Raw genomic sequence first — 55968 nt, 5'->3', positions numbered from 1 at the left:
TGCCGTTCGCCGGCGGCGCCGCCGACCTGGCGAACAAGGCCACCGAGGCCGTCGGCCAGGCCCGCGAGGGCACCGAGGAGCTCGCCGCCCGGATCAAGGAGACCGGCGAGGCCTACCACGACAACGACGACGCGGTCGCCTCCACGTTCCACCAGTTCACCAGCGAGACGGAGCAGCCATGAACGACCTCATCGTCGACCCCGACAAGTCCGTTCCCGGCGCCGGCAACTTCGCCGGCGCGAAGGCCCTGCACAGCGCGCAGCTCCTCGCGAACTCCGAGACCGACCTGGAGAAGGGCCTCAACGGCACGGTCATGGCGCTCGACATCCTCGGCATGGTCCTCAACCCGCTCATGGGGTTCGCGAAGGCCGGCGTCGGGTTCCTCATCGAGCACGTCGGACCGCTCCGGGACTTCCTCGAGCTGCTGGCGGGCGACCCCACCTCGATCAACGCCACCAAGGACACCTGGAAGAACATCGAGGCCGCGCTGGACCAGGCCGCCACCGACCTGATCGGCGAGGCGGGCACGGTCGCCGACTGGACCGGCGACGCCGCCGACGCCTACCGGGAGCGGATCGCCGACTTCGAGGCCGCGATCCGGGCCGGGAGCTCCGCCTCCGGGAGCCTCGCGAAGTACATGGAGGTCATGGGGATCTGGACCGCGGTCACCCGCGCGCTGGTCCTGGAGCTCATCTGCGAGTTCGTGGCCCGCGCCATCATGTACGCGCTCGCGGCGCTGGCGGCCTCGTGGTTCACCTTCGGCGGGTCGTTCGCGGCCATGGTCTCGGGGGTCATCGCCGACGCCATGGTCCTCATCGCGAAGATCTCGACGCACTTCGCCAAGCTCGGCAACGCCATGTCCAAGCTCGCGGGCCGGTTCCCCAAGCTCGCCGGCTCGCTCGACGACGCGGGCAAGGCGGTGTCGAACTTCGGGATGCAGGGGTACGTCAAGAGCGCCGGCAAGAACATCGCCCAGCACAACAAGATGCTCGACCTCCAGGAGGCGGCGATCGGCGCGGGCAAGAACGTCAAGGGGATCGGCGGCAGGATGCCGCACACGCAGGCCGCCAACCAGAAGACCATCTACGACACGCTGCGGAGCCCGTGGGGCTCGGGCAACATCCCCGGCACCGGCGGTCTCAGGCCGATCTACAAGGACAAGGTGATCCCGCCGACGTCCGTCGGCGGGCACCAGGTCACCGGCGGCCGGAGCGTCTCCGAGATCATCGGCGGCTACCCGATGACCGGTATCAAGGGCGGCATGAAGGGCGCCCCCGCCGCGACGCAGGACCCCCAGCCGCAGCAGGAGAACCCGCCGCAGCAGTGACGGGGCCGAACGGGCCGGAGCCCCTGACACGCCTGCGCACGGGCAGGGCGGTCAGAGGTTCCGGTCCCAGATGATCCTGAGGCCGTGGAGGGTCAGGTCCGGCTCGTAGTGGGTGACCGTCTCGCACTGCTCGGTCACCACCGGGGCGAGGCCGCCGGTGGCGACCACCGCGGTCGGCTCAGTGCGCAGCTCGGCGGTGATCCGCCGGACCAGGCCGTCGACCTGCGCGGCCGTGCCGTAGACCATCCCGGACTGGAGGCACTCCACGGTGTTCTTCCCGATCACGCTGCGCGGCTTGACGAGCGGGATCTTCAGCAGGTTCGCGGCGCGCGAGGCCAGGGCGTCGATGGAGATCTCGATGCCGGGCGCGAAGGCGCCGCCGAGGAAATCGCCGGTCTCGGAGATCACGTCGATGTTCGTCGACGTGCCGAAGTCGACGGTGATGCACGGCCCGCCGTAGAGGGTGAAGGCCGCCACGGTGTTGGCGATCCGGTCCGGTCCGGCCTCGCGCGGGTTGTCGATGCTCAGGCGCACCCCGGTCTTGACGCCGGGCGCGATCTGCACCAGGTGCGCGTGCGGGTAGTACCGCTGCGCCATCTTCGCGACCTCGGCGCCCTGCTGGGGCACGGTGGAGGACAGGGCGATCCCCGAGAGGTCGACGCCGTCGCCCTCGAGCAGGGCCCGGAACGTCAGGCCCAGCTCGTCGGCGGTCGCGTGCGGGTCGGTGCGGATGCGCCACGAGTGCTTCACGGTCTCGCCCTCGAAGACGGCCAGCACCGTGTTGGTGTTCCCGATGTCCACGCACAGCAGCACGGCTACTCCTCGAAGTCCAGGCCGATGTCCAGAATGGGCGACGAGTGCGTCAGGGCGCCGACCGAGATGTAGTCGACGCCGGTGGCCGCGTAGTCGACCGCGCTGTCGAGCGTGATCCTGCCCGTCGCCTCGAGCTCGGCGCGGTCCCCGACGGCCTCGACGACCTCCTCGAGCTCCTTGGGGCTCATGTTGTCGCACAGGAGGAACACGGCCCCCGCCGCGACCGCCTCGAGCGCTTCTTCGAACGTCTCGACCTCGACCTGGATGTCGATGCCGGGCTCGGCCGAGCGGACGGCGGCGAAGGCCTCGCTGATGGACCCGGCCGCCTCCTTGTGGTTGTCCTTGATCATCGCCACGTCGTACAGGCCCATGCGCTTGTTGTCGCCGCCGCCCGCGCGCACCGCGTACTTCTCGAGGGCGCGCAGGCCGGGCGTGGTCTTGCGCGTGTCCAGGACGGTGGTGTGCCAGTCGGCGAGGACGTCGGCGAAGCGGCGGGTGTGGGTGGCGACGCCGCACATGCGGCACAGCAGGTTCAGGGCGGTGCGCTCGGCGGCCAGGAGGGAGCGGGTGGGGCCGGAGACGCGGGCGAGGACCTGCCCGGCGCGGATGCGCGCGCCCTCCTTGGCGAGGTAGGTGAACTCGACGCCGCCGGGCATGGCGTGGAAGACGGCGTGGGCCACGGGCAGTCCGGCCAGGAGGCCGTCGGCGCGGGCGGTGACGGCCACGGTGGAGGTGTGGTCGGGGCCGAAGATCGACTCGGAGGTGACGTCGCGGCGCGAGTGCGAGAGGTCCTCGTCGAGGTAGTCCTGGACGGCGACGTAGACGTCCTCGGGGTCGAGGCGGCAGGCGAGCAGCCGCTCGTCCAGTCCGGCCCCGCCGGGGACTTCGGCGAATCGGCTCATGCGGTGGGCTCCCAGGTGGTCTCGAGCTCCCCGTCGGAGCTGATGGAAAGGCACAGGTGCCCGAGCCAGTCGTCACTCGCGTCGGGGTGGTCCTCGCGCCAGTGGCTGCCTCGGGTCTCGCGCCGCCGGTGGGCGGCGGCGGTGACGGCGGCGGCGACCGTGAGCAGGTTCGTGGCCTCCCATGTGGCCGGTCGCGGACGTCCGGACACATTGTCCCCCAAAGCCGTCAGCGACGCTGCGGTGGCCTCCAGTGACACTGCGGAGCGCAGGACGCCGGCGCCGGCGGTCATGGCCTCCTGGAGGGGGGCGCGGGAGGTCGTGGAGCAGACGTCGCCGTCGCCCCCGGGCGACTCGGCGAGGCCGGGGCTGGGCTTGCGGTCGGCGAGGTCGTCGGCGATGCGCTGGGCGAACACGAGCGCTTCGAGCAGGGAGTTGGAGGCGAGGCGGTTGGCGCCGTGCAGGCCCGTGCAGGCCGCCTCCCCGGCGGCGTAGAGGCCGGGGACGCTGGTGCGGCCGAACAGGTCGGTGCGGACGCCGCCGGAGGAGTAGTGGGCGGCGGGGGCGACCGGGACGAGGTCGGCGACCGGGTCGACGCCGAGCGCGCGGCAGGACGCGGTGATCGTCGGGAAGCGCTCCTCGAGCATGTCGCGGCCGAGGTGGCGGGCGTCGAGCCACACGTGCGGCCGCCCTTCGGCGATCATCCGGGTGGTGATGGCCTTGGCGACGACGTCGCGGGGCGCGAGCTCGGCGAGCTCGTGGCGCCCGACCATGAACCGGTCGCCGGAGAAGTCGCGGAGGTAGGCGCCCTCGCCGCGCAGCGCCTCGGAGATGAGCGGCTGCTGGTCCCCGCGAAGCGGGGCCGGGTCAGGGCGGTGGCGGGCCGGCGGGCGGGCCTGCTGGTCCCCGCGGAGCGGGGCCGGGTTGGGGTCGGTGTACCGGTCGCCGCCCGGGGCCGCTCCCGAGTGACGATCGCCACTATGAGTAGTCACATCATCACGGAATTGTCGGTCCCCGGCGATACCGTCGAAGTCCGGTTCGACGCCCGCGATCGCGGAGCCGCCGCCGAGGCCGGGCGCACCGGGCACGTACAGCGATGTCGGATGGAACTGGACGAACTCGAGGTCGGTGACCACGGCCCCGGCCCTCAATGCGAGGGCCACGCCGTCGCCGATGGACACGGAGGGGTTGGTGGTCGACTGGAAGATCTGGCCGAGGCCGCCGGTGGCGAGCACGACCGCGCGGGCCTCGACGCCGCCCACGCCGTGCTCGACGCCCTCACCGAGGACGTGGAGGCTCACCCCGGCCGCATGGCCGCGGGCGTCGGTGAGCAGGTCGAGGACCATGGCGTTCTCGATGATGCGGATCCACGGGTCGCGCAGGACCGCGGCGTGCAGGGCCCGCTGGATCTCGGCGCCGGTGGCGTCGCCCCCGGCGTGCACGATGCGCCGGGCCCGGTGGCCGCCCTCGCGGGTGAGCTGGAGCGAGCCGTCGGGGTGGCGGTCGAACTCGGTGCCGAGGTGGACGAGGTCGGCGATGCGGGCCGGGCCCTCGGTGACGGTGACGTCCACCGCGGCCGGGTCGCACAGGCCGACCCCGGCGATGCGGGTGTCCCGCGCGTGCGCCTCGGGGGTGTCGAGCGGGTCGAGGACGGCGGCGACGCCGCCCTGGGCCCAGCGGGTGGAGCCGTCGTCGATGTGGACCTTGGTGACCACGGTGACGTGGAACCCGGCCCGGCGCAGGTTGAGGGCGCAGGTGAGGCCGGCGACGCCGGAGCCGATGACGCACACGTCGGTGGTCTCGGTCCAGGAGGGCGCCTCGGCCCGCAGCCGCCGCGGCAGTCGCGGCAGGTGCGGCAGCGGCTCCGCCGCCGGCGTGTTCACGGGTGGCACGTGCCCCTCGCCCTTCTCAGCGTCGGGCCGCCGCGGGCGGCCCGGTTCGGTTCGCGCGCCCCCGGCGGGGGCGGCGGTCGGCTCAACTGTGCCCGCGGCGGGGGTCCCGCCGCCAGCCGTATGCGTCACGCTTCCCGCGATGCGGGCGGGCGTGGCAGCCCGGCCGCCGCGACGGTCGGTGCCGCGGACGATCCCGCGACACCTCCCGGCGGCCATGCGCGGCGCGCCTCCCGCGATGCGGGCGGGGAGGCGGCTCGCAGGCGGTGGGTTCGAGTCCCACCGGACCGCTCGCGGCGGTCCGGCCCGCACCGCGCCCGGCGGGTGCCTCCGGGAGCGGGCCGCGCCGGCGGGGCCGCTCTCGTCGTGCGGTCCCCGGCCGCGCCGTCGGCGCGGCCGGGGCCCTGGTGTGCTCGCACGGTCGGCGGCCCGCCGGACCTGGACGCGTCCGGGTCCGGCGGGCCGCCGAGCGGATCACCGCTCGCGGCTCGAGGCCCGCTGCACGAACTCGGCGAGGTCGGCGGACTGGCGGACCCGCGACTCCTCGTGCACGTACATCATGTGCCCGGCCGGGTAGGACTTCGTCTCGATCCGCTCGCGGGCCGCGAGGGGGATCTCGAGGTGGTCGAGCGTGTACTCGATCGCCTCGATCGGGACGCCGCCGTCGTAGCGGCCCATCGCGATGTGGACCTGGAGGAATGGGTTGAGGCGCATGACGTTGCCGAGCTTGCCGATGACGTCGACGGCCTCGCCCTCGAACTCCTTGTAGGACCACGGGTGGACCGCGCGCGACAGCCGCTCGTACACGTGGTCGTTCTCGTACTCGAGCTCGGAGCGCAGGTAGTACTGGAGCGCGGCGGTGTAGGGGCCGTCGGTGCCGGTCAGGAACGGGTCGTACGGCATCTGCTCGTGCGTGTAGTGGTCGGCCGGGCCGGTGAAGCGCGTGTCCAGGCGGCCGGTGACGAGGCGCTTGTGGCGCAGCAGCTCCGCGTAGTAGCGGGTGTGCTCCAGGCGCAGGTTGGCGCGGTCGACGTAGTCCTCGCCGACGCCCGCGAGCGACGCGACCTTGGCGACCGCGGCGGCGCGCTCCTCGGGGGCCAGGTTCTGGCCCTTGGCGAGGACGGCGCGGAACTCGTCGGCGTAGGCGCGGGCCTCCTCGACGACCTCCTCGAGGGTGCGGCCCTCGTGCAGGCCGTGGTAGTGCGCGGTGGCCGCGTACGTCGGCAGGAACAGCGGGTCGGGCAGCTCCGAGCGGGAGGTGTGGTACAGCGTCTCCATGTTGAACGCCGGGGCGATGAACATGACGCCGTTGAGGGCCATGCCGAACCGGGTCTGGAGGTACTCGGCGATGCCCGCGCCGCGGGTGCCGCCGTAGGACTCGCCGATGAGGAACTTCGGGGAGAGCCAGCGGTTGTTGCGGGTCGTCCACAGCCGGATGATCTCGCTGACGGACTCGATGTCCTTGCTGAAGCCGTGGTAGTCGCGGGGGTTGCCGCCCTCGACGGCGCGGGAGTAGCCGGTGGAGATCGGGTCGATGAAGACCAGGTCGGTGTGGCGCAGGAGGGACTCCTCGTTGTCGAGGAGGCCGAACGGGGGCGGGGTGAGGTTCCCGGCGTCGCCGGAGTCGACGCGGCGCGGGCCGAGCAGGCCCATGTGCAGCCAGATCGAGGAGGATCCGGGGCCGCCGTTGAACGCGAAGGTCACGGGGCGCTCGGTGACGTCGGCGTCGTCGAGGGTGTACCAGGTGATCGAGACCTCGGCCTTGGGCTGGCGGCCGTTGAACTTGTCGTCCTCGGTGACCTCCTCGTGCAGCACGACGCGCCCGGTGGTGGCGGTGTACGCGAGGTCGCCGAGGGTGTGGCGGGTGGTCTTGAGGTCGTCGGCGGGTGCGGGCTTGTCGGCCTTCTTCGCCTCGTCGGTCGCTTTGTCGGCGGTCTCGTTCTTGGGTTTTTCGCTCATGAGTCTGTAACTTACCGCTCGGCTAGTGGCGATGCCACCACGTTGCCCGCGGTGCCCGGCGCGGGGTGCGCCTTGTCGGCGTTGACCTCGATGATCTCGTTGCGCTCGTTCACGTGGACGACGGTGGGGGTGAAGGCGCGCGCCTCGGCGTCCTCCATCTGCGCGTATGAGATGAGGATCACCAGATCGCCGGGTTGGACGAGGCGGGCGGCGGCGCCGTTGATGCCGATGACGCCCGAGCCGCGCTCGCCGGCGATCGTGTACGTCTCCAGGCGGGCACCGTTGGTGATGTCGACGATCGCGACGAGCTCGCCGTCGAGGATGTCGGCGGCGTCGAGCAGGTCGGCGTCGACGGTCACGGAGCCGACGTAGTGGAGGTCGGCCTGGGTGACGGTGGCGCGGTGGATCTTGGACTTGAACATGGTCCGGATCATCGGGCGTCTCCTATGGCGGTGTGTCCCACGACAACGGGGGCGTTGTCGATCAGGCGAGTCGTGCCCGCCTTCGCGGCGATGAGCAGCCTCGCGGGCCCCTGTGCGGGGGCCTCGCCGAGGTCGTTCGCCCGGACGGCGACGTAGTCGACGGCCAGGCCGGGCTCGGCCTCCAGGGTCTGCCGGGCGGCGGCGAGCGGGTCGGGCGAGGCCTGGGCGGCCCCGATGGCGCGGGGGATGGCGAGGGCGGCGGCGCGCTCGGCCGCGGACAGGAACACGTTGCGGCTGGAGCGGGCCAGGCCGTCGCCTTCCCGGACGGTGGGGACGCCGATGACCTCGACGCCCATGTCGAGGTCGCGGACCATGCGGCGGACCATCGCCAGCTGCTGGAAGTCCTTCTCGCCGAAGCAGGCCGCGTCGGGCCGCGTCAGGTGGAAGAGCTTCGCGACGACGGTGAGCACGCCGGTGAAGAACCCGGGCCGGGAGGCCCCTTCGAGGATCTCGCCGCCGGGCCCGGCGTGGACCGCGGTGAGGCCCTCGCGCCCGTCGGGGTACATCTCGGCGACGCTCGGCGCGAACACCAGGTCGACGCCCTCCTCCTCGCACATCGCGAGGTCGGCGTCGAGGGTCCGCGGGTACCGGTCGAGGTCCTCGTTCGGGCGGAACTGGAGCGGGTTGACGAACACGGTGGCGACGACCGCGTCGGCGGCCTCCCGGGCGCGCCGGAAGTTCGCGCGGTGGCCGTCGTGGAGGGCGCCCATGGTGGGCACCACGGCGACGCGGCCGGGCAGGCCCGCGCGGGCCTTCGCGAGGTCGGCCTTGGTGTGGACGAGGCGGACGCGGCGGATCGGCCGCTCCGGTGCCGCGGACGGCGTGGGGGTCATCGTTCTTCCTCCGAGGGGCGTGCGAGGACGTCGAGCAGGCCTTCGGCGTCGGCGCTCTTGAGGCGGCCGGCGTCGAGGGCGCGTTCGGCGGTGCGCCGGGCCATCGACCGGTAGGTGTCGGCGATGCCGGTGCCCGCCAGGGCGTCGAGGTGCCGGGCGACGGTGCCGGCGTCGCCGCGCGAGACCGGGCCGGTGAGGGCGGCGTCGCCGTGGCGCAGGGCGTTGTCGAGCGAGGCCGACACCAGCGGCGACATGAGCCGCTCGGGGTTGGCGACGCCGATGGCGCGCAGCTGGTCGGCCGCGTCGTTGACGAGGGTCATCAAGTGGTTGGCGGCGTAGACGAGCGCGGCGTGGTAGCGGGCCCGGTCGGCCTCGTCGACGTGCTCGGGCTCCCCGCCCATCTCCAGGGCGAGGGCCTCGCCGACGAAGCGGGCCTCGGCCTCGCCGGTGACGGCCCAGGAGATCCCGGCGAGGCGCTCGAGGTCCTCGTCGCGGCCGGTGAAGGTCATGGCGGGGGCCAGGGCGATCGTCAGCGCCCCGGCGTCGCGGGCCGGGCGCAGGACGTCGGCGCCGAGCGCGCCGGAGGTGTGGACCCAGATCTGCCCGGGCCGGGCCGGCAGCGAGGCCGCCAGGGCCGCTATGGCGTCGTCGGGGACGGCGACGAGGACGAGGTCGGCGGCGGCCGCGACGTCGGGCGGCGGGAGGATCTCGGCGCCGGGGAGGTGGCGGGCGGCGCGGGCGCGGGAGGCGTCGGAGACGGCGGCGGCGGCCACCACCCGGTGGCCGGCGCGGGTGAGCGCGGCGCCGACGATGGAGCCGACCCTGCCCGCGGAGACGACGCCCACGGCGAGGCGGGAGGCGGGCCGGGGCGACGCGCCGCTGCGCTGCTGATCCATGTTGCTGATCCAGTCCTTCTGGAGGTACCGGTCGTTGCTTACGGGTCAATTGTGCGTCGTCCGCTCGCGCGGGCCAGCCCGGGAGGCTCCGAGTGGTGATTCTCACTCACCGTCTAGGGTCGGTCGCATGACCGGGTTCGAGCCGTGGCGGACGGCGATGGAGCGGGCCCTGTACGGGCCGGGCGGGTTCTACCGCCGCGAGGTGCCGAGCCACCACTTCGCGACCAGTGCGCAGACCCCGGCGTTCGCCGAGTCGATCGCGCGGCTGGCCGAGGAGGTGGACGGGCGCCTCGGCCGCCCCGAGTCGTTCGCGGTGGTCGACGTGGGCGCGGGCGGCGGCGACCTCCTCGCGCACCTGGCGGGGCTGCTCGACGAACGCGTGCGGCTGGTCGCGGTCGAGCTGCGGCCCCGGCCGCGGGGCCTGCCCGAGCGGGTCGAGTGGCGCGAGGACCCGCCCGAGTCCGTCGAGGGCCTGCTCATCGCCTGCGAGCTGCTCGACAACGTGCCGTGCGAGGCGGCGGTCGTGGACGGGTCCGGGCGCGTGCGCTACGAGGAGGTCGACCGCGAGGGCCGGACGCGCCCGGGCGGGGCCGTGGCCGACGAGGACGCGAAGTGGCTGGCCGAGTGGTGGCCGATCCGCCGCCCCGGGGAGCGGGCGGAGATCGGCCGCCCGCGGGACGCGGCATGGCGGGACCTGGCCGGGCGGCTGGCGCGCGGCACGGTCCTGGCGGTCGACTACGGCCACCGGCGCGGGGACCGGCCGGGAGGCGGGACGATCAGCGCGTTCAAGGACGGCCGCAGGACCGATCCGGTGCCGGACGGCTCCTGCGACATCACCGCGCACGTCGCGGTGGACGCCGTCGGCGCCGACCATGTGGCGACCCAGCGGGCGTCCCTGCTGGCGCTGGGCGCGAGCGCCGCGCACCCGCCGATGGCGCTGGCCTACGAGGACCCGACCGCGTACGCGGTGGCGCTGGCGCGGTCCGGCGCCGTCGCCAGGCTCATGGACCCGGAGGGCCTGGGCGCCCACTGGTGGATGCGCACCGACCGCTGAACGGGAGCGCTCCGACGGCGCGACGCGCCCGCCCGCGGCACCCCGCGCCGCGAGAGGCGGCACGCGTGCCGCGCACCGGTCAGACGACCGCCGCGGCCGGGCGCAGGGCGTTGCGGAACTCGCTGGGGCTCAGGCCCTTCCGGCGTTTGAAGGCGTTGCTGAAGCCGAACTGGTCGGCGTAGCCGACGGTGCGGGCCACCTGGGCCACGGTGCGGTCGGGGTCGGCGAGCAGCTCCTCGGCGAGCGCCATGCGCCACTCGGTGAGGTACGTCAGCGGCGGCTCGCCCATGATCTCGTTGAAGCGCTTGGCGAGCAGCGCCCGGGAGACCCCGGCCTCGCTCGCGAGGCCCGCGACGGTCCAGGGGTTCGCGGGCCGGGTGTGGATGGCCTCCAGGGCGGGCCCGGCGACCGGGTCGGCGAAGCCGCGGTACCAGGCGGGGGCGCGCCCGCCCTGCCGGTCGAACCAGGTGCGCAGCGTGCACACCAGGCCCCAGTCGAAGAGCCGGTCGATGTAGGCCTGCGTGCCGGGTTTGCGCTCGGCGATGTCGCGGGCGCTGGCGTCGAGCATGACGCAGAGGTCGGCGTCGTCGTCGACGACCAGGACGGGCGGGAGGGCGCGCAGGAGCCGCTCGTGGCGCCGCCCCGGGGCCCGGTAGGCGCCCACGAACAGGGAGGTCGGCGCGCCGTCGCCGCCGGGGGCGGACGACTCGCCTTCGACGCAGGTCTCGGGGTCGAAGCAGGTGAGCCAGTAGTCGAGGTGCGGGCGCTCCACGGAGGCGGCCTCGTCGGCCATGCGGAACGGCTCGCTGGAGCGGACCACCGCGGTCTGCCCGGCCCGGACGGGGACTTCGCGGCCGCCGGGGAGCAGGAGGACGCCGCCGCCGCGGGTGGCGGTGACCATCGTGAGCGGGGCCCGGTCGTCGAAGCGGACCACCCAGGGGGCCCTGAGGATCGCGTCGCCCAGGAGCGCGCCCTCGGCGCGGATGCCGTTGAGGAGTTCACTGAGGGGGTCCACACGCCCATCGTAGACGATCGCGCATAGAGTCGAGTGCCACGGACATCGTTCGTCCACGTTTTCGCGGCTGTACTGGTGGCAACGCACCGCAACCGAGGAGGATCCCATGGCGCCCACCGCGCTCGTCGTCGTCTCGCACCACCGCCCCGACTCCCTCACCGTCCACATCGGCGACGTGGTCGCCGCGCGACTCAAGGAGGCCGGGTACGAGATCGACCTGCTCGACCTGCGGGCCGAGGGCTTCGACCCGCGCATGACCACCGCCGACCAGCCCGACTGGAACGACCGCGACAAGGCCTACTCGCCGGAGGTCCGGGCGCACATGGAGCGCGTCCTGGCCGCGGACGTGATCGTCCCGGTCTTCCCCGTCTACTGGAACAGCCCCCCGGCGCTCCTGAAGGGATGGGTCGACCGGGTGTGGAACTACGGCTTCGGCTACGGCCGCAGCCGCCCGCGCCTCGCGGGCAAGCGGATGCTGTGGCTGGGCCTGGCCGGGGCCTCGCCGGACGACGACTTCACCGCCTGGATGGACGAGACCCTCGACCGCGTGCTGCGCGAGGGGATCTCCCACTACAACGGGATCGGCGAGGCGGCCGTGAAGGTCCTCTACGACGTCGAGGGCGAACCGCAGCACGTCGACGAGCACGGGAACTTCACCAAGGGCGAGGCCCTCACCGGCGCGGCCCGCGAAGCGCACTACGCGGCGATGGACCGCCTGGCCGCCGCCCACGTGGCCGCGTTCCTCGGCCTGGAGTGACGGCCGCGGGGGGCCGTCCGGCGCCGCTCCGGCGGGGTCACAGGCGCGCCAGGAGCCAGCCGACCGCCGCCAGCAGGGCGATGAGGCCGAAGAACACGTAGATGGCCAGCTCGGCCCAGCCTCGCGGCGAGAGGCGCCTCCAGAAGCCCTTGCGGGGCCGCTCCGATCCGTCCGGGTCAGGGGTGTGGTTCATGTGTCCAGCGTAAACAGTGGCCCCCAGCACGGCCAAGGCGCAAATGGCTTTGACGCGGGCGCGGCGCGCTGCCGACAATCAGGGCATGGGATTCGTGGACCTCTCCGGCGTGCGCTACGTCCTCGGCGACGGGAGGACGCTGTTCGACGACGTGTCCTTCCGCGTCGGCGAAGGCGCCAAGGTCGCGCTCATCGGCGCCAACGGCACGGGCAAGACCACGCTGCTCAACATCGTCACCGGGGCCCTCTCGCCCGAGGCGGGCACCGTCGCGCACGCCGGCGGCCTAGGCGTCATGCGCCAGCTCGTGGGGATGCGGGAGGGCCTGCGGCCCCTGCGGGACCTGGCGCTGTCGCTGGCCCCGCCCCAGCTGCGGATCGCCGGCGAGCGCTTCGCGGCCGCCGAGCGGCTCATGGGCGAGGACGACTCGACCGGCACCCAGCTCGACTACGCCCAGGCCCTGGCCGACTGGGGCGAGCTCGGCGGCTACGAGTTCGACGTCCTGTGCGACACCGTGTCGGTGCGGATCCTCGGCCTGCCGTGGGAAGCGGCGAAGGACCGTCCCCTCAGGACGCTGTCGGGCGGCGAGCAGAAGCGGTTCGCGCTCCAACTGCTCCTCCAGGGCCGCGACGAGGTGCTCGTGCTCGACGAGCCCGACAACTTCCTCGACGTCCCCGCCAAACGCGAACTGGAGCAGGCGATCCGGGACTCGGACAAGTCGATCCTGTTCGTCTCGCACGACCGCGAGGTGCTCGCCAGCGCCGCCGACCGGATCGTGACGCTCGAGGCCGGGACCGCCTGGACGCACGGCGGCGGGTTCGCGACCTGGCACGACGCCCGCGCGGCCCGCCACGAGCGCTTCGAGGAGCTGCGCCGCCGCTGGGACGAGGAGCACCACAAGCTGCGCGAGCTGATGCTCATGTACAAGAACAAGGCCGCGTTCAACTCGGACATGGCCTCCCGGTACCGGGCCGCCCAGACGCGGCTGCGGAGGTTCGAGGAGGCCGGGCCGCCGCCCTCGCCGCCGCGGGAGCAGGACATCCGCGTCCGGCTCGAGGGCGGGCGCACCGGCAGGCGCGCCGTGATCTGCGAGCGGCTCGAACTGGAGGACCTGACCTTCCCGTTCGACCTGGAGGTCTGGTACGGCGACCGCGTGGCCGTCCTGGGCGCCAACGGGACCGGCAAGAGCCACTTCCTGCGCCTGCTCGCCCGCGGCGGCACCGACCCCGAGGCGGGCCTCGGCGACGCGGGCCTGGACGCGGTGCGGCACGAGGGCACCGCCCGGCTCGGCGCGCGCGTCAGGCCCGGCCACTTCTCGCAGACCCACGAGCACCCCGAGTACGACGGGCGGACCCTGCGCGAGATCCTGTGGGACGGCGACCGGGACCGGCCGTCGCTGGACCGCTCCCGGGCCATGAGCGCCCTGAACCGCTACGAGCTCACCGGCCAGTCCGAACAGGACTTCAAGACGCTGTCGGGCGGCCAGCAGGCCCGGTTCATGGTGCTCATGCTGGAGCTGTCGGGCGCGACCTGCCTGCTGCTGGACGAGCCGACCGACAACCTCGACCTGGCCAGCGCCGAGGCCCTGGAGCAGGGCCTGAAGGCGTTCGAGGGCACGGTGATCGCGGTGACGCACGACCGCTGGTTCACCCGCGGCTTCGACCGCTTCGTGGTCTTCCGCAACGACGGCGAGGTCGTGGAGGCGGACGAACCGGTCTGGGACGTCCGCTGAAGACCCCGCGGAGCGCGGCCCGGCGCCGGCGGTGAGCGGGCCTGCCCCGCCGCGACGCCCTAGAGGAGCTCGAGCAGCGCCTCGACGTACTGGGCGACCCCGTCGTCGTTGTTGCCGGCCGGGGCGATCTCGTCGGCGGCGGCCTGCACCCACGGGTGCCCGTTGGGCATCGCGACCGAGTGCCCGGCGGCCTTGATCATCGACAGGTCGTTGGTGGCGTCCCCGAACACGAGCACGTCCTCCCACTCGATGCCGAACTTGTCGAGCACGACCTGGATCCCGGCGGCCTTGGTGACCCCGACCGGGCAGACCTCGAGCATGCCCACGCCCGACTCGGTGACGGTGACCAGGCTCGGATCGACCACGTCCTGCGCGGCGACCAGCAGCTCGGGCCCGGTGTGCGCATCGGACACGAAGTAGCCCTTGACCATCGGCCCGGTGAAGGCCTCCTCGCGGGGCGCGGTCTCCAGGACCACGGCGGGCCAGGGCCAGTCGGGCATGGGGTCCCCGGTGAGGTTGCGCTCGGGGTCGGCCGGCTCGGCGATGGCGCGCAGCGGCCCGACCTCGGCCTCCACCAGGCGCAGCGCCTCGTGGAGCACGGCGCCGTCCACGGAGCGGTCGGCGAGCTGGACGACGGTGTCGTCGTAGCGGCACTCGTACACGAACGCGCCCTGCGCCAGGACCAGGAAGTCCGCGGAGGGCACGTCGTTGCGGCACATGTCGAGCAGCCGCGGCCCGCGGCCGGTCGCGCCCACGAGCATGACGCCCGCGGCGGCCAGGCGCTTGAGCGCGGCCATGGTGCGCGGGGAGACGGTCTCGTCGGTGCGCACGACGGTGCCGTCGAGGTCAGTGGCGACCAGCCGGGGGACCCGGGCCAGTTGGATCATGCGTCCTCCTTGGTTGTCGCGCCGCGATCCGCCGCCGCGAACCGGTTGCCTCGCTTCGGGACTAGAACCAGCGTGACAGCACCTTAGCCACACCGTCCTCCCACACCGAGGGGGCCACCTCGTCGGCGGCGGCCCGCACCTCGGGCGCCGCCTGCCCCATCGCGACCGCGTGCCCGGCCCACGCGAACATGGTGAGGTCGTTGTGGGCGTCGCCGAAGACGACGGTGTCGGCCGATGATACGCCGTAGTACTCGGCGATGCGGGCGATGCCGGTGGCCTTGCTGACCCCGGGCGGGCCGACGTCGACCCAGCCGTTGTAGCCGACCTCGACGTGGTAGTCGGCCTCGGCCAGTGCGGCGCCGGCGGCCAGGCGCATCGCGTGCGGGCAGCGGTCGGCGCTCCCGTAGCGGTTGTCGGAGTCGACGCGGGCGACCAGGCGCGGGGCGGGGCGCGCCGAGAGCGCCTCGAGGGTGACCTCGCCGGCCCACTGGGCGGGGAAGTCGCGCCGGAAGCCGCTGGTGTGCCACCAGCCGTCGAGGTCCCACTCGACCGCGAACTCCACTTTCGGGTCGGCGGCGCGGAAGGCGTCGACGGCGACGCGGGCGTCGAAGACGGCCTGGTGGGAGATGGCGCGCAGGGCCAGGTCGTACTCGCCGGCGCCGTGGGAGGCGGAGACGAACCCGTCGGCGAGGCCGAGGTCGTCGGCGGTGCTCACGGCGCCCCAGATGGCGCGGCCGGTGACGACGGCGACCGGGACGCCCGCGTCGCGCACGGCCCGGATCGCCTTGACCACTGCGGCGCTGGGCCGGGTGAGCTGCCGGTCGTGGTAGTCCACGACGGTGCCGTCGAGGTCGATGGCGACGAGCTTGGGGGGCGTCTTCCTGAGGGCGGGCGGGGCGTTGTCTGGCACCCCCCAACCGTAGCCCCGCCCGGGTGAACGGCGGGGAACCGAGCGGCTGAACTCACGTCACCGTCTCATGACGAACCGCAATCACACCAAACCCACCCATCGGGGCGGCTCCGGGCATACGGTTCGTCTATGGGCGAGATCATGATCGAACGCGTCTACGACTACCGCCGGGACCCCGACCGGGCCGGGGCGGTGTTCCTGGTCGACCGGCTGTGGCCGCGGGGCGTCGCCGAGGAGGACCTGGACGGGGTCGTGTGGGCGCAGGACGCGGCGCCCTCCCCGAACCTGCGCATCTGGTTCGGCCACATGCCCGACCGCTTCGGCGAGTTCACCGACCGCTACCGCGGCGAACTCGACGGCCACCCCGAGCGGGCCCGGCGGCTCCTCGAGGCGGCCGGGAACGGCCCGGTCACCCTCCTGTACGCCGCCAAGGACCCCGAGGTCAACCACGCCCTGGTCCTGAAGGCCTGGCTCGAGGAGCAGCAGGCCGCCTAGCGGAGCCCGCCGCGACGGCCCCGTCCTTGTCGGACCCGTGTGGCATGGTCTTTGAACCGGGGGCCCGCAGGACCGCCCCCGTCGCCTCGGCCCCTGCCCGCCGAACGCGAAGCGGCCCCGGTTCTCCAACCGGGGCCGCTTCGCGTTTCGCGGCCTTCGCGGCGGCGCTACGCCTGCTTCGGTTCGATGACGTCCTTGCCGAGGAAGGGCTGGAGCGCCTTCGGGACCGCCACCGAGCCGTCGGGCCGCTGGTGGTTCTCCAGGATCGCCACCAGCCAGCGCGTGGTGGCGAGGGTCCCGTTCAGGGTCGCGGCCACCGCGTTCCGGCCCTGCTCGTCGCGGTACTTCACGTTCAGGCGCCGGGCCTGGAAGGTGGTGCAGTTCGAGGTCGAGGTCAGCTCCCGGTACCGGCCCTGGGTCGGCACCCACGCCTCGCAGTCGAACTTGCGCGAGGCCGAGGTCCCGAGGTCGCCCGCGGCCACGTCGATGACCCGGTAGGGCAGCTCCATCTTCTGGAGCATCTGCTCCTCGTAGGACAGGAGCTTCTCGTGCTCGGCCGCCGCGTCCTCCGGGCGGCAGAACGAGAACATCTCGACCTTGTCGAACTGGTGGACGCGGATGATCCCCCGCGTGTCCTTCCCGTACGACCCCGCCTCGCGCCGGAAGCACGAGGACCAGCCCGCGTAGCGGCGCGGCTGCGTCAACTCGCCCAGGTTCTCCCCCGAGTGGTAGGCCGCCAGCGGCACCTCCGAGGTGCCGACCAGGTACATCTCGTCGCGTTCGAGGTAGTAGATCTCGTCGGCGTGCTCGCCGAGGAAGCCCGTGCCCTCCATGGCCTCGGGGCGCACCAGCACCGGCGGGATCACCGGCATGAAGCCGGTCTCCACGGCCTGCTGGATCGCGAGGTTGAGCATGGCCAGCTGCAGCAGCGCGCCGTCGCCGGTGAGGTAGTAGAAGCGCGCGCCCGAGGTCTTCGCGCCGCGCTCGGTGTCGAGCAGGCCCAGCGCGGTCCCGATCTCCAGGTGGTCGCGGGGGTCGGCGATGTCGCGCTTCTCGCCGACCTCGCGCAGCACGACGTAGTCGTCCTCGCCGCCGGCCGGGGCGCCCTCGGCCACCAGGTTCGGCAGCGACTTCGCGGCGGCGTCGAACGCCGACGCGGTCTCGGTGACGCGCAGTTCGGCGGTCTTGACCTCCTCCGAGAGGACCTTGGTGCGGTCCAGGAGGGCCCGCTTCTCCTCGGCGCCGGCCCCGGCGATCTTCTTGCCCAGGCTCTTCTGCTCGGCGCGGAGGTTCTCGAAGGACTGGAGGGCACTGCGGTGCTCGGCGTCGGCGGACAGCAGGGAGTCGACGGCGTCCGCGGAGGCGCCCCTCTTGCGCTGGCTGTCGCGGTAGGCGTCCGGGTCGTCTCGCAGTGCACGCAGATCAATCACGCCCACCAGATTACCGGCCGGGCGAGTGCGTCTTCGAGCGCATATTGTGGGCGTGTGGCGGTCGATATGGACGAGGCGGACTTCGAAGCGGCGGTGGCGGACGCGCTGGACGCGGTTCCGGTCGAGCTGATGGCGATGCTCGACAACGTGGCGATCCTGGTCGAGGACGAGCCCGACGGCCCCGAGAAGGAGCTGCTCGGGCTCTACCAGGGGACGGCGCTGACCGACCGCGGCTGGGAGTACGCGGGGGTCCTGCCGGACACGATCACGATCTACCGGGGGCCGACCCTGCGCATGTGCTCGAGCCCGGAGGAAGTGGTCGAGGAGGTCGCGGTGACCGTAGTGCACGAGATCGCCCACCACTTCGGCATCGAGGAGGAGCGCCTCCACGAGCTCGGCTGGGGCTGAGGCCGCCGCGCTGAGGGCAGCGCGGAGCGGGACCTGTTCGGCGGGTCGCCGTCCTTATGCGCGGGCCCCGGTTCGACCACCGTGCCGCAGGGGTCCGACAATCCGGACCCGTCGGCGGGCCGCACCTGTTTTCGGGCAGGGGCCGAGCCGACGGAGGCGGTCCCGTGGGCCCCCGGTTCAAAAACCGTGCCATGCGGGTCCGACATTCCGGGGCCCGCGTATGCGCGCCCCCGGTCATTGCAGTCTCGTAAATACCAGGGTTTCACGGTTCCCGTCCTTGCATTCGCGAGGTTACGATTGGTCGGTGACGACGTTTCGGATCGGGGAGGCCGCCGAGCTGCTCGGGGTCTCCGCGGACACGCTGCGGCGCTGGATCGACGGCGGCCGCCTGGCCGCCGCGCGCGACGAGCACGGCCACCGCGCGATCACCGGCGCCGACCTCGCCGCGTTCGCCCGCGAGCGGGCCGCCGCACCCGATGCCGGGGCCGGGTCCTCCTCGGCCCGCAACCGCCTGCGCGGCATCGTCACCGCCATCGTCAAAGACCGGGTCATGGCCCAGGTCGATCTCCAGGTCGGCCCGTTCAGGGTCGTCTCCCTCATGAGCCGCGAAGCGGTCGACGAACTCGGCCTCGAAGTCGGCTCCCTGGCGACCGCCGTCGTCAAGTCCACCAACGTCGTCGTCGAGCACGCCTGACCGGCCCTCTCCAGCATCGGAGTCACCATGCGCGCCAAGCCGACCCTCGCCGCCGCGGTCCTCGCCCTCGCCTCCCTCACCGCCTGCGGCGGCACCGGCGCCGCCGGCGGCGATGGCACCACCCTCACCGTGTTCGCCGCCGCCTCCCTCACCGAGGCGTTCACCGAGATCGGCGACCGCTTCGAGGCCGAGCACGACGGCGTCCGCGTCGAGTTCAACTTCGCCGGTTCCTCCGACCTCGCCGCCCAGATCACCGAAGGCGCCCCCGCCGACGTCTTCGCCGCCGCCGACGCGGAGAACATGGAGAAGGCCGTCGAGGCGGGCGCCGCCGCCGACCCGCGGACGTTCGCCCTCAACCAGCTCGTCATCGCCGTCCCCGAGGGCAACCCCGACGATGTGGCCGCGCTCGCCGACCTGGCCGGCCGCACCTTCGCCGCCTGCGCCGCGGAGATCCCCTGCGGGGCCGCCGCGCAGGCCGCCGTCGACGCCGCCGGCCTCGACCTCGTCCCGGTCACCTACGAGGCCGACGTCAAGGCCACCCTCCAGAAGCTCGTCCTCGGCGAGGTCGACGCCGCCCTGGTCTACCGCACCGACGCCATCGCCGCCGACACCGAGGTGGACGCCGTCGAGTTCCCCGAGTCGGCCGCGGCCGTCAACACCTACCCGATCGCGGCCCTCGAGGACGCCCCGAACGCCGGCCTCGCCGCCGACTTCACCGACTTCGTGCTCGCCGACGACGCCCAGGCCGTCCTCGAGACCGCCGGGTTCCAGCAGCCGTAGGCCATGGGGAACGCAATGTCCGCCAAACGCCCCCGGCAGCGCCGCCGCATCCCGGCCGCGCTCCTGGTCCCCGCCGTCGCCGGGCTCGCGTTCCTCGTCCTGCCGCTCGTCGGCCTCCTGGCCCGCGCCCCCTGGACCGAGATCCCGTCGCGGCTCGCCGAACCCGACATCCTCGCGGCCCTGCGGCTCTCGCTGGCCACCGCGACCGCCGCGACCGCCCTGTCCCTGCTCTTCGGCGTCCCCATCGCCTGGCTGCTCGCCCGCGGCGACTTCCCGGGACGGGGCCTCCTGCGGGCCCTGGTGACCGTGCCGCTCGTCCTGCCGCCCGTCGTCGGCGGCGTCGCGCTGCTGCTCGTGTTCGGCCGCAACGGGATCGTCGGGGCATGGCTGTACGACCGGTTCGACGTCACGATCCCCTTCACCACGACCGCGGTGGTCCTGGCGATGACGTTCGTGTCCATGCCGTTCCTGGTGGTCTCGGTCGAGGGGGCGCTCCGCGGCGCCGACGTCCGCTTCGAGGAGGCCGCCGCGACCCTCGGCGCCGGGCGGTGGACCGTGTTCACGCACGTGACGCTGCCGATGATCGCACCGGGCGTCCTGGCCGGGGCGGTCCTGTGCTGGGCGCGGGCCCTCGGCGAGTTCGGGGCCACGATCACCTTCGCGGGGAACTTCCCCGGCCGCACCCAGACGATGCCGCTCGCCGTCTACCTGGCGCTGCAATCGGACCTGGAGGCCGCGATCGTGCTCAGCCTGCTCCTGCTGGCAGTGTCGGTCGCGGTGCTGGCGAGCCTGCGCGACCGCTGGACGGCGGCGGCCGCATGAGCGGCCCGCGACCGGCCGGCCCGGGCCCCGGCGCGGCGGCCGCCGGACTGGACGCCCACCTCGTGGTCGACCGCGGCGACTTCCGCCTCGACCTGCGCCTGCGCGCCGCCCCGGGGGAGACCGTGGCGCTGCTGGGCCCCAACGGGGCCGGGAAGACCACGGCCCTGCGGGCGCTGGCCGGGCTCCAGGTGCTCACCGCCGGGCACATCGTCCTCAACGGGGAGACGCTCGACCGACCCGGAGGGCGCGGGGCGGGCCGGACCCGCAGGGTGGCGCCCGAGCACCGCCGGATCGGCGTGGTCTTCCAGGACTACCTGCTGTTCCCGCATCTGAACGCGGTCGACAACGTGGCGTTCGGGCCGCGGCGCCGGGGCATGGGCCGGGCCGAGGCGCGGGCGCTCGCCGCCGACTGGCTCGACCGGGTCGGCCTGGCCGAGTACGGGAGGCGCCGTCCCGGGCAGCTGTCGGGCGGGCAGGCGCAGCGGGTGGCGCTGGCGCGGGCGCTGGCGACCGATCCGGCGCTGCTGCTGCTCGACGAGCCGCTCGCGGCGCTGGACGCGCGGACCCGGCTGGACACGCGGGTGGAGCTCCACCGCCGCCTCGCCGTGCACGAGGGGGCGGCGGTGCTGGTGACGCACGACCCGGTGGACGCGCTGATGCTCGCCGACCGGCTCGTGGTCGTCGAGGAGGGGCGCGCGGTCCAGGAGGGCGACGCCGAGGCGGTGACGGCGCGGCCCCGCACGGACTACATCGCCCGCCTGGTCGGGTTGAACCTGTACCGCGGCAAGGCCTCGGGGACGACGGTGCAGTTGGGGCCGGAAACGGCGCTGACGACCGGCGAGGCCCTGGAGGGCGAGGCGTTCGCGGCCTTCGCGCCCAGCGCGGTGGCCCTGTTCCGGGAGGAGCCGGACGGCAGTCCGCGGAACACCTGGCGGGCGACGGTCTCGGGGGTGCACCGCCACGGCGACCACCTGCGGGTCCAGTTGGACGGGCCGCTGCGGACGGCCGCGGACGTGACCCCCGCGGCGGCCGCGCATCTGGGGCTCGAACCGGGCCAGACGGTCTGGGCGGCGGTCAAGGCCACCGAGATCCGCGCCTACCCGGCCTGACCGGCGATCAGCGAAGCGCGCTCGACCCTCCGCACGGTGTTTCGGCACACCTCGACGGCGAAGTCCCGCCTCGCAGGCACCGTTCTGTCGCACCCCCGTGGCACGGTTTTTGAACCGGGGGCCCATCGGACCGCTTCCGTCGGCTCGACCCCTGCCCGGAAACCAAGCGCGTCCACCGAGCGACCGAGCGAGAATCCTTCATTTCTTCTGCGGTGCAACGCATCCGTCGAGATCCGACCTGGAAGTGTCGGACCCCTGTGTCAGGGTTATTGAACCGGGGGCCCATCGGACCGCCTCCGTCGGCTCGACCCCTGCCCGCCGTAAGGCGCCGCGGCCGAAGCCGCGGCGCCCTTCCTCCGCATCCGGTCAGCGCCACCTCCTCGGCCGCGGTAACGCCGCCGCCACGAGGTCGCGTTCGCCCGTCGGCATCGCGGCGCCCTTGTCGGCCTCGTCATCGCGGGCGGCCCGGCGGATGGCCGGCAGGCAGGCCAGCACGATCGCGATCGACGCCAGGCCCACCGTCATGAAGGCGACCCGCACGTCCATCGTCGTCGACATGGCCCCGCCGAGCAGGAACCCGATGAGCTGGGAAGCGTTGATCCGGCTGTTGGCGGCGGCGTTGGCGCGACCCCGGAAGGCGTCGGGCACCCGGCGGGCGATGGCGATGCCCAGCGCCGAGTTCTGCCCGGCGTTGAACATCCCGCCGATGAAGTTGAGCGGCACCAGCAGCAGCACGGTGAACAGCGGCAGTCCCTGCCCGAAGCAGACCAGGCCGACCCCGGCGAGGCAGGCCATGAGCATCCACGCCAGCTGCACGTCCCGGTCCAGGCGCCGGACGGCCGCGGCCGCGATCCAGGCGCCGGGGATCATGCCGACGATCCAGCAGGCCTCGATGAGTCCGTACAGGCTCTCGCTCGCGCCGTAGGACTCGCGGACCAGGAAGACGTTGAGGACGTTGACCGCGCACATCGCCGCGATCACCGCGCTGAGGCCGAGCACCATGGCGCCCAGGAGCTTGTCGCCGCGCAGGCGCCACTCGACGCGGCCCTCGCCGGTGCCGGCGGCGAGGTCGCGGCGCACGCCGCCGCGGCGGGTGCGGATGTCGCAGCACAGCAGCACCCGCGCCGCCGCGCAGGCCGCCGCGACGCCGAGCGCGGCTCCCAGGCCGTGTGCGCTGATGAGGAATCCGGCGGCGGCAGGCCCGGCCGCCAGGCCGACGAGCGTGCCCGTCTGGAGCATCGCGATCGCGCGGGGCAGGTCCTCCCGTTTGGCTATGACGGGGACGAGCGCGCTCACGACCGGCTGGTTGATCGCGGTGCCGCAGGCGTTGAGGACGACCAGCGCGAAGAGCGCGTACAGGTTGTCGGTGAAGGCCATGGCGACGATCGCTGCGGTCTGGAGCAGGCCCGAGGCGACCATGAGAGTGCGGCTGTCGAAGCGGTCGGCCATGCGTCCGGTGAGCGGGGCGAGCAGGACCAGGGGGAGGGTCGCGCAGATGATGAGCGCGGCCACGGCGAAGCCGCCGTGGCCCTCGCTCTGGAGGCGGAGGGTGAGGGCGAAGTCGGCCGTGTACATGGCGGTTCCGGCGAGGAACGCGCAGACGGCGGCGGCGTGGACGTCGGACCAGCGGGTCCCGTCGGCGAAGGATGTGAAAGACATATTTCGAAGATACTCTTTCACGCTTAGATGCGAAAGAGCTTTTTCAGATTTTCTGAAGATTTTCTTTCACGAGCCCGGGACGCGCTCGAAGCGGCGCGCCCGCGCCGAGGTCAGAGGCGGGGGAAGAAGCGGAAGACCATGCTGAACACCTCCGCGTCGTCCGAGGCGGTGCCGCTGTCGAAACGTTCCACCGACAGGTCGATGTACTCCTGCGCCAGCTCCCGGAACCGGCTGGCGAACGCCTCGGCCTCCTCCAGCGTCAACCGCAGGTTCGCCTGCTGCATCATCGACGATTTGCGCAGCTCCGGCGACACGTGCGGGTACTGCTCCATCCACCGCGAGATGTTCTCCTCCTGCTGCCTCCGGAAGGCCTCGCCCATCGTCCGCTCGATGACCCGGTGGCTCTCCGGCGCGCCGTCCTCGGCCTGGATCGAGAAGTTGTTGAGGATCAGGCGCCACAGCCGCTCTCGCGCGTCGCCCCGGCTCGGCGCCTCCTCGATGAACCCGGCCTTGGCGAGGGTCCGCAGGTGGTAGCTCATCGCGCTCGGCGTCATGCCCGCCACCTCGGAGATCTCCGTCGCCGTCGCGCCGTCGAAGCCCTCGGCCCGGCGCTTGGCGAGGTAGTCGAACACCGCCATCCGGGCCGGGTGGGCGAGGGCCTTCATCCGCTCCGGGTCGGTGATCTTGGTGTGCGTCATGTCCAGCTTCCGCCGCGGCTCCCCGGACGGCGCCGGCGGCGCGGCCGGAGGGACCGGCGGCACGGGGGGCTCCGGCGCCTCGGGGACGCGCGGAGGCTCGGGGAATGCCGCGTCAGAATACGAAGCAGATGTTTCAGACATGGGTCAAGCTAACCACGCCGCCCCGCCCGGCCGCCGGGCCGCCGGAAAATCAGCTCCCCGACGCGCTCGCCGCTGTACTGGCCGAGATCGCGGCCACGACCGCCGCCTGCGCGGCCTTCACCGCCGCCAGTGTCGCTTCACTCGCCCACGAGCCCTCGCTGATCGCCTTGAGCGCCTTCCGCGTCGGCCCCTTCTTGCGCTCGGGGAACACGATCCGCTCCATGTTCAGCGCGAACACCAGCGACGCGAGCGCCGCGGTCCGCTCGTCCCCCGCACGGCCCAGGTCGACCGCGGAGCCCAACCGCAGGCGCGCGTCGGCCTCGACGGCGGGGCTTCGCGGCAGGTGGCGGCGGTACGGGAAGAGCCCGAGCGCCTTCTCGCGCTCCTCGCGCAGCAGGCCGCGCGCGGTGAGATCGGCCAGGACGCGCGGCTTCAAGCCCTTCGCGAGGCGCTGGACCGCCGCCTTCGGCCGGCGCGGCCGGTCGGCCGCGAACCCGGCGAGGGACTCGTCCAGCAGCCGGTCGCCCACCGGTGCCGGGTCGGTGACGCGGACCCTCCCGTCGGCCACGTCGACGCGCCCGGCCAGCGCCAGTTCGAGCACGATCGCGCCGGCCATGCCGAACTCCAGGTACCCGGCGCGGCTGCGCCCGGTCGTGTCGTCGTAGGCGAGGAGGACGATTTCGTCGACAAGCGTGGCCATGCCCCCAGGGTAGGCCGCGCCCGCACCCGGCGGTCGCCCCGAGACGCCCGGCGCCGCGGCGCGGTCAGCGCGGTGCGCCGCCCTCCCGCAGCTCGGCGAGCCATGCGGCGGCGTCGGCGAAGTCGGCGTCCGACAGGCCCTGCGGCGGCGCCACGGGCCGGTCCGAGTGGTCCCGCGGATAGGAGCCGAGGTAGCGCACGTCGGCGCAGATGCGGCGCAGCCCCATGAGCGCCTCGCCCATCCGCGCGTCGGCCAGATGGCCCGCACAGTCGAGGAAGAACGCGTACCGGCCCAGGCCCTCGCCGGTCGGCCGCGACTCGATGCGGGTGAGGTTGATGCCGCGGATCGCGAACTCGGTGAGCACGGCCAGGAGCGCCCCGACCCGGTCGTGGTCGATGTAGACGGCCAGGGAGGTGATGTCGTTGCCGCTCGGCTCGGGCGGGGCCGCGGGGCGCATGACGTGCACGAAGCGCGTCTCGGCGCTGGAGGAGTCGCCGATGTCGAAGGCCTGCACGGGAAGCCCGGCGGCCTCGGCGGTGAACGGGGCGCACACGCAGGCGTCGAACTCCCCGTCGACGACGCGCTGGGCGGCCTGGGCGGTCGAGAGCGCCTGGTGGACGACCGCGTCCGGCAGTTCGCGCCGCAGGTAGCCGCGGGTCTGGGCGAGGGCGTGCGGGTGCGAGGCGACCGTGCCGATCGCGCCCGGGGCCTTGGTCGAGGCGAGCACGAAGGTGACCGGGAGGACGACCTCCCCGGCGATCACGAGCGGGTCGCCGCCGACGAGCTCGTCCACGGTGACGGTGACCGTGCCCTCCTGGGAGTTCTCCAGCGGCACGAAGCCCGCGTCGACCTCGCCGCGGCGCACCGCGTCGAGGATCTCGGCCTGCGAGGCCATCGGCGTGGCGGTCGCGCCCTTCGCGGCGGGCAGTCGGCGGAGCGCGGCCTCGGTGAAGGTCCCGCGCGGTCCCAGATAGGCGAACTCCATGGCCCCACGCTAGCAAGACCGGCCAGGCCCGCGAGCTGGGCTTCGACACCGCGACCGACCGGTTCCCATGAGACCGCCGTCTCAACGGCGACCCGCCTTCGGCGATATCCCGACTGTCGCGTATGCTTGTCGAGCCCAAGCGGAATTCCGCGGTGGTAAGCCAATGAGAACGGATCGCGGCACTCGTCGCCGAAATCCAGACGCATTGAGCGCCCCCATCGTCTAGGGGCCTAGGACGCCGCCCTTTCAAGGCGGTAACACGGGTTCGAATCCCGTTGGGGGTACAGCCCAGACGCGGCGCCGGTCACACGGAACGCGCCTGGTATAAATAAAGAGGTCTTGCGACCTTGAGAAGGGCTCGACAGAGTTCCGGACAAGGTCCCGTGGAGCAGCTAGGAGTGCTCGCCGCCCTGTCAAGGCGGAGGTCGCGGGTTCAAATCCCGTCGGGACCGCAGCGAAAACCCCCAGGGTGACCTGGGGGTTTTTCCATGCCCTTGGGACGCTTGAACGTCCGCACCGCCCCGCGGGGCCTCAGGGCCGGGGCGGCGGCGCCGGCTCGTCGGGGAGCGGCTCCTCCGGGTCCGGCTCCTGCGGCTCGGACGGCTCATCGGGTATCGGGTCCCCCGGGCCCGGCTTCGTCACCTCGGCCGACACGTCCGGGACCTCCGCGGCCAGCTCCTCATCCAGGGACGGGCCCCGCCGCTCCCCCTCCGGCGTCATCTCGCGGTCCGCGGCCTCCTGGTAGCCGTCGGCGTCGAGGATCTCGTCCTCCAGCGGCTCCTCGTTCGCCTCCTCGTCGTCGATGAAACCGAAGGTCTCCTGCTCGGCCGCCGTGTACGGCAGATTCTGATCGGACATCGCAACTCCCCCTGTTCGGTCCTCTCGGGCCATGATCGCGAATACCCGCCGCAGGCGCCGGGTATTCGCGCGTTCGGGAGGCGAGGCGCGGCTGTCGCGGACACGGCCCAGGGGGCGCAGGCGCCGGTCCCGAGCAGGCGTCCGCCGCCCTCGGGCGGCCGCCGCGCCAGAAGGCGCGGCCCCGCGCAACCTGGAGGACACCTTCGACCGCCCTCGCGGCGGTCGGGCCGCCGTGCGGCGGGACCGCTTCCGAACCGGGGCGCGCGACTGCCGCGACGGCCGCGCCGACCTCCTCCGCGAGCGCCTCGGCGACGCCGCCCGACGGCGCCCGCCCGCGCCGCCGAGACCGCGATCCACTGTGGCCGCAAGCGGTGATCCCGTGATCGCGAGCGGATTTCAGAGCGTGTTCACCACTGGTTCACTTTCTTCGTTAACCTTGTGATGTATGACGAATAGCGACCCTGCCCCCCTCGTGGAAGCCGGTCTGCCGCACGACCGCTTCCTCGACCGGGAAGAGAGCTGGCTGCGGTTCAACGGCAGGGTCCTGCGCCTCGCGCAATCCCCCGAACTGCCCCTCCTCGAACGGGTCCGGTTCCTCTCGATCTTCTCCAACAACCTCGACGAGTTCTTCATAGTCCGCGTCGCCGGCCTCATGCGCCGCCTCGCCACCGGCCTGCCCGTCCGCACCTCCTCCGGCCGCTCCCCCCACGCCCTCCTTTCCCGCATCGCCCGCCTCGCCCACCAGCTCAGCATCGAGCACGCCGAGTACTTCCGCGACGAGATCGCCCCCCTCCTCGCCGAAGAGGACATCGCGATCCTCCGCTGGGCCGACCTCGAGGACGCCGAGCAGGCCCGCATGCACGAACTGTTCCGCACCCGCATCTACCCCGTCCTCACCCCGCTCGTCGTCGACCCCGTCCACCCCTTCCCCTACATCTCCGGCCAGTCCCTCAACCTCGCCGTCCAGGTCCGCGACCCCCGCACCGGCGTCAGCCGCTTCGCCCGCGTCAAGGTCCCGCCCCTCCTGTCGCGCTTCATGGCCGTCGCCCCCGGTCGCTTCACCCCCCTCGAAGACGTCATCGCCGCCCACCTCGCGCAGCTGTTCCCCGGCATGGACGTCCTCGGCCACCACACCTTCCGCATCACCCGCAACCAGGACCTCGAGATCGACGAGGACATCACCGAGAACCTCCTCCAGACCCTCGAACGCGAACTCCTGCGCCGCCGCTTCGGCCCCGTCGTGCGCCTCGAGGTCGAGGACACCATCGACCCCCGCGTCCTCGACCGCCTCACCGCCGAACTCGGCGTCGGCGACGAGGTCGTCTACCGCCTCCCCGGCCCCCTCGACCTCGCCGGGCTCGACGCCCTCGCCGACCTCGAGCGCACCGATCTGAAGTACCCGCGCTTCCGGCCCTCCGAGGCCGTCCTGCCCCCCGACGCCGACCTGTTCGCGGTCATGCGCGACCAGGACGTCCTCGTCCACCACCCCTACGACTCGTTCACCGCCTCGGTCGAACGGCTCATCGAGGAGGCCGCCGCCGACCCGCAGGTCCTGGCGATCAAGCAGACCCTGTACCGCACCAGCGGCAAGTCCCCCATCGTGGACGCCCTCATCAGCGCCGCCGACGCCGGGAAGCAGGTCGTCGTGGTCGTGGAGATCAAGGCGCGCTTCGACGAGCAGGCCAACATCGACTGGGCCCAGAAGCTCGAGCAGGCCGGCTGCCACGTCATGTACGGCATCGTCGGCCTCAAGACCCACTGCAAGCTCGCGCTCGTGGTGCGCCAGGAGGCCGACGGGACCCTCCTGCGCTACAGCCACGTCGGCACCGGCAACTACCACCCCACGACCGCCCGCCTCTACGAGGACTTCGGGCTGCTCACCACCGACCCCGAGGTCGGCGAGGACGTCAACGCGGTCTTCAACCACCTCACCGGCTACTCCCGCGGCGAGGACTACCACCGGCTGCTGGTCGCCCCGCACTCCCTGCGCAAGGGCCTGCTCGAGCGGATCGACCGCGAGATCGAGAACCACCGCATGGGCCTGCCCGCGCGGCTGCGGTTCAAATGCAACTCGCTCACCGACGAGGGGATCATCGACGCGCTCTACCGGGCCTCCCGGGCCGGCGTCCAGGTCGACCTGTTCCTGCGCGGCATCTGCGCGCTGCGCCCGGGCGTGCCCGGCCTGTCCGAGAACATCCGGGTCCGCAGCGTCCTGGGCCGGTTCCTGGAGCACTCGCGGGTGTACGTGTTCGAGAACGGCGGCGACCCGGAAGTATGGTTGGGCAGCGCGGACCTGATGCACCGCAACCTCGACCGCCGGGTCGAGGTGCTCGTGCGGGTCGAAGGCGACGCCCACCGCGCGCAGCTGACCTCGCTGCTGGACCGCGGCATGGACGCCGACATCCGGACCTGGAGGCTGGGCCCCCTGGGCCTGTGGACCCGAGAGCGGGGCGGGGGCGACCTCCAGGAACAACTCATGCAGGAGCACCGTTGATGCAACCCGAGATCTTCGCCGCCGGCGCCGTGCTGTGGCGCCCGGGCGAGGACGGGCCGGAGCTGGCCCTCATCCACCGGCCCAAGTACGGCGACTGGACCTTCCCCAAGGGGAAGCTCAAACGCGGCGAGCACCTGCTCGCGGCCGCGCAGCGGGAGGTCTTCGAGGAGACCGGGATCCGGCCGGTGCTGGGGCGCCCGCTCGCGCCCTCCTTCTACGACAAGGAGGGCAAGCTCAAACGCGTCGACTACTGGTGCGCCACACCCGCCTCCGACGACGACGCCGTGGGCGAGGCGGTCGACCCCCGGGAGGTCGACGACCTCGAATGGGTCCCCCTGGCGGACGTGTCCGACCGGCTCACCTACGAGCGGGACCAGCCGGTCCTGGAGGACTTCTCGCGCGAGGAGGCCCGCGAGACGGTGCCGCTCGTGTTCATCCGCCACGCCGTCGCCATGTCCAAAGCGGACTGGTTCGACCAGGACGAGCTGCGGCCCCTCAACCAGCGCGGCCGCGAGCGGGCCCAGCAGCTCGAGGTGCTCCTCGCCGCCTACCCGACGGGGCGGGCGTTCAGCGCCACCAGCGCCCGCTGCCTGGAGACCCTCCTGCCGTACTGCGCGGCCGAAGGCGTCGCGGTGGCCGGCCTGCCCGAGTTCACCCCGGGCACCGCCAAACCCGCCGACGCGACGGCCCGGCTCGACGCGATCATCGCCTCCGGGGAGCCCGCCGTGATCTGCGGCCACGGGGAGGGCATCGACGAGCTCGTGGCCTACGCGAGCGGGAAGCTCGGCACCCCGGTGCCCGCGGGGCCCTTGGAGAAGGGCTCGTTCCTGGTCTTCCACACCTTCGAGGGGCGCCTGGTCGCCACCGAACTGCACGACTGACCGCTTCGATCGGACTGTCGGTCTCCCGTCAATCGCACGTCTCGGAGGGTCCCCCACTCGTTTCACAGGAGAACCACGAAACGAAGGGAAACCCCCCGATGCCAGGAGATCCCCACGAGTTGATCGTCAAGGCCATCGAGGACGAGCCGCTGACGGCGGCTTGGCTGATGGACCTCGTCGACATGGACCGGCGAGTCGAAGTGTGCACCGGAGCCGAGACGCGTTCGAACTCCTTCGGCTCCCCCGGCAGGACCGAGCGACGGGCCGACGTGGTCGTCAAACTGTCCTTCCCCGAGGAGGACGACCGGATCATCATCATCGAGGTCCAGAACGACTGGAAGAACGAGAAGTACTACCGGCTGCCCGGCTACATGGCCCGCGCCTTCGAGGATCACAAGCTGCCGGTCGAACTGGTGCTCATCTGCCCCACCGACGTGCTGGCCGCCAAGTATTGGAAGGGCATCTACCTCGGCCCGGAGAACACCGTCTCGGTGCGCTCGCTCGGACCGTCGGACTTCCCGGAGATGGTCAACTCATCGCGGCTGCCCACGGCTGCGGCGGCGGTGGTGACCGCCGTCGTGGCCGAGCCCCCGAGAGGGCGCAAGGCCGAACTGTTCATCTCGACACTCGACCGTCGCCTCGGTACCATCGAACCAGGGCGAGCGGCCGACTACATCATGCACCTGCTCACGGTTTTGGAAGACGAGCCCGCCCACCTGCTGGAGGACCTCATGCGCACGAAGACACGCCCGTATCACTCCGAATACAGCGACCGCCTGCGCTCGGAAGGGCGTGAGGAGGGACGTGAGGAGGGACGTGAGGAAGGCGCCGTCCTGCAGTCCCGCCGCATCCTGATCGGCATGCTCGAAGCCACGCAGGCCGGCGTCACCGACGCGCAGCGCCGGCGCATCGAGAGCGCGACCGACCGCGAGGAGCTCGAAGCCTGGATCACCAAGTTCATCGGTTCGGGTTCGGCCGCCGGGCTGTTCGACGAGTAGCCGACGACACGGGCGGGGGTGCCGGGCGGTTCCGCCCAGCGCCCCCGCCCGTCGTTGCGGCCGCTTACCGGGTCAGGCGGATCGATTCGATGTAGACGCCTCCGGCCCTGAAGCGCAGGAACAGGTCCTGGGTTCCCTCGGCGCCTTCGAGCGGGGCGGTGACATCGGTGAAGGCCTGGCGGTCGCCCGTCTCGGGGACCTCGACCGCCGCCAGGAGCGGCCCGTCGGGGGTCCCGGCGCGGACCTCGATCACCGGGTCGGCCAGGTCGGCCCATGCCGCTCCCGTTGTGGCCGTTCGCAGTTCGATACCCGTCGCGCCGTCGAGGACCACGTTGGTGAACCCCACGTAGTCGCCGGGCCGGCGCGAGGCCGTCGAGTGGTAGCCGCCTTCGCGTTTGAGCGTGTGCAGCTTCGACACCTCCCAGTAGGTCACGCCCTGCGCGATCGTGGCCTTCTCCCACACGTTGGCCGTCGCCGAGAGGTCGAGCGGGGCGATCGTCTCGCCCTCGATGCGGATCCGGGCCCCCGGGCCCTCCGCGCCGACGGCGATCGCGTACGTGCCGGTCTCCACGACCCGCTTGCCGCTCACCACGTCCCACACGAACAGGTCCTGCGGGTCGACGGTGATCGCGACGCGCCGCGTCTCCCCGGGGGCGAGGTCCTTGACGCGCTGGAAGCCCGCGAGCTGTCGCCGGGGCACGCGGTCGCCGTAGACCGAGTCGTTGGAGGCCGCGTAGACCAGCGCCACCTCGTCGCTGGTGCGGTCGCCGGTGTTGCGCAGGTCGAACGCGACCTCGAACGGGGTGTCCGCGTCGGTGGCGGCCGGGACCTCCAGGGCGCCGTACTCGAAGATCGTGTAGGTCAGGCCGTGTCCGAAGGGGTACACCGGTTCGGCCGTGGAGTAGCGGTAGGTCAGGCCCGCCGCGATCACGTCCTCCTCGAGCATGTCGACCTCGTCGACGCGCCACGGCTCGGTGTTCGGGCCGGGTTTCGGCAGTGAGGTCGTGTCGGCCAGCCAGGTCGAGGTGAGCCGTCCCGCCGGGGCGTAGTCGCCGGCGAGGGCCTCGGCTATGGCGGTGCCGGCGGCCTGTCCGGCGTGGGAGGTGTAGAGGATCGCGGCGACGTTCGGGTCGTGGGCGATGTCGCCGATCGCCAGCGGGTAGGCCGAGACCACGACGACGACGGTGCGGCCCGGCCTGGCGGCGGCGACGGCGCGGACGAGGTCGGCCTGGCGGGGGGCGAGGTCGAGGCCGGGCCGGTCGAAGCATTCGCGGGCGTTGACGAGCGGGTGGTTGCCGACGAGGACGACGGCCCAGTCGGCTTCGGCCGCGACGGCGGCGGCCGCGGCGGGGCCGTCTTCGACGAGGGTCTCGGTCAGGGGCGCCTCGGTGCGGCCCTTGACGAGCGGGAGCGTGCCGTCCTCGGCGAGGACGGGGCGGAAGGGGCCGTCGGGTTCGGACGGCACGTGGTTCACGCCGAACAGGTCGGCGGTCCGGCCATTGCGCACGTAGTGGAAGTTCTGGTGGGTGAACCAGGCGTTGGCGTCGGTCATGGCCTCGTCGTGGGCGAGGAGGACCGGGCCGGTGGCGCCGCCGCTCGCGCCCGCCTGGTTGGCGAAGGTGGCGGGGCCGTCGCTCTGCTCGAGGAGGTTCGCGGACACGAACCGGCCGGTGGCGTCGTGGCGGAACATGTGCTGGTCGTGGGCCCAGTCCCAGACTTCGAAGATCTCGGTGCCGCCTCGGTGCTCGGCGGTGGCGGCGAGGGCGCCGTTCTCGAGGACGGTGACGTACCGGCCGCCGGCCTGCCAGGCGATGCGGTCGCCGCCGGTGTGGTGGGCGATGCGGGCGAACCGCTCGCGCAGCGCCTGGAGGGGGGTGGTGCGGCGTTCGGCGGGGACGAGCGGGCTGTAGTAGTCGCGGAGGTTGAGGTCGGCGAGGGGGCCGAGGACGGCGATGCTCGCGTCCTGGGGCAGGGGGAGGGCGCCGCCGGTGTTCTTGAGGAGGACGAGCTGTTCGCGGGCGGCCTGGAGGGCGAGGGCGGTGGCCTCGGGGCGTTCGTGGGGGGCGGGGTCGGCGGGGATGCGGTTGTACTCGCAGGCGTCGCCGTCGAGGAGGCCGGTGCGGACGAGGAAGGTGAGCCAGTCGCGGGCGGCGCGGTCAATGTCGGCCTGGGTGAGGCCGAAGAGGCCGCGGCGGACGGCTTCGGCGGCGTTGGCGACGAAGGGGAGTTCGGAGCCGTCGTGGAAGTGGGTCTGTCCGGCGTGGAGCATGAGGCCGGAGGCGTAGACGCCGATGTCGCCGGCGCCGACGGCGTCGATGCCGGTGCCGTCGGCGGCGATGCGGCGGCCTTCCTCGGCGGCGAGGGCCTGCGGGTAGGGGAGGTCGGCGTCGGGCTGCTCCCAGGTGTCCCAGGGGGCGCCCTTGGTGGTGTGGAGGTTGACGCCGTCCCAGCCGTCGGGGAGGAAGAAGAAGACGCCGTCGGGGGTCCATTCGCTGCGGAGGGTGTCCAGGATCGGGGAGATGATCGAGGGGACGCCGTTGACGAGGTTGTAGGCGGTCATGGCGCCGTGGACGGCGCCGGCCTCGACGGGTTTGCGGTAGGGGACGGCCTGGTATTCGTGGAGGGCGCGGACGCCCATGGACGCGGAGGTGCGGTGGCGGTGGTATTCGTGGCCGTAGCCGAGGAAGTGCTTCATCTGGGGCAGGAGGCGCACGTATTCGGGGTGGCGTCCGCGCAGGCCCCACGCGTAGGCGGTGGTCATGGCGGCGATGTGGAGGGGGTCTTCGCCGAAGCCCTCCTCGAAGCGGCCGGCGAGGGGGTTGGCGCGGATGTCGGCGACGGGCCCGAAGCCGGCGTAGACGCCGGTGTCGCGGGCGCGGGTCTCGTGGGAGACGACCTCGCCGATGCGTTCCATGAGGTCGGTGTCCCAGGTGGCGCCGAGGCCGATGGCCTGGGGGAAGAGGGTGGCGTTCGCGTGGTGGCCGGAGCCGTGGAGGACCTCGTTGAACCGGTTCTGGAGGGCGGGGAGGGTGAAGCCGTCGGCGAGGACGGTCTCGGGGACGCCGTTGAGGCAGGCGGTCTTCTGCTCGTCGGTCATGAGGGCGAGGAGGGCCTCCACGCGCTCGGCGACGGGCCGGTTCGGGTCGAGGTAGACGGGAGCGCTCATGCTCGTCCAATCGGTCGTGGTCGGGTACCCCGAACATTACGACGGACGACCAGACTAATTCAAGGGAGTTCGCGTGTGACCCGCGCGGGCCCGGGCGCGCAGCGGCGCCGTCCCGGGAGGCGGCGGGGCGCCGCGTGAGACCGCGGCCTCCTACACCAGTTGGTTACGATGCTCCCCATGAGCCCCGGCCCCCAGGCAACCTCGCTCGGCGTCGACTTCGGCACCTCGCACACCATCGCGGTGGTGCGCCGCGCCGACGGGAGCGTGCGCCCGCTGCTGTTCGACGGCGCGCCGCTGATGCCCTCGGCGGTGTGCGCCGACGCGAAGGGCGGGCTCCTGGTCGGGCGCGACGCGGTCCACGCGGGGCGGCGGCACCCGGAGCGGTTCGAGCCCAACCCGAAGCGGCTCATCGACCGGCCCTCGGCACTCCTGGGCGAGCGCGAGTTCCCGGTGGCGGACCTCGTCGCGGCGGTCCTGGGCGCGGTCGCCGAGGAGTGCCGCCGCGTGGTGGGGCGGCCCGCGCAGGTGACGCTCACCGTCCCGGCCGAGTGGGGCCCGGCCCGCCGCCGGGTGGTGGAGGAGGCCGCGGCCCGCTCCGGGCTGGGCCCGGTGCGCCTGGTCCCCGAGCCGGTCGCCGCCGCCGCCTACTACGCCGAGGCGCTGCGGCACCGGATGGACGCGGGCGCCTCCATCGTCGTCTACGACCTCGGGGCGGGCACGTTCGACGCGAGCGTGGTGCGCCGCACCGGGGACGGGTTCGCGACCGCGGCCCTGGACGGGCGCGGCGACCTGGGCGGCCTGGACATCGACGCGGCCCTCATCGAGCACCTCGGCGCCACCTACGGCTCCCGCGAGGGCTGGGCGCGCCTGGTCGACCCGTCGACGGTCGCGGAGCGCCGGGCGCTGCGCGAGTTCCAGGAGGAGGTGCGCGGCGCCAAGGAGCGGCTCTCGCGCCACCAGCAGGCGGACATCGCGATCCCGCTGCTGGACGTCGAGGCGCACCTGACGCGCACCGAGCTGGAGCGGATCGCCGAGCCCCATCTGGAGCAGACCATCCGGGTCACGCGGGCGGTGATGCGCGCCGCCGGGCTCGACCCGGCCGACGGCGCCGGGGTGTTCCTCGTGGGCGGGGCCAGCCGGATGCCGCTGGTGGCGACCATGCTGCACCGCGCCCTGGGGGTCGCGCCGACGGTCCTGGACCAGCCGGAGGTCGTGGTCGCCGAAGGCAGCGTCCTGTGGGCCGGGACGGGCGCCGCGGCGCTCCCCCTCCAGCGGCCCCCGCAGCCGCACACGCCGCCCGCGGCCGGCGGCCGCGGCGGGGCCCCGTTCACCCCGCAGGCGCCGGCGGCCGCGCCGCCGCACACCGAACCGGCGCCGCGGCGGCTCCCGCCCGCCCCCCACGCGCCGACGCCGCAGACCGCGCCGGCCTTGCAGGACGCCCGGTCCACTGCGGCCGCCCCGCCGCCGGGCGCCCCGATCCGGCATGATCCGGGCGGGCGCGATCCGGGACGGAACCTGCCGCCCCGCGCCCCGCAGGGCCCGCCCGGCGACGACCCCCCGCCGACCGAGGCGGAGGCCCGGCGCGCCAGGAGGGTCGGCCGCCGGGCGGTCGTCGGGTTCCTCCTGGTCGACATCGTGATCATCGCCGGACTGGTCTGGTACTTCGGGTCGGACGACAGCGAAGGCGAGGACAACGACGGCGGGGACCCCTGGATCACGCTCGAGCAGGGCGAGGCGGTGCCCGAGGCGGGGACCGCGCTCAGCGCGATCCTCGGCGCCCACGACGGCCCGATCGCCTCGTTCGCCGGCGTCGAGGACGAGGCGGCGGGCGTCGCCGAGCTGTTCTCGGCCGAGTCGGACGGAACCGTGCACCACTGGTCGATGGACACCGGCGAGCTGCTCGACACGTACACGGTCGAGGGCGGCGTCGGCTCCCTCCACACGACCCGGGACGCCGACGGGAACCCGATGGTGGTCGCGGTCGGCCACGACTACACGGCGTGGACGTGGACGAGCGCGGCGCCGGAGGCGTTCGCCGCGGCCGGCCGCCCGGACCTGGCCGAGGGGAACGTCGTGCGGGTCGCGGCCGGCTCGGTCGACGGCGCGCCCGTGCTGGGCCTGCTCACCGAGGACCCCGAGCGCCCCGAGGAGAAGCGGTTCGAGCTGTTCGGCCTCGCCGACGGCGTCTCGCACGGCGTCCACGACCTCCCCGCGGGCGACGGGCTCGCGAACTTCTACACCGGGGCGGACGGCTCGTACACGAACATCGTCGCGGTCAACCCGGAGCGGCGGCTCGACGACGTCGACGGCGCCGACGGCACGGTCGCGGGCGTCTTCGGCGGCGCGTACTGGGAGGACGGGCTCGAGGTGGAGGCGGTGCGCGTGGCGTACCGGTACGGGTCGCCGCTGGCGATGGTCTTCGGCGCCGACGGCGTCCTGCGCCTGTGGGACCTGGAGGGCGACGGGCCGTACATCGACGACGAGCGCTGGAGCGATCTGGACGCCGAGTACCACCACGACGTCGTGGACTCCGCGGACGGCCCCGCGCTGCTGCGCATCGACCCGACCGGCGAGGCGTTCGTCAAGGCGTTCGACGGCGGGGAGTCGCTGCCGCTGGGCGACGGCGACACCGGCCCGGTGACCGAGCTGGAGGACGTCCTCGTGGACGGCCACCCCGTCGCCGTCACCGGCGACGAGAACGGCAACATTCAACTCTGGAGTCTGGGACTGTGATCATCCTGGTCGTCGCGGCGGTCCTCGTCGCGGCCGCAACCGCATACGCCATCTGGGCCATGGGCCAAGAGCGCCGCATCGAGACCGAGGTGCGCCTCGACGCCCGCGCGAACGAGGTGTGGGCGGTCCTGACGGACTTCCCCGCCTACGGGGAGTGGAACCCGTTCCTGACCGCGGTGTCGGGGCTGCTGGCCGAGGACGAGCGCCTCGACGTGTCCTTCGCGGGGGAGGACGGAAAGGTCCGGCGGCTGCGGCCGCGGGTCCTGCGCGTCTCCCCCGCCCGCCAGATCCGGTGGCTCGGGAAGCTCGGCCCCGGCGGCCTGTTCGACGGCGAGCACTACTTCGTGCTCGCCCCGCAGGAGGACGGGTCCACGGTCCTCACGCACGGGGAGCGGTTCACGGGGGTCCTGGTGCCGCTCATGTCGAAGTCCCTGGCCGAGACCGAGCGGGGCTTCGACGCGATGGACGCGGCGCTGACCGCGCGCCTCGCCGCCGCGCAAGCGGACTGACCGGGGGCGCCGCTTCCGGAGACGGCGGTTCGCGCCGCGGCGGGATGCCGCGGCGCGAACCGCCGTTCACATGCTGCCCGCGGTGCGGGGGAGCGGTCCGCGCCCGGTGCGGCGCGGTCCCCCGGCCGCGCTAGCCCAGCAGGCCCGCGCCTGCCAGCTCGGTGACGTCGGCGACCGTGTCGGTCGCCGAGCCAGCAACACCTTCGGAGGTGGTGTTGCTGACCAGGCCGCCGACGACCGGGACGTTGGAGGCGACGCCGCCGACGGTGTCGAGACCGGGGACGGGGAGGGCCTCCTCGTCGAGGTCCACGTTCGCCGCCTCCTCGGTGGTCGCGAGCTCCTTGTGGCTGTCGTGGTGGTCGTGGCCGCCGGGGATCTCCGCGTCGGCGCCGCCGTCGCACGAGGCGCTGGCGTAGCCGAGGATCGCGATGGCGTTGCCGCACACGTTGATCGGTGTCTGGATCGGCGCGAAGATCTGGTTGCCGTTGCCGAGGCCGACGTTCTGCTGGGTGGTGAGGTCGCCCGCACCGCTGTAGTCGGCGTCGGCGCCGCCGTCGCACTGGGCGCCCGAGGCGCCGCCGACGGCGATGGCGTTGCCGCAGGCGTTGATCGGGGCCTGGACGGGCGCGAGGAGCTGGTTGCCCGAGAGCGCGCCCCAGTTGTGCTGGGTGGTGGTGTCGTAGCTCTTCGACTCGGTCGTGCGGCCGGATTCGAGGGTGGCCTCGGAGCCGCCGTCGGACCAGGCGTCCGCGACGCCGCCGACGGCGGCGGCGATGCCGCTGACCTCGACGGGGGCCTGGATCGGCGCGAAGACCTGGTTGCCGTTGCCGAGGCCGGTGTTGTGCTGGGTGGTGAGGTCGCCCGCGCCGCCGTTCTCGGCGGTGGCGCCGCCCTCGCAGCCGGCGTCGGCGGTGCCGAGGACGGCCGCGGCGATGCCGCAGATGTTGATGGGCGCCTGGATCGGCGCGACCACCTGGTTGCCCGACACGGCCCCGACCTGGTCCTGCGTGGTGACGTCAGGACCCCAGGCGTGGGCGGTGCCGGCGCCGGCGACGAGGACGGCCCCCGCTGCGACGAAGCCGGTCTGCGCGGTCTTGCGTGCCCATGAGTAGTTCACGAAGTTTCACCTTTCAGGGAATTCGTTCTTGCTGTTCCATCACGTGTCCCCCGTGAAGCTCCGTGGCTTCAATGAACTTGTGCATGTTCGCGGAGGCGAGCTGGGTCTCGCCTGAACAGGGTGCATTGAAACCGGGAGAGTTTTTCGTTCCGGCCGACGGGCCGCCCGGGCGAGCGCCGTCCGGCCGCGTTCGCCCCGCGCGGCGGTGGACCGTCGCGTGGGGCTCGTGCGGCCGGGAGCGCGGTGGACCCGGGCGGGCCCGTGGGCCGTGGTCGGTCGCGGCGCCCGCTGGGGCCGCGGCCGGTCGTGCGCGCCCTAGAAGGGCAGCGGGACCGGGAGGCCGCCGCCGAGGCCGCTGAGCAGGTCGCCCAGCGGGTCGCCCGCGTCCGCGGACTGGCCGTTGTCGTTCTTGATGTCGTTGCGGGACGAGTTCACGTGGTCGACGATCTCGTCGGCGTCGACGGGCTGGTCGCCCTTGGCCTCGGCGCTGGGGCCCGCGGGCATGACCGCGTCCAGGCCGGGGACCGCGTTGAGCGCGTCCAGGCCGGGCACCTTGTCGGTGACGCCGCCGGCGACGCCGCCGGCCAGGCCGGTGACGGCGTCCGGAGAGACCGGAAGCCCCCCGAGGGCCTCCGGCGTCGCCGCGACCAGGTCGCCGGCCGCTTCCTCGGCGTCGGTGGCGGCGGCCTGAGCGGCCGAGCCCGCGAGCAGCAGAGCCCCCGTGGCGATGCCTCCGATGAGGCCCGCCGTACGCGCAGTGCGCATCTTCATCTGCTTGTTGCCTTTCTCCGCATCGCAGGTGGCCGATCGGCGCTGGGGAAGCAGCACGAATCGACCGCCGGGCGGTGCAAGATCGCTGAATTGTCAGTCGTTCACCAGCGGGTCGGGGCAGGGCGTTCGCCGTGGGGCGCCCGCTGCTGCCGACTGCGGCCCTCAGCCGCGACCGCGCCGGCTGGATCGTCGGCGGATCGAGGACCGCTCTCGCTGTCCGGTGGACCGGTGACACTCCGGCCCGGCCGCGACGGGTTGGCGACGCGGCCACCCTGACTAACTGGAGGGGCGCGGCGGCGGTTACGCCCAGACGCGAAGAAATTCGAAAAAGATGCGGCGTTGCGGCACCTGAATGCGTGGATGCCTCATATGCCCGTTCCGGACGCGGAGCGGCCCTCCACGCGAACGTGAAGGGCCGCAACTCGAAAGGGGGTCAGGTGCTCACCGGCGCCACTGCTCGGGGTGGTTCGGGGGCGCCGCCTGGCCGTACTGCTGGGGACGGCCCGGGGCTTGGCCGTACTCCTGCGGGACGCCCGGCGCCCGCCCGTACGACTGGGGGCGGTTCGGCGCCTGGCCGTACCCCTGGCCCTGGCCGCCCGGCGCCTGGCCGTACTGCTGCGGGCCGCCGGGGGCCCGGCCGTAGGGCTGCGGGTCGCCCGGCGCCCGGTCGTGCGGCTCGACCTTGCGCAGGATCATGGTGTCCGTGCTCCCCGCGCCGCCGTCCTCGCCCCCGCCGTCGCGCTTCTTGCGGATGAGCTTGATCGTGCGCGAGACGACGAACCACAGGAACAGCAGGCCGATGAGGCCGACCACGATCTTGCTGAGCAGGTCGGAGTACTGGGCGAGGACCGGCTCGATCGCCGGGCCGAACGCGAAGCCCAGCCCGATCCAGATCGCGTTCCAGATCACCGAGCCGATCAGGGTGTAGCCGGTGAACTTCCAGAACGGCATCTTCTCGATCCCGGCGGGGACCGAGATCGCGCTGCGCACCAGCGGCAGGCAGCGCCCGGCCAGGACGGCGACGCCGCCCCACCGGGCGAAGACCTTCTCGGAGCGCTCGAAGTCCTTGAGCTCCAGGAGCGGGATCTTCTCGAACAGCCACCGGGTGCGCTCGCGCCCGAACGCGTAGCCCACGTAGTAGAGGATGTAGGCCCCGGCCATGGAACCGAGGGCCGCGAAGAACATCGCCAGCCAGAAGTTCATCCTCCCCTGGTAGGAGAGGAAGCCCGCCACCGGCAGGATGAGCTCGGAGGGAATGGGCGGGAAGACCGACTCGATGGCGAGGGCCAGGCCGACGCCGACCTCGCCGAACTTGTCGATCAGGTCGAGCACCCAGCCAATGATGCCGTCGTACTCATCGGCGTGGGTGACGTCCGCGGCGGCCAGTGTCATCGCCTGGCTGAGCATGTTGGTCACGCGGCCAGCGTATCCGGCGCCCCCGCGGGGCCGCCTCGGTCGTCCGACCGAGGCCCGCGCGCCGGTTCCGGCCTTCCGGCCGATGGGATGCGGCCGGGTGTCGCGCGACGTGCGGGGCCGGGCCATACTTAGTGGTAATTCCGCGCTTCTTACGGCTCGCACGCACCAGGTCGGCCCGTTCAGCGCTCCTGGACCGCAGTTGGAGGGGCTTCGATGAGTCGGACGGTCGGGCCGTACCGGGATGTCGCGACCGCCCGCGTCGAAGGCGCGTACGAGCTGTGCGAGGGGCAGGACGAGAGCGGCCGCCCCGTCCAGATCCTGACGCTGGGCGCGACGTCGTCCAAGGACCCGGCCCGCCGGGGCCTGCTGTCGGACACCGCCGCCTGGGCGTACGCGACCGCCGGCCCCGAGGACGCCCCGATCCTGGTGGCGGACCTGGAGGCCGAGCAGCCGTACGTGGTGGTGCTGCGCGACGCGCGCCTGCGCGGCGCCGACCGCATCATGGACCGGCTCCTGGCCCTGGGCCCGGCCACCGGGCCGCTCCCGGTCGGGCCCGCCGCCGCGGCGCAGCGGGCCGTGCACCAGATGGCCGCGGCGCAGCGCTCGGCCGCGCCGGCCTCCCCGGCCCCGCCCTCCCCGCCGCCGGTGTCGCCGCCGGTCGTGATGATCGCCCCGCCGAAGCGGCGCTCGCAGCTCAAGCCGATCCTCATCGGCATCGGCTCGGTCGTGGTCATCCTCGCGCTCGTCGTGGGGGTGTGGGCCCTGCTGTCGGGCGGCGGCGGCGACGATGCGAGTTCGGACGCGGAGGCGCCCGACACCGCCGCGGTCGACGGCGCCTCGGGCGCACCGACGACCGAGGAGGCCGAGGGCGACGAGGCCGAGGCGGGCGAGCAGACGCCCCGCTGGGACCCGGAGGCGCCCGAGGAGCGGGTCGGGGGGACCGTGTTCCCCGAGGACGCCGACACGCGCGTCATCGCCTACGAGAACTGGCCGTTCGCGTTCCAGGTCCCCCAGGAGTACGAGTGCGCGGCGGCCGAGCGGCACACGGTGTGCACCGCCGGGGAGGACGATTCGGGGTTCACGGTCGGCTGGGAGCCGTGCCCAGGCGAGTGCCCGGCGGCCGCGCGCGAGTCGCTGCGCGAGGGGCTGCCCTACCAGCCGCTGACCGACCTGGGCAACGGCGACGTCGGGATCGCCGAGCGCACCGAGGTGTACGGGCGCTGGCGCGGTTCGATGAGCGTGTTCGTGACGACCGCCGACGGGGTCTTCCACGCGTTCACGAGCGCCGACGTGGCCGACGAGCGCTCGGAGGAGGCCTGGCGGGTCTTCAACGACGTGCTCAACCAGGCCCTGGCGCAGGCCGAGGAGCCCTAGGCCGCGGGTCCGGCGGCACGGGCCCCGGCGGCCTGGACGTCCGCATGCTCGGGGGCGCGGCCGGGCGCTATCCGGTGGCCCGGTCGTCCCAGGCGGCCAGTGCGGCGGCGATGGTCTCGGGGGGCGAGGGCGCCGGCTGCGGGATGGCGGGGCCGAGGCCGTGCCGGACGAGCAGCTCGGTGTACTGCTCGCTCCCGTAGGAGCGCAGGAGGTTCTGGGCGGCTTCGCGCCCCTCGTCCGAGAGGTCGGCGCGGACGAGCATGGGGTACTCGAACTGGGCGACCTGGGCGGCCCCGCCGGGCGCCTGGAGCTCGGCGCCGCCGGCCGCGTTGGCGGCGGCGACCTCGGGGGCGGACATGACCGGCGTGCCCTCGCCGCCTTCGGCGGTGTGCTCGTCGACCCCGAACAGGATGATCCACATGAGACTGGCGGCGTGGCCGCGGGGGTCCTGGAGGGCGACGTCGGCCTCGTCGGGGAGGACCTGGTCGGTGCTCTCGCCCGCGGGCAGGGCCATGCCGACCGCGGCGTTCGCGGTCGACTCCTGGAGGACCTCCCACTGCTCGGCGCGGCCCGAGTCGGGCATGCTGCGCCACAGGGCGGTCTCGGGGACCCACACGTCGGCGTCGGACTCGCCGACGGCGCCGGGGGCGACGGCCTCGACGGTGATGTCGGCGCACACGTCGGAGCCCCGCGAGGGGGCCCCGCCGCCGGCGGCGACGAACTCCTCGATCACGGCCGCCATCTCGGGGACGGCGGCGACACGGAGGTCGACCTCGGTCCCGCAGGACTGCACGTGGGCGATGGCGGCGTTCAGCGTGTAGGCCGTGACCGGCGCGAAGACGGCGAGGAGCGCCACGCCGCCGAGGAGGCGGCGTCCCTCTTTCGAGAGGCGCCCTCGTCTGCGATGCATGCCGGCCATGTGACGAGTGTATGACCTGGCGCGAGCGCAGTCGAGTTCGCGTTTTTCAGTTATCCCATGCGGACTGGGAGCGACCGCCCTCGCCGGGCCGCGGGACGGCGTCCCCCGGCGGGCGGGCCCGGCGCCGGACCGTCGGTTCGGCGCCGGTCGTCCGCGGGCCCTCCGGTCAGCGGCGCCGGGTGCGCCGCTTCGGCGGGGTCAGCAGGTCGGCCACGATCCGCATCGTCTCGGGGACGAGGCGGAAGTAGGCCCACACGCCGCGCTTGTCGCGCTGGACGACCCCGGCCTCGGCCAGGATGCGCAGGTGGTGGCTGACGGTCGGCTGCGACAGCCCGAGCGGCTCGGTGAGCTCGGCGACGCAGGCCTCCTGCTCGGGAGCCGCCTGGATGAGGCTGATGAGCTGGAGGCGGTTCGGGTCGGCGAGTGCTTTGAGGACACCCGCGATGCGCTCGGCGTCGGACTTGGAGAGCGTTTCGCCGCTGACCGGCGAGACGGGAGTCTCGGCCTCGACGGTGACTCGCACCATGATCGTGTTCCTTCCGGATTGGTTCCAGTCGGGACTGGATGGCCGCACTGCCATTAATCCAGTTCCAACCCTGAATATGCCCTCGCGTTGTGGCCGGACGGTAACGACGACGCTTCCGGCTCGCAAAGGGTTTCGGTTCCTATGGACCGCGACCGGGCTGCACCAAGGCCCGCATCGGATCCACCGCCGAGATTACGCCTGCCTCGCCAGCGGGGCCACCGCTGCCGCGCGATCAGTTCGCAGGCCACAGGTATCGGTTATTCAGTTAATACCAGACTACCAGGAGTTATATCTAAATTCTCCTATATTTAAGCGGTTGCCGCCGGTTCGCCGAGAGCCGATTCACGTGCCGACACGAATCGAAGTCCCAACATATAGAACAACCCTGATCAGGAGCTTAGCGCGCCGCGCGCCGGAATGCGGCCCGCACGTGTTTCAGCGCGGTTACATGAGGATGGGAATCCCCACATCATCAGTCCCGGACATGCAAAAGGACGGGGCCGTTTCGACCCCGTCCGCACTGATGCGCCCCCTTTTCAGCCGCGGGGGCGGGCGGTGGAGCCGCGCTCGATGAGCTCGGCCTCGACCATGAGCTCGTCGGGGTAGTCGGCGTCCTCGACCAGGGCCGCTTCCAGGGCCTTCACGCCCATCTCGTGCAGCGGCAGGGCGACCGTGGTGAGCGAGGGCGTGAGATCGCGCACGATCGGGATGTCGTCGAACCCGGCGACCGACACCTGCCCCGGGATGCCCACCCCGCCTTCGCGCAGCGCCGTGCACAACCCGGTGGCCTGCACGTCGGAGGTGACGAACACCGCGGTGGGCAGCGTCCCGCCGTCCAGGAGGCGGCGCCCGGCCTGGTAGCCGCCGTCGCGGCTGAACTCGGCCGGGACGTGCACGACCTCGGCCTCCTCGGGCAGCGCCGACAGGAACCCCTCGCGGCGCTCGCGCACCACCTGGAGCTGCTCGGGCCCGGCGACGAGCGCGAAGCGGCGGTGCCCCAGCTCGGACAGGAACCGCGCCAGGCCGGCCGCGCCCTCGCGGTTCGCCGGGCGCACCACGCGCCCGGGCAGGCCCGGCTGGCCCACGCTCACGACGGTGGCGCCCAGCTCCAGCAGGTCCGACAGGTGCTCGGCGAGGCGCTGCTCGGCGGCCTTGTCGGTGGTGCGCGAACCGGCCACGATCACCGCGCGCGGCCGGTAGCCGCGCAGGGAGTCGAGGTGCTGGACCTCGGAGTCGGGGTCGATGCCGGTGTCGGCGATGAGGACCCGCACGCCCCGGTGGGCCGCCTCGGCGAGGACGCCGCCGGCGATCTGCCCGAAGTAGGGGTCGGTCACGTCGTGCAGCAGCAGGGCGACGGTCTGCGAGGTCGCCCGCGCGAGCACCTGGGCGCCGACGTTGGGGGCGTAGCGCAACCGGCGGGCCGCCTCCCGGACCCGTTCGCTGAGCTGATCGCTCACCCGGTGCGGGGAGCCGTTGAGCACGCGAGAGGCGGTGGCCACCGAGACACCGGCGGCTCGGGCGACATCGGCCAGTCGGGCCGGTTGTTTGCGTTCCATCCCGCTGAGGCTACTCATCGGCGGAAAGCGCTGCTCAAGCGGTCCTCAGGCGCCGTTCCCTCCACACTCGCCACACCACATACGCCACGGCGGCAACGGTGACCCCGGCGGCGGCGACCTTGAGCGGGCTGGGCCCGGACAGGGGCTGGCGCAGCGCCACGGGGCGGCGGAACGTCAGCTGCGGCCAGCCCTCCTCCTGCGCGAGGCGGCGCAGGCCGCGGTCGGGGTTGACCGCGCGCGGGAAGCCGACGGAGCGGAGCATGGGCTCGTCGGTGATGGAGTCGGAGTAGGCGAAGGAGGCGTCGAGGTCGACGCCGCGGGTCGCGGCGAACGCCTTCATGGCCTCGGCCTTCGCCGGGCCTGCCGCGTAGAAGTCGACCTCGCCGGTGTAGCGGCCGTCGGGACCGACGACCATGCGGGAGGCGATGACGTCGGTGGCGCCGAGCATCCGGCCGATCGGGGCGACCATCTCCTCGCCGGAGGCGCTGACGAGGACGACCGCGCGGCCCGCCGAGCGGTGGGCCTCGATGAGGGCGGCGGCCTCGGCGTAGACGGCGGGGGCGATGAGCTCCTCGAGGGTCTCCTCGACGATGGCGCGGACCTCGTCGGCGGGCCAGCCGCGGGAGAGCTCGGCGATGGCGTCGCGGGTGCGCGCCATCTGCGCCTCGTCGGCCGAGCCGCCGAGGCGGAACAGCAGGTGCGAGTAGGCGACCTTGAGGACGTCGCGGCGGGCGAGCAGGCCGCCCTGGTAGAGCGGCCGCGAGAAGGCGAGGCTGCTGGCCTTCGCGATGATGGTCTTGTCGAGGTCGAAGAAGGCCGCGCCGGGACGCGACCGGGAGGGCGCGGGGACCGGTTCGAGCGAGAGTGCCGGCGATCCGCTGATCGGCTCCGCTGCGTTCATGCCGCCAGTCTAGACACGCCTACAAGCCCGTTTCGACCACTTGTCCCATGCGCGCCCGGTGTGGCCGCGGCGGCGCGCGGAGGCCGAGGCGGGCGCCCGGGACCGGGCCGGGGGCAGGGGCGACGCCACCGGGAGCCGTCGCCCGGGCCCCCGGTACGAGGGTGCGCGGAGGGTCCGACGGTTCGGGCCGCCGCGGCGGCGATGTGTGCCCGAACTCGCAGCCGCCGGTCCCGCACTCGCGGCGGCGGACGCCCCGCGGGCGGCCGGGCGCTCCGGCAGCGCCCGCGGCCGGATCGCGGGCAGGGGCGACTCGCCCGGGGACCGCCGCGCGGGCCCCCGGTACGAGGGTGCGCGGAGGGTCCGACGGTTCGGGGCGCTTCCGGTGCGGGCCGTGGCGAGGGCCACGCCGACCGCGCCCCGGCGCGGTGCCCGGCCTCGATTGTCGGTGCCCGGCCGTAGGCTGGCGCCATGTCGAAGAGCCAGCGAATCGCCTACGCCTGCGGCGCGTGCGGACTCCGCGTCCCCAAGTGGGTCGGGCAGTGCCCCGACTGCGGCGAGTGGGGGTCGATGGAGGAGACCGCCGCCCCGCCCCGGCAGTCCGGCGGCGCCCCGGCGGCCCGGGCCACGGGGGCGCGCCGCCCCGCCATGCCGGCCCTGCGCATCGGCACCGTCTCGGCCGAGCAGGCCGCGAGCCTGCCCACCGGCATCGGCGAGTTCGACCGCGTCATGGGCGGCGGCCTCGTCCCCGGCGGCGTCACCCTCATCTCCGGCGAGCCCGGCGTCGGCAAGTCCACGCTCCTCCTGGAGGTCGCCCACCGCTTCGGCGAGGCCGGCTACGGCAAGGCCCTGGTCGCCACCGGCGAGGAGTCCGCCTCGCAGGTCCGCCGCCGCGCCGACCGCACCGGCTGCCTCTCCGAGGAGCTCTACCTCGCCGCCGAGACCGACCTGGGCGCCGTCCTCGGCCACGTCGAGGACGTCAAGCCCGGCCTGCTCGTCCTCGACTCCGTCCAGACCGTCATCGCCCCCGACACCGACGGCGTCCCCGGCGGCGTCACCCAGGTCAAGGCCGTCGCCAGCGCCATCACCGCCGAGGCCAAGTCGCGGGGCATGGCCGTGATCCTCGTCGGCCACGTCACCAAGGACGGCGGCATCGCCGGCCCGCGGGCGCTGGAGCACCTGGTCGACACCGTCGTCCACTTCGAAGGCGACCGGCATTCGATGCTGCGGCTGCTGCGCGGGGTCAAGAACCGCTTCGGGCCCGCCGACGAGGTCGGCTGCTTCGAGATGACCGAGGACGGCATCGTCTCCCTCGCCGACCCCTCCGGCCTGTTCCTCGACGACGCCCCCACCGAGCCGACCCCCGGCACCTGCGTGACGGTGACCATGGAGGGCCGCCGGGCCGTCCCGGTCGAGGTCCAGGCGCTGCTGGGCAAGTCGGTGAAGGACGGGGCGATCCCCCGGCACACCGTGTCGGGGCTCGACCAGGCCCGGTTGAACATGGTGCTGGCGGTGCTGACGCGGCGCGGCGGGATGCGCCTGCTGGACCGGGAGGTGTACGCGACGACGATCGGCGGGATCAGGGTCCGCGAGCCCGCCTCCGATCTGGCGCTCGCCCTGGCCCTGGTGAGCGCCGACCAGGAGATCGCGGTGAGCGCCGACCTGGTGGCGATCGGGGAGGTGAGCCTGACCGGCCAGGTGCGGCGGACGGTGAACGCGGACCGGCGGATCGGGGAGGCGGCGCGGCTGGGGTTCAAGACGGCGATCGTGCCGAAGGGCTCGGTGTCGGAGCGGCACCGGGGCATCGAGGTGGTCGAGGTCGAGACGATCATCGACGCGAAGCAGGCGGCGGCGCGCACCTGGGCCCGCCGCGGTTAAACGGTTGAGCCCCGGCCCGCGGCGGTTTACGGTGTCCGCCGTGAACGATCCTTCCCTCGAGCCCGCATCGGGCTCCGCCGCAGCGGCCACCGCCGACCTGGGCACTGAACGGCTCCTCCTGCGCACCTGGACCGCCCATGAGGCGGGCGCGGTCGGCGCGGGCGGTCGCCTCGGCGACTGGGCCGAAGACTTCCCCGACGACGGCGACAAGGTGATCGCGCCCTTGATCGCCGCCGACCCCGACTGGCTGGGGCCCTTCGGGCACCGGCTCGTCGTCGAGCGCTCGACCGGCCTGGTCGTGGGCTCGATCGGCCTGTTCTGGCCGCCGAACGAGGGCACTGTGGAGATCGGGTACGGGATCGTGCCCTCGCGCCGCGGCCTGGGCTACGCGCCGGAGGCGGTGCGGGCGCTCGTCGCGCACGCGTACGCCGCGCCGGAGGTGCGGAGGGTGTACGCGACGGTGGAGACGGCGAACCCCGCGTCGGTGCGGGTGCTGGAGAAGTCGGGCTTCAGGCGCCTCGGCGACGGCGAGGAGCCGGGCACGGCCCGCTACGAGGCCCCGAACCCACTGAGCACCTGAGCGCCTGAGCGCCTGAGCGCCTGAGCGCCTGAGCGCCTGAGGACACTGCATCATCGAAACCGCCGGTGATCACCCTTTCGGGTGATCACCGGCGGTTGTCGCCACTGCGGGGACCGGATTGTCGGGCCCCTGCGGCAGCCTTGAAAACCGGGGGCCCGTCCCCGAGGCCCCGGTGGACGTTCGCGTTGCCCTTCAGAGGCCGAGCTTGGCGAGGTCGGTGCGGGAGGCGACGCCGAGCTTCGGGTAGGCCTTGTACAGGTGGTACCCGGCGGTGCGGGGGCTCAGGTACAGCTGCTCGCCGATCTCGCGGTTGCTCAGGCCCGCTGCCGCGAGCCGGACCACTTGCAGCTCTTGGGGTGTGAGCCTGCCTGCCAGGTCGGGGCCGGCCTCGATCGGGCCCGCGTCGCCCGCCGCGCGCAGCTCCCGGCGCGCCCGCTCGGTCCACGGTTCGGCGCCGAGCCGCTCGAACACCGCTGCGGCCGAACGCAGTCGCCCCTTCGCCTCGTTGACGCGCCGGGCCCGGCGCAGCCACTCGCCGAGCACGAGGTCGGTGCGGGCGGTCTCGAACGGGAACCCGTCCTCCTCCCGGTGGAGCGCGGCGGCGCGCTCGAAGCGGGCCCCGGCGTCCGCGTCGGCCGCGAGGAGGCCCCGCGTGCGTTCGACCAGGGCCGCGAGGTGGGGCGTACCGGAGGCCTCGGCCCACTCGGCGTACCAGGCGAAGGCGTCCGCGGTGCGGTGGGCCTCGCCGGTGCGCACGGCGGCCTCGACGGCGACGGGCACGAACCAGAGGGTCTCCCCGGGGGCGCCGGAGTCGAGGTGGCCCATGAGCCGGTCGAGCGCTTCCTCGTTGCGCCCCAGGGAGAAGTCGAGGAGGGCGACGGCGGTGTCGACGGTGACGGCGGTGTCGGCGGGCGAGGCCGCGCGGGCGGCCTCGACGAGTTCGCGCACGCGAGCCTCGTCGCCGCGCAGCGCGGCGATCGGGGCGAGGACGTGGGCGGGGGCCTTCACCAGGCCGATGGGCTGACCGAGCTCGGCGGACAGGCCCATGGCGTCGGCGGCCATGGCCTCGGCGTCCCTCCACCGTCCCCTGTGGAATTCAGTGAGGGCGTTGAGGGTCAGCGCCCGGGGCAGCGCCCCGACCGCGCCGGTCCGGCGGGCGGTGCGCACGGTCGCGGCGGCGGTCCGCTCGGCGGCGGCGATGTCGCCGGTGAGGGTCTGCCACCAGGCGACCATCGCCTGGTCCTCGGGGGCGACGGCCTCGCCGAAGCCGGTGTGGAGGTCGGTGAGGCGGCGCAGGGCCGCGACCGCTTCGGCGGCCGTGGCGGCGCGGGAGCGGTTGAGGCCGGCGGCGGCCCTGGCGAGGTCGCGCACCCACGGGGAGTGGTCGATGCGGAGGCGCTCGGCGTGCTCGGCGGCGACTTCGGCGCGGGAGAAGTCCCCTGCCTGCCAGGCGAGTTCGACGGCGCGGAACAGCGGGTAGCCGGCGGACTGGGGCTGGGCGGCCGTGTAGTGGTCGGCCGCCTCCATGTAGCGCCGGTAGGCCTCGCGGACGTCGTTGCCCCAGCCCGCGACCATGGCGGCGATGAGCGTGGCCCGGGCCAGCACCGCACGGTCGCCAGTGGACTGTCTGATCTGGTCGCACAGCTGGGAGGCCTTGGGGCCGTTGCCGCTGGCGGCGGCGGCCTCGGCGGCGCGCAGGAGCCTGCGGGCGCGCTCGGGGCCCTCGGGGGTGAACGCGGCGGCGCGTTCGAACACGGCGTACTCGACGTTGTGGCCGCCGCAGGTCGAGGCGCACTCGGCGGCGGCCTCGAGGGCGGCGGCGACCTCCTCGTCGGGGCCGGTCGCGGCGGCGGCCAGGTGGAAGGGCCGGCGGTGGTCGTCGTGCTCCATGACGTCGGCGAGGACCTGGTGCGCCTCGATGCGGCGGAAGACCGGCGCGCCCTGGTAGGCGGCGGTGCGGATGAGCGGGTGCCCGAACGCGAAGCGCCCGCCCCGGTAGCGGACGAGGTCGTCGGCCTCGGCCGGGGCGAGGTCGGTCAGCTGCGCGCCGAGCTTCGCGGCGGCGTCGAGGACGAGGCGGGTGTCGGCGGTGTCGGCGGCGCTGATGAGCAGCAGCAGGGTCCGGGTCGCCTCGGGCAGGCGGTCGATGCGGTCGCCGAAGACCTGCTTGAGGCGGCTCGTGGTCGAGCGGGGGCCCGCCCAGTCGGCGGCCGGCCGCACGTCCGACTCGACCGGCGGCAGCTCCAGGAGCGCGAGCGGGTTCCCCTCGGCGGCGCGCAGGAGGCGGTCCCCGGCGCCGAACGGCAGGCCGCCGAGGCGCTCGGCCAGCAGGGCCCCGGCGGCCTCGTCGTCCAGGGGGCCCAGGAGCAGCTCGTCGAGGCCGGGCGTGGGGAAGTCGGGGGCGTAGCCCTCGCGGACCGTCAGCAGGACCGCGGCCGCTTCGGCGGCGAGGCGTTTGGCGATGAACAGCAGCACGGCCGCCGAGTCGGGGTCGAGCCAGTGGGCGTCGTCGACGACGCACAGCACCGGCCGGTGCGAGGCGGCCTCGGCCAGGAGGCTCAGGGCCGCGAGGCCGACGGTGAACCGCAGGTCCCCGGGGGGCGCGGCCTTGTCGGGGGCGGGGGCGAGGCCGAGGATGCGCGAGAGCACGCACGCGTGGTGCTCGGGGACGGCCTCCAGGTGGCCGGCCAGGGGCAGCAGGAGCGCCTGGAGACCGGCGAAGGACCAGGCGTTCTCGGATTCGACCCCGGTGCAGCGCAGCACGGTGAAGCCGGCGGCCGCCTCGGCGGCGGCGGCCACCAGGCTCGACTTGCCGATGCCGGCCTCGCCGCGCACCACCAGGGACGATCCGCGTCCCGCCCGGGCGGCGGCGATGCGGTCGGCGAGGGCGGCGGTCTCGGTGTCGCGTCCGTACAGCACGCGTCCAACGGTACCGCCGCCCGCCCGATTCGCCCGGTCCCCGGACCGGGTACTAGGACGAAAGGCCGAGGGCGGGCGCCCCCGGCGAGCCGGCGCCGGAGTCCGTGAGCCGGTCCGGCCGCCGGGCGGAGGGCCTCCCCGGTACCGGTGTCGCCTCCGGAGAATCGACGACGCGGGGTGCGGGCCGTCTGCCGGCAACACGTCCGGTCCGGCGGCGGCTCTCCGGAGGCGCCGCCCCTAGAACGGGGACGGCATGGGCGTGGCCGAGCGGGCGTCGGCGAGAGCCCGGCCCCACCAGCGCAGCTCGTCGAGGAGGGACTTGGCGGCCGGCTCGGCCTCCTCGAACCCCGTGAACTGGCCGCGCTCGTCGAAGTGCTGGTAGAAGCGGGGGAACGCGATGGTGTTGCGGATGGTCATGGTGCGCAGCTCGGGGAAGATCTGGCGCAGGTGCTGGGCGGCGTTCTGGCCGCCGGTGACCTTGCCGCCGTAGGTGATCATCGCGACGGGCTTGGCGGCCCACTCGTCCATGTAGTAGTCGATCGCGTGCTTGAGTGACGCGGGGATCGACATGTTGTACTCGCCGGCGATGACGATGAACGCGTCGGCGCGGTGGAGGCGCTCGGACAGGGCCGCGACGGGCGCGGACTGGTCGCTCTCGGTGTTCCACATGTCCTGCTCGGACAGGTGCTGGGGCAGGTCGGCGTCGAGCAGGTCGACGAGGTCGACGTCGAAGCCGCCGTGCTGCCGGGCGACGCCCGCGATCCACGCGGCGGGGGCGGGGGCCCAGCGGCCCTCGCGGGTCGATCCGATGATGACGGCGAGGTTGAGGCGGTCGCTCATGGTGTTCGGCTCCTTGGTTCGGGCGGTTCGGGCCCGACGCTACGGACGATGCGACCGGCGGGACATCTGTCGGGCGACTGGGCGGCGACTGGACCGGCCGGCCACGTCGCCGCCGGGGCGCGGCGGCGGCCCGCGGCGGGGCGACCGGTCGGGTGCGCCCGTCGGGCGACGGATGCGGGCCGGGTCGGACGCCGTTTAGCGTGGCGGCCATGACTGCCACCGAAGCGGCCCCCGAGGCCGCCACGACCCGATGGGCGGCGATCGTCGCCGTCGGTTTCGCCCAGCTCACCGTCGCGGGGGCCATGTCCAGCATGGCCGTGGCGCTCCCGCTGATCCGCACCGAGTTCGGGGTGTCCGAGGCGGCGACGGCCTGGGTGCTGCTCTCCTACGCGCTGCCGATGGGGGCGGTCGCGATCGCCGCCGGGCGGCTGGCCGACCGGGCCGACCTGCGGGCGGTGGCCGTGTTCTCCATGGCGGCGTTGACGGTCGCGTCGGTCGCGGCGGCGCTGGCGCCGACCTTCGGGCTGCTGCTGGCGGCCCGGGCGGGCGGCGGCCTGCTGGGCGGCCTGCTGTTCGGGATGACCGGGCGGATCATCGTGACGGCGGCGGCGCCGGCGCAGCGGGGCCGGGCGATGTCGGTGATCGCGCTGCTGATGACCGTGGGCGGCATGGGGATGGTCGGCGCGGGCGGGTTCGTGGCGGCCGCGTTCGACTGGCGGGGCCTGTTCTGGGTGTTCGCGGTGATGGGGGCCGGTGCGGTGGCGGCGGTGGCGGTGTCGGTGCCGTCCAACGGGACGGGGCTGCCGCGCCCGGACCGGGCACTGCTGGCGGACACGGCGCTGTCGGGGGGCGCGATCGTGGCGTTCCTGCTGGCGTTCGAGTACGTGGACTCGGCGCCGTGGATCGCGCTGGGGGCGTTCGCGTCGAGCGTCGCCTTGGGGGCGGTGTGGGCGCGGCGGGCGTCGTCGGCGCCGACGGTGGCGCTGCTGCGGTCGCCGCAGCTGGGCGGGGCGCTGCTGAGCCTGACGCTCCTGTCGTCGGTGACGGGCCTGCTGAACTTCAGCCTGCCGTTCCTGCTGACGGACGTGCGGGGGCTGCGCCCGGAGCTGGTGTCGACGGTGATGCTGGCGTTCATCGGCGGGGTGGCGGTGATGACGCCGCTCGCGGGCTGGCTGGCGGACCGGTTCGGGCCCGGCCGGGTCTCGCTGGCCGGGGCGGGGCTGGTGGTCGCGGCGGTGGTGCCGCTGCTGTTCGTGGGCGCCGGGACGGGCCTGGTCGGCCTGGGGGCGCGGATCGGGCTGCTGGGGCTGGCGTTCGGGGTGTTCAACAGCCCGATGAACACGCACCTTTTGAACGCGGCGCCGCCGGAGCAGTCGGGGACGGCGGGGGCGTTCATGGCGACGACGCGCACGATCGGGACGTCGCTGGGGCCGGTGCTGGCGGCGCTGGCGTGGGGTCTGGGCGCGACGGCGGTGGACGGGTACCGGCTGTCGGCGTGGACGGTCGCGGTGGTCATGCTGGCGGGCGCGGCGCTCCAGGCGACGACGCGGCCGTGGCGCAGGACGTGACCGGACCCGCGGCCGTGCGGCCTGGACGCGCCGCGCCGCTCACAGGTCGAGCTTGGCCAGTTCGGTCCTGGAGGAGACGCCGAGCTTCGGGTAGGCGTTGTACAGGTGGTAGCCCACGGTCCTGGGGCTGACGAACAGCTGCTCGCCGATCTGGCGGTTCGTCAATCCGTCCGCGGCCAGGCGCACCACCTGGAGCTCCTGCGGGGTGAGCAGCTCGGCGAGGTCCGGTTTGGACTCGACGGCGGTCGAGTCGCCCGCGGCGCGCAGCTCCCCCTGGGCCCGCTGGGTCCACGGGGCGGCGCCGAGCCGCTCGAACACCTCGGTCGCCTCGCGCAGGTGCGCCCGGGCCTCGTTGATGCGCCGCACGCGCCGCAGCCACTCGCCGTAGACCAGTTCGGTCCGGGCCCGCTCGAACGGGTCGATGTCGTCGGCGCGGTGCAGCTCCACGGCCCGCGCGAAGTGCGTCCCGGCCTCGGCCTCGGTCGCCATGAGCGCCCGGCACCGCTCGACCAGGGCCTCCCAGTAGGAGCGGCCGGTCGCGTCGGCCCAGTCGGCGAACCAGTCGAACGCCTCCTTGACCTCGGCGAGCCGCCCGGACCGGAACGCGGCCTCCACGAGCGTCGGCACCTGCGTGAGGACCTCCATGGGGGTGACGCCCTCGGCGATGCGCAGGAGCCGGTCGAACGCGGCCTCGTACCGGCCGAGCCCGAGGTCCAGCAGGCCGAGCGCGGTGTCGGCGGGGATCACCGAGTCCTCGGGGGCGTCCTCGATGGCGGCGGCCACGAGTTCGCGGCAGCGCCGCTCCTCGCCGCGGATCGCCGCGATGGGCAGCAGCACCCAGATGCGGCCCTGCATGAGGGCCCGGCGGTCGTGCTGCTCGTGCGCCAGCTCGATCGCGCTGGAGGCCGACGCCTGCGCGTCCGCGTACCGTCCGTAGTGGAACTGGGTCTGGGCCTGCACGATGAGCGCCTGCACGAGCGGGCTCAGCGCGCCCCGCTCACGGCAGGCGCGCACCTGCTCGGCCGCGGCCTGGTACGCCGCCGGCACGTCGCCGGCGAGGAACCGCCAGCGGGCGGCCAGGACCTGGTCGAACGCCTGGAAGTCCTCGTGGAGCGGCTGGTAGTAGTCGTAGAGGGAGCGCAGCGCGTCGACCGCCTCCCCGGCGGTGTCGCCGGGCCGGCGGTTGAGCCCGGCGGCGGCGCGGGCGAGCCGGCGCACCCACGCGTTGTCGGAGCCGCCGTACTGGGAGGCGAGTCCCGACGCGTACTTGACCTTCGCGAAGTCCCCGGTCTCCCAGGCGTTCCAGACCCCGCGCAGCAGCGGGTAGCCGGTGTTCTCGTGCCCGGTGGCCGCGTAGTGCCCGGCCGACTCCATCCACACGTCGAACCCCTTGGAGTGGCCGGCCCAGGAGAGGATCGTGGCGCGGATGAGGGCGGTGCGGGCGAGCAGGACGTGGTCGTCGGTGAGGCGCTCGGCGGCCTCGGCGAGCTCGACCGCCTTCCCGGTCATGCCCGCGGCGTAGGCGGTCTGGGAGGCCTCGACGAGTCGGCGGGCCCGCTGGTAGGGGTCGGGGGTGAAGCTCGCGGCGCGCTCGAGCGCGGCCATCTCGGCCGCGCAGCCGCCGCGTTCGGCCTCATAGGACGCGATGGACTCGAGTGCGGCGGCGGCCTTCTCGTCGAGGCCGGTGGTGGCGGCGGCGAGGTGGCGGGCGGCGCGGATGTCGCCGGCGCCGAAGGCCTCGGACAGGGCCCGGTGGGCCTCGATGCGCTGGGCCCGGGGCGCCGCGTGGTAGGCGGTGGAGCGGATCAGCGGGTGCACGAACTCGATGCGGCCCCGGTGGTAGCGCACCAGGTCGTCCACTTCGGCCGGTTCGAGGTCGGCGAGTGCGGCGCCGAGCTTCGCGGCGGCCTCGGCGATCACGGCGGTCTCGCCGGTCTCCTCGGCGGCGGCCAGCAGCATCATGGTGCGGGTCGAGTCGGGGAGGGCGATGATCCGCTCGGTGAACGCCTGCTTGATGCGCGAGGTCGTGGAGTAGCGGCTGTTGGAGGTGTCGGCGCGCAGCAGCGACTCCTCGTTGTCGGCGGCCGGGAGCTCCAGCAGCGCCAGCGGGTTCCCCTCGGCCATGCGCAGGATCCAGTCGCGGCTGGTGAAGGGGATCTGGTCGGCGCGCATGTCGATGATCGCCTGCGAGGCGGCCAGGTCGAGCGGCCCGAGGGTGAGCTCGGGGATGCCGGGCGCCGGGAAGTCGGGCGCGAAGCCGTCGCGCACGACCAGGACCATCGTGATCGACTCGGTCGACAGGCGCCGGGCGGCGAACAGGAGCGCGTTGGTCGAGTCGCGGTCGAGCCAGTGCGCGTCGTCGATGACCACGTACACCGGCTGCTTCGCCGACGCGTCCACCAG

Annotated in this window: 48 protein-coding genes and 2 tRNA genes (2 of these 50 cut by a window edge); 22 read left to right on the top strand and 28 right to left on the bottom strand. The window is 73.5% G+C overall.

The features are described 5' to 3' along the window. Nucleotides 1-182: the 3' portion of a hypothetical protein gene (locus tag LO763_RS01055; RefSeq protein ID WP_230599985.1), read on the top strand. It extends 151 nt beyond the left edge of the window; the window shows 182 of its 333 coding nt (coding positions 152-333); its start codon lies beyond the left edge, outside the window; the stop codon is at nt 180-182. Beyond that, on the top strand, nt 179-1327 hold the full coding sequence (locus LO763_RS01050) for a hypothetical protein (protein ID WP_230599984.1): 1149 nt from the start codon (nt 179-181) through the stop codon (nt 1325-1327). The genes LO763_RS01055 and LO763_RS01050 overlap by 4 nt, the downstream gene beginning before the upstream one ends. Before the next feature lie 51 nt (nt 1328-1378). Here the strand turns inward: LO763_RS01050 and LO763_RS01045 are convergent, their stop codons facing one another. The 7 genes from LO763_RS01045 to LO763_RS01015 form a co-directional block, all read right to left on the bottom strand. Beyond that, entirely contained in the window at nt 1379-2140 is a 762-nt protein-coding gene (locus LO763_RS01045; RefSeq protein ID WP_230599983.1) for a type III pantothenate kinase, read from the bottom strand. Between the two features lie 2 nt (nt 2141-2142). After that, a complete protein-coding gene (nadC, locus tag LO763_RS01040; protein ID WP_230599982.1) occupies nt 2143-3042 on the bottom strand; it encodes a carboxylating nicotinate-nucleotide diphosphorylase in 900 nt (299 codons plus the stop codon). Further along, nucleotides 3039-4922, bottom strand: a complete 1884-nt coding sequence (locus tag LO763_RS01035; RefSeq protein WP_230599981.1) for an L-aspartate oxidase — start codon at nt 4920-4922, stop codon at nt 3039-3041. Before LO763_RS01035 ends, nadC begins: the two co-directional genes overlap by 4 nt. A 480-nt stretch (nt 4923-5402) precedes the next feature. Beyond that, nucleotides 5403-6887, bottom strand: a complete 1485-nt coding sequence (locus LO763_RS01030) for a S10 family peptidase (protein ID WP_230599980.1) — start codon at nt 6885-6887, stop codon at nt 5403-5405. An 11-nt stretch (nt 6888-6898) separates the two neighbouring features. After that, nucleotides 6899-7321 (bottom strand): aspartate 1-decarboxylase, encoded by a 423-nt coding sequence (gene panD, locus LO763_RS01025; protein WP_230599979.1) that lies wholly within the window; start codon nt 7319-7321, stop codon nt 6899-6901. Next, nucleotides 7318-8202 carry a pantoate--beta-alanine ligase gene (gene panC, locus LO763_RS01020; RefSeq protein WP_230599978.1) on the bottom strand — a complete coding sequence of 295 codons (885 nt, stop codon included), beginning with the start codon at nt 8200-8202 and terminating at the stop codon, nt 7318-7320. The genes panD and panC overlap by 4 nt, the downstream gene beginning before the upstream one ends. Beyond that, a complete protein-coding gene (locus LO763_RS01015) occupies nt 8199-9098 on the bottom strand; it encodes a Rossmann-like and DUF2520 domain-containing protein (protein WP_230599977.1) in 900 nt (299 codons plus the stop codon). Before LO763_RS01015 ends, panC begins: the two co-directional genes overlap by 4 nt. 127 nt (nt 9099-9225) lie before the next feature. On the opposite strand from LO763_RS01015, the gene LO763_RS01010 reads away from it, so the two are divergent. After that, a complete protein-coding gene (locus LO763_RS01010; RefSeq protein ID WP_230599976.1) occupies nt 9226-10152 on the top strand; it encodes an SAM-dependent methyltransferase in 927 nt (308 codons plus the stop codon). Between the two features lie 79 nt (nt 10153-10231). On the opposite strand, the gene LO763_RS01005 is transcribed toward LO763_RS01010, so the two are convergent. After that, the gene (locus LO763_RS01005; RefSeq protein ID WP_230599975.1) at nt 10232-11167 is read right to left on the bottom strand and encodes an AraC family transcriptional regulator; all 936 of its coding nucleotides are present in this window, start codon (nt 11165-11167) and stop codon (nt 10232-10234) included. Nucleotides 11168-11273: 106 nt separating this feature from the next. Between LO763_RS01005 and LO763_RS01000 the strand changes: the two genes are divergently transcribed. Beyond that, a complete protein-coding gene (locus LO763_RS01000) occupies nt 11274-11924 on the top strand; it encodes an NAD(P)H oxidoreductase (RefSeq protein ID WP_230599974.1) in 651 nt (216 codons plus the stop codon). A 37-nt stretch (nt 11925-11961) separates the two neighbouring features. On the opposite strand, the gene LO763_RS00995 is transcribed toward LO763_RS01000, so the two are convergent. Continuing rightward, on the bottom strand, nt 11962-12117 hold the full coding sequence (locus LO763_RS00995) for a hypothetical protein (RefSeq protein WP_230599973.1): 156 nt from the start codon (nt 12115-12117) through the stop codon (nt 11962-11964). A gap of 85 nt (nt 12118-12202) precedes the next feature. On the opposite strand from LO763_RS00995, the gene LO763_RS00990 reads away from it, so the two are divergent. After that, the gene (locus tag LO763_RS00990) at nt 12203-13846 is read left to right on the top strand and encodes an ABC-F family ATP-binding cassette domain-containing protein (protein ID WP_230599972.1); all 1644 of its coding nucleotides are present in this window, start codon (nt 12203-12205) and stop codon (nt 13844-13846) included. Nucleotides 13847-13905: 59 nt separating this feature from the next. On the opposite strand, the gene LO763_RS00985 is transcribed toward LO763_RS00990, so the two are convergent. Both LO763_RS00985 and LO763_RS00980 read right to left on the bottom strand, forming a co-directional pair. Continuing rightward, nucleotides 13906-14733, bottom strand: coding sequence for an HAD family hydrolase (locus tag LO763_RS00985; protein WP_230599971.1), 828 nt, complete (start codon nt 14731-14733; stop codon nt 13906-13908). Nucleotides 14734-14794: 61 nt separating this feature from the next. After that, nucleotides 14795-15643 (bottom strand): HAD family hydrolase, encoded by an 849-nt coding sequence (locus LO763_RS00980; RefSeq protein ID WP_230599970.1) that lies wholly within the window; start codon nt 15641-15643, stop codon nt 14795-14797. Nucleotides 15644-15772: 129 nt separating this feature from the next. On the opposite strand from LO763_RS00980, the gene LO763_RS00975 reads away from it, so the two are divergent. After that, entirely contained in the window at nt 15773-16138 is a 366-nt protein-coding gene (locus LO763_RS00975) for a DUF488 domain-containing protein (RefSeq protein ID WP_230599969.1), read from the top strand. A 167-nt stretch (nt 16139-16305) separates the two neighbouring features. Here the strand turns inward: LO763_RS00975 and serS are convergent, their stop codons facing one another. Continuing rightward, complete coding sequence (gene serS, locus LO763_RS00970; protein WP_230599968.1) at nt 16306-17568, bottom strand: serine--tRNA ligase; 1263 nt, start codon at nt 17566-17568, stop codon at nt 16306-16308. Nucleotides 17569-17634: 66 nt separating this feature from the next. Between serS and LO763_RS00965 the strand changes: the two genes are divergently transcribed. The 5 genes from LO763_RS00965 (at nt 17635) to LO763_RS00945 (ending at nt 21381) form a co-directional block, all read left to right on the top strand. Next, a complete protein-coding gene (locus LO763_RS00965; protein ID WP_255671568.1) occupies nt 17635-17976 on the top strand; it encodes a metallopeptidase family protein in 342 nt (113 codons plus the stop codon). A gap of 304 nt (nt 17977-18280) precedes the next feature. Then, nucleotides 18281-18670: a TOBE domain-containing protein gene (locus LO763_RS00960; RefSeq protein ID WP_230599966.1), complete on the top strand. Its 390-nt coding sequence runs from the start codon at nt 18281-18283 to the stop codon at nt 18668-18670. 27 nt (nt 18671-18697) lie between these two features. Beyond that, nucleotides 18698-19450 carry a molybdate ABC transporter substrate-binding protein gene (modA, locus tag LO763_RS00955; protein ID WP_230599965.1) on the top strand — a complete coding sequence of 251 codons (753 nt, stop codon included), beginning with the start codon at nt 18698-18700 and terminating at the stop codon, nt 19448-19450. 3 nt (nt 19451-19453) lie between these two features. Next, entirely contained in the window at nt 19454-20272 is an 819-nt protein-coding gene (locus LO763_RS00950; RefSeq protein WP_439650249.1) for an ABC transporter permease, read from the top strand. Next, on the top strand, nt 20269-21381 hold the full coding sequence (locus tag LO763_RS00945) for an ABC transporter ATP-binding protein (protein ID WP_230599963.1): 1113 nt from the start codon (nt 20269-20271) through the stop codon (nt 21379-21381). The genes LO763_RS00950 and LO763_RS00945 overlap by 4 nt, the downstream gene beginning before the upstream one ends. A gap of 366 nt (nt 21382-21747) precedes the next feature. Here the strand turns inward: LO763_RS00945 and LO763_RS00940 are convergent, their stop codons facing one another. The 4 genes from LO763_RS00940 to pheA all read right to left on the bottom strand — a co-directional run bounded on the left by LO763_RS00940 (nt 21748) and on the right by pheA (nt 25564). Beyond that, on the bottom strand, nt 21748-23040 hold the full coding sequence (locus LO763_RS00940) for an MFS transporter (RefSeq protein WP_230599962.1): 1293 nt from the start codon (nt 23038-23040) through the stop codon (nt 21748-21750). 110 nt (nt 23041-23150) lie between these two features. Further along, nucleotides 23151-23738: an ArsR/SmtB family transcription factor gene (locus tag LO763_RS00935; RefSeq protein WP_230599961.1), complete on the bottom strand. Its 588-nt coding sequence runs from the start codon at nt 23736-23738 to the stop codon at nt 23151-23153. Between the two features lie 190 nt (nt 23739-23928). Continuing rightward, on the bottom strand, nt 23929-24579 hold the full coding sequence (locus LO763_RS00930) for a GOLPH3/VPS74 family protein (protein ID WP_230599960.1): 651 nt from the start codon (nt 24577-24579) through the stop codon (nt 23929-23931). 64 nt (nt 24580-24643) lie between these two features. Continuing rightward, nucleotides 24644-25564 (bottom strand): prephenate dehydratase, encoded by a 921-nt coding sequence (gene pheA, locus LO763_RS00925; RefSeq protein WP_230599959.1) that lies wholly within the window; start codon nt 25562-25564, stop codon nt 24644-24646. A 211-nt stretch (nt 25565-25775) separates the two neighbouring features. Between pheA and LO763_RS00920 the strand changes: the two genes are divergently transcribed. Beyond that, a tRNA-Glu gene (locus tag LO763_RS00920) sits at nt 25776-25848 on the top strand. Nucleotides 25849-25941: 93 nt separating this feature from the next. Further along, nucleotides 25942-26016 (top strand) — tRNA-Asp (locus LO763_RS00915). A 79-nt stretch (nt 26017-26095) separates the two neighbouring features. Here the strand turns inward: LO763_RS00915 and LO763_RS00910 are convergent. Continuing rightward, nucleotides 26096-26422 (bottom strand): hypothetical protein, encoded by a 327-nt coding sequence (locus LO763_RS00910; protein ID WP_230599958.1) that lies wholly within the window; start codon nt 26420-26422, stop codon nt 26096-26098. A gap of 445 nt (nt 26423-26867) precedes the next feature. Here LO763_RS00910 and LO763_RS00905 point away from each other — a divergent pair, with 445 nt between their 5' ends. The 3 genes from LO763_RS00905 (at nt 26868) to LO763_RS00895 (ending at nt 30795) form a co-directional block, all read left to right on the top strand. After that, complete coding sequence (locus tag LO763_RS00905; protein WP_230599957.1) at nt 26868-28916, top strand: RNA degradosome polyphosphate kinase; 2049 nt, start codon at nt 26868-26870, stop codon at nt 28914-28916. Continuing rightward, entirely contained in the window at nt 28916-29797 is an 882-nt protein-coding gene (locus LO763_RS00900; RefSeq protein ID WP_230599956.1) for an NUDIX hydrolase, read from the top strand. The genes LO763_RS00905 and LO763_RS00900 overlap by 1 nt, the downstream gene beginning before the upstream one ends. A gap of 98 nt (nt 29798-29895) precedes the next feature. Beyond that, a complete protein-coding gene (locus LO763_RS00895) occupies nt 29896-30795 on the top strand; it encodes an RpnC/YadD family protein (RefSeq protein WP_230599955.1) in 900 nt (299 codons plus the stop codon). 64 nt (nt 30796-30859) lie between these two features. On the opposite strand, the gene LO763_RS00890 is transcribed toward LO763_RS00895, so the two are convergent. Next, complete coding sequence (locus tag LO763_RS00890) at nt 30860-33961, bottom strand: glycoside hydrolase family 3 protein (protein ID WP_230599954.1); 3102 nt, start codon at nt 33959-33961, stop codon at nt 30860-30862. Nucleotides 33962-34138: 177 nt separating this feature from the next. Here LO763_RS00890 and LO763_RS00885 point away from each other — a divergent pair, with 177 nt between their 5' ends. Beyond that, on the top strand, nt 34139-36694 hold the full coding sequence (locus LO763_RS00885; RefSeq protein WP_230599953.1) for an Hsp70 family protein: 2556 nt from the start codon (nt 34139-34141) through the stop codon (nt 36692-36694). Next, a complete protein-coding gene (locus LO763_RS00880; RefSeq protein WP_230599952.1) occupies nt 36691-37203 on the top strand; it encodes an SRPBCC family protein in 513 nt (170 codons plus the stop codon). The genes LO763_RS00885 and LO763_RS00880 overlap by 4 nt, the downstream gene beginning before the upstream one ends. Before the next feature lie 130 nt (nt 37204-37333). On the opposite strand, the gene LO763_RS00875 is transcribed toward LO763_RS00880, so the two are convergent. The 3 genes from LO763_RS00875 to LO763_RS00865 form a co-directional block, all read right to left on the bottom strand. Next, complete coding sequence (locus LO763_RS00875; protein WP_230599951.1) at nt 37334-38320, bottom strand: chaplin family protein; 987 nt, start codon at nt 38318-38320, stop codon at nt 37334-37336. Between the two features lie 315 nt (nt 38321-38635). Beyond that, on the bottom strand, nt 38636-39085 hold the full coding sequence (locus LO763_RS00870; RefSeq protein ID WP_230599950.1) for a hypothetical protein: 450 nt from the start codon (nt 39083-39085) through the stop codon (nt 38636-38638). 447 nt (nt 39086-39532) lie between these two features. Continuing rightward, nucleotides 39533-40498, bottom strand: coding sequence for a DedA family protein (locus tag LO763_RS00865; protein WP_230600437.1), 966 nt, complete (start codon nt 40496-40498; stop codon nt 39533-39535). 222 nt (nt 40499-40720) lie between these two features. Between LO763_RS00865 and LO763_RS00860 the strand changes: the two genes are divergently transcribed. Further along, the gene (locus tag LO763_RS00860) at nt 40721-41881 is read left to right on the top strand and encodes a flagellar basal body-associated FliL family protein (RefSeq protein ID WP_230599949.1); all 1161 of its coding nucleotides are present in this window, start codon (nt 40721-40723) and stop codon (nt 41879-41881) included. A gap of 67 nt (nt 41882-41948) precedes the next feature. Here the strand turns inward: LO763_RS00860 and LO763_RS00855 are convergent, their stop codons facing one another. The 4 genes from LO763_RS00855 to LO763_RS00840 all read right to left on the bottom strand — a co-directional run bounded on the left by LO763_RS00855 (nt 41949) and on the right by LO763_RS00840 (nt 45783). Continuing rightward, nucleotides 41949-42800, bottom strand: coding sequence for a hypothetical protein (locus tag LO763_RS00855; RefSeq protein ID WP_230599948.1), 852 nt, complete (start codon nt 42798-42800; stop codon nt 41949-41951). A 166-nt stretch (nt 42801-42966) separates the two neighbouring features. Next, a complete protein-coding gene (locus tag LO763_RS00850; RefSeq protein WP_230599947.1) occupies nt 42967-43326 on the bottom strand; it encodes an ArsR/SmtB family transcription factor in 360 nt (119 codons plus the stop codon). Nucleotides 43327-43862: 536 nt separating this feature from the next. Continuing rightward, nucleotides 43863-44882, bottom strand: a complete 1020-nt coding sequence (locus tag LO763_RS00845; protein ID WP_230599946.1) for a LacI family DNA-binding transcriptional regulator — start codon at nt 44880-44882, stop codon at nt 43863-43865. Nucleotides 44883-44916: 34 nt separating this feature from the next. After that, nucleotides 44917-45783 (bottom strand): HAD family hydrolase, encoded by an 867-nt coding sequence (locus LO763_RS00840; RefSeq protein ID WP_230599945.1) that lies wholly within the window; start codon nt 45781-45783, stop codon nt 44917-44919. Between the two features lie 468 nt (nt 45784-46251). Between LO763_RS00840 and radA the strand changes: the two genes are divergently transcribed. Continuing rightward, the gene (gene radA / locus LO763_RS00835; protein ID WP_230599944.1) at nt 46252-47658 is read left to right on the top strand and encodes a DNA repair protein RadA; all 1407 of its coding nucleotides are present in this window, start codon (nt 46252-46254) and stop codon (nt 47656-47658) included. 40 nt (nt 47659-47698) lie between these two features. Next, complete coding sequence (locus tag LO763_RS00830; protein WP_230599943.1) at nt 47699-48238, top strand: GNAT family N-acetyltransferase; 540 nt, start codon at nt 47699-47701, stop codon at nt 48236-48238. A 192-nt stretch (nt 48239-48430) separates the two neighbouring features. Here the strand turns inward: LO763_RS00830 and LO763_RS00825 are convergent, their stop codons facing one another. Together LO763_RS00825 and LO763_RS00820 are read right to left on the bottom strand one after the other, a co-directional pair. Then, nucleotides 48431-51157: a helix-turn-helix transcriptional regulator gene (locus LO763_RS00825; RefSeq protein ID WP_230599942.1), complete on the bottom strand. Its 2727-nt coding sequence runs from the start codon at nt 51155-51157 to the stop codon at nt 48431-48433. A gap of 237 nt (nt 51158-51394) precedes the next feature. Further along, the gene (locus tag LO763_RS00820) at nt 51395-51997 is read right to left on the bottom strand and encodes an NADPH-dependent FMN reductase (protein WP_230599941.1); all 603 of its coding nucleotides are present in this window, start codon (nt 51995-51997) and stop codon (nt 51395-51397) included. A 209-nt stretch (nt 51998-52206) separates the two neighbouring features. On the opposite strand from LO763_RS00820, the gene LO763_RS00815 reads away from it, so the two are divergent. Further along, nucleotides 52207-53565 (top strand): MFS transporter, encoded by a 1359-nt coding sequence (locus LO763_RS00815; protein ID WP_230599940.1) that lies wholly within the window; start codon nt 52207-52209, stop codon nt 53563-53565. Nucleotides 53566-53604: 39 nt separating this feature from the next. On the opposite strand, the gene LO763_RS00810 is transcribed toward LO763_RS00815, so the two are convergent. After that, nucleotides 53605-55968 carry the 3' portion of a helix-turn-helix transcriptional regulator gene (locus LO763_RS00810; RefSeq protein WP_230599939.1) on the bottom strand. Its footprint extends 435 nt past the window's final position, so the window shows 2364 of its 2799 coding nt (coding positions 436-2799); the start codon falls outside the window, past its right edge; the stop codon is at nt 53605-53607.

The sequence above is a fragment of the Glycomyces amatae genome (assembly GCF_020991375.1).
In the GTDB taxonomy this organism is placed as follows: Bacteria; Actinomycetota; Actinomycetes; order Mycobacteriales; family Micromonosporaceae; genus Glycomyces; species Glycomyces amatae.
This window is presented reverse-complemented; position numbering and strand designations above follow the sequence as displayed.

What these genes read in the sequence shown, in the direction of transcription:
- LO763_RS01050 (WP_230599984.1), top strand. Translation starts at nt 179, where the DNA reads ATGAACGACCTCATCGTCGACCCCGACAAGTCCGTTCCCGGCGCCGGC.
- nadC (WP_230599982.1), bottom strand. Translation starts at nt 3,042, where the DNA reads ATGAGCCGATTCGCCGAAGTCCCCGGCGGGGCCGGACTGGACGAGCGG.
- LO763_RS01030 (WP_230599980.1), bottom strand. Translation starts at nt 6,887, where the DNA reads ATGAGCGAAAAACCCAAGAACGAGACCGCCGACAAAGCGACCGACGAG.
- panD (WP_230599979.1), bottom strand. Translation starts at nt 7,321, where the DNA reads ATGATCCGGACCATGTTCAAGTCCAAGATCCACCGCGCCACCGTCACC.
- panC (WP_230599978.1), bottom strand. Translation starts at nt 8,202, where the DNA reads ATGACCCCCACGCCGTCCGCGGCACCGGAGCGGCCGATCCGCCGCGTC.
- LO763_RS01015 (WP_230599977.1), bottom strand. Translation starts at nt 9,098, where the DNA reads ATGGATCAGCAGCGCAGCGGCGCGTCGCCCCGGCCCGCCTCCCGCCTC.
- LO763_RS01010 (WP_230599976.1), top strand. Translation starts at nt 9,226, where the DNA reads ATGACCGGGTTCGAGCCGTGGCGGACGGCGATGGAGCGGGCCCTGTAC.
- LO763_RS01000 (WP_230599974.1), top strand. Translation starts at nt 11,274, where the DNA reads ATGGCGCCCACCGCGCTCGTCGTCGTCTCGCACCACCGCCCCGACTCC.
- LO763_RS00995 (WP_230599973.1), bottom strand. Translation starts at nt 12,117, where the DNA reads ATGAACCACACCCCTGACCCGGACGGATCGGAGCGGCCCCGCAAGGGC.
- LO763_RS00990 (WP_230599972.1), top strand. Translation starts at nt 12,203, where the DNA reads ATGGGATTCGTGGACCTCTCCGGCGTGCGCTACGTCCTCGGCGACGGG.
- LO763_RS00985 (WP_230599971.1), bottom strand. Translation starts at nt 14,733, where the DNA reads ATGATCCAACTGGCCCGGGTCCCCCGGCTGGTCGCCACTGACCTCGAC.
- LO763_RS00975 (WP_230599969.1), top strand. Translation starts at nt 15,773, where the DNA reads ATGGGCGAGATCATGATCGAACGCGTCTACGACTACCGCCGGGACCCC.
- LO763_RS00965 (WP_255671568.1), top strand. Translation starts at nt 17,635, where the DNA reads ATGGACGAGGCGGACTTCGAAGCGGCGGTGGCGGACGCGCTGGACGCG.
- modA (WP_230599965.1), top strand. Translation starts at nt 18,698, where the DNA reads ATGCGCGCCAAGCCGACCCTCGCCGCCGCGGTCCTCGCCCTCGCCTCC.
- LO763_RS00950 (WP_439650249.1), top strand. Translation starts at nt 19,454, where the DNA reads ATGGGGAACGCAATGTCCGCCAAACGCCCCCGGCAGCGCCGCCGCATC.
- LO763_RS00945 (WP_230599963.1), top strand. Translation starts at nt 20,269, where the DNA reads ATGAGCGGCCCGCGACCGGCCGGCCCGGGCCCCGGCGCGGCGGCCGCC.
- LO763_RS00940 (WP_230599962.1), bottom strand. Translation starts at nt 23,040, where the DNA reads ATGTCTTTCACATCCTTCGCCGACGGGACCCGCTGGTCCGACGTCCAC.
- LO763_RS00935 (WP_230599961.1), bottom strand. Translation starts at nt 23,738, where the DNA reads ATGACGCACACCAAGATCACCGACCCGGAGCGGATGAAGGCCCTCGCC.
- LO763_RS00930 (WP_230599960.1), bottom strand. Translation starts at nt 24,579, where the DNA reads ATGGCCACGCTTGTCGACGAAATCGTCCTCCTCGCCTACGACGACACG.
- pheA (WP_230599959.1), bottom strand. Translation starts at nt 25,564, where the DNA reads ATGGAGTTCGCCTATCTGGGACCGCGCGGGACCTTCACCGAGGCCGCG.
- LO763_RS00910 (WP_230599958.1), bottom strand. Translation starts at nt 26,422, where the DNA reads ATGTCCGATCAGAATCTGCCGTACACGGCGGCCGAGCAGGAGACCTTC.
- LO763_RS00905 (WP_230599957.1), top strand. Translation starts at nt 26,868, where the DNA reads ATGACGAATAGCGACCCTGCCCCCCTCGTGGAAGCCGGTCTGCCGCAC.
- LO763_RS00900 (WP_230599956.1), top strand. Translation starts at nt 28,916, where the DNA reads ATGCAACCCGAGATCTTCGCCGCCGGCGCCGTGCTGTGGCGCCCGGGC.
- LO763_RS00895 (WP_230599955.1), top strand. Translation starts at nt 29,896, where the DNA reads ATGCCAGGAGATCCCCACGAGTTGATCGTCAAGGCCATCGAGGACGAG.
- LO763_RS00890 (WP_230599954.1), bottom strand. Translation starts at nt 33,961, where the DNA reads ATGAGCGCTCCCGTCTACCTCGACCCGAACCGGCCCGTCGCCGAGCGC.
- LO763_RS00885 (WP_230599953.1), top strand. Translation starts at nt 34,139, where the DNA reads ATGAGCCCCGGCCCCCAGGCAACCTCGCTCGGCGTCGACTTCGGCACC.
- LO763_RS00870 (WP_230599950.1), bottom strand. Translation starts at nt 39,085, where the DNA reads ATGCGCACTGCGCGTACGGCGGGCCTCATCGGAGGCATCGCCACGGGG.
- LO763_RS00865 (WP_230600437.1), bottom strand. Translation starts at nt 40,498, where the DNA reads ATGCTCAGCCAGGCGATGACACTGGCCGCCGCGGACGTCACCCACGCC.
- LO763_RS00860 (WP_230599949.1), top strand. Translation starts at nt 40,721, where the DNA reads ATGAGTCGGACGGTCGGGCCGTACCGGGATGTCGCGACCGCCCGCGTC.
- LO763_RS00855 (WP_230599948.1), bottom strand. Translation starts at nt 42,800, where the DNA reads ATGGCCGGCATGCATCGCAGACGAGGGCGCCTCTCGAAAGAGGGACGC.
- LO763_RS00850 (WP_230599947.1), bottom strand. Translation starts at nt 43,326, where the DNA reads ATGGTGCGAGTCACCGTCGAGGCCGAGACTCCCGTCTCGCCGGTCAGC.
- LO763_RS00845 (WP_230599946.1), bottom strand. Translation starts at nt 44,882, where the DNA reads ATGGAACGCAAACAACCGGCCCGACTGGCCGATGTCGCCCGAGCCGCC.
- LO763_RS00840 (WP_230599945.1), bottom strand. Translation starts at nt 45,783, where the DNA reads ATGAACGCAGCGGAGCCGATCAGCGGATCGCCGGCACTCTCGCTCGAA.
- radA (WP_230599944.1), top strand. Translation starts at nt 46,252, where the DNA reads ATGTCGAAGAGCCAGCGAATCGCCTACGCCTGCGGCGCGTGCGGACTC.
- LO763_RS00820 (WP_230599941.1), bottom strand. Translation starts at nt 51,997, where the DNA reads ATGAGCGACCGCCTCAACCTCGCCGTCATCATCGGATCGACCCGCGAG.
- LO763_RS00815 (WP_230599940.1), top strand. Translation starts at nt 52,207, where the DNA reads ATGACTGCCACCGAAGCGGCCCCCGAGGCCGCCACGACCCGATGGGCG.